Genomic DNA, 51722 nt, shown 5'->3' with positions numbered 1-51722 from the left:
TCACCTCGCGTTGCGCGTCCCGTTGTTCACTCATGTTTTCACGGATATGAGCCGACATTGAACTGCCCTTTAAAAGATTTACCCATTGCATCAACGGGACGGAACGAGTTTAACTCAAAATCGTCAAAGATCGCAGTTCAAACCCGCTACATATCACCAAGTGAAATCGTCTGGAATCTTGAAGTCGGCATAGGGATCGTCGGCATCGACTTGCGTCGTGGTCTGCTTGACCTGGATGACGCTGGCCGGATCGCGCTCGGCAATCTTTTCGCCGATGACCTTGGGCACCAATTCGTAGTTCCCGTTCAGGAAGACGATCACCAGCCGGCCCGCCACCAGGTGCTGCTGCACCTGTTCGGATACATAGATGCGCTCGATCTTGCTGCCATGGGTGAAGTTGTAGGCAATATCGCCTTTGCCGCTCTTCGCGCGCGGCTGGCGGTTCTGCTGCACCAACTGGGCGATCTGCGCCCTGACCGCCTTCTGGGCGGCGGCCGCGTCGCGCTGCGCGTTCAGTTCGCGTGCCCGCTCGGCATTCTGGCGCTGCATCTCCAGCGCGGCCTCGCGCGATTCATTGACCGATTCGGCGCCGGTGCGGCGCTCGATTTTCTTCTGCTTGCTTTTGTCCTGGTTGACCTTCTGGACCTTTTTCTTGTCCACCAGGCCGGCTTTCAGCAACTGCTCCTGCAGCGACACCATCTCGTACTCCTTGCAAAGGCTGGCCGGCACGGCGCCGGCCGGCGCGAAGCCGCTAGCATAGCAAACCGTTTCCCTGTCAGGATCCTTTACATGGAGACCCACGGCCACTTTTCCTGCATCCGCTTTATTTGTTAAATCAATACCTTGCAGGCATGGCACAGTTCCTGCTGGTTGCTCTCTATCCAATGAATTGCGACAAGGAGGCACTGCATGATGAAGAAGCTGATACTGGCCCTGGCGTTTGCAGCGGCGATATCGACGGCGCAGGCGGCGGTCGTGGTCGAGGAAAATTTCGAGAAGGTCGAGGCGCTGGCTGGCCAGGGATGGCTGTTCCAGACCCGCAGCATCCCGAACGGGGCATCGTCGGGATGGACCCAGGGCCTGGCCGCGATCTTCGAAGCCCATACCGCCCCTTCCGACGCGTATATCGCCTCGTCGTTCGAGCTCGTCCCGGAAGGCAGTTTCGTGGACGACCGCCTGTTCACGCCGGCATTCTCGGTTGCGCATGGCGCAAGCGCGACCTTCTACCTGCGTGGCGAGCAGTTCGAGGATTTTTTCGACCTGCTCAGCTTCGGCTTCACCAATGGCAGCGGCACCGAGCTCGAGGATTTCATCCTGGTCCAGACGATCATCGTGCCGACCGACGACTGGACCGCGTTCACCATCACCCTCGGCGCGCAGGGCCCGGGCGCCATGGCCCGGCTGGGATTTCGCCACTTCGGTCCCTACGATACCGCCAACATCGTTGCCCTCGACACGCTGCGGATCGAGATACCGGATGCCGGCGCCATCCCTGAACCCGCCACCCTGCTGATCATGGGACTTGGCCTGGCGGGCCTGCCGCTGGCACGCCGCCGGTACTGAATCGTGCATACATCCTTGCCTGAAACGGGATGGTTCATTGACCGGGAATTAACATAACGTTGTATTTATCACGCATAAAGCGCCAAAGTATGGACATGCCGTAAGGAAACACCATACTCGTCAATATGAATCTGCCTGCCGGCCACAAGCGGCAAGGCGCATCGCCACTTTTCTTATTGACGAGTATGCCCATGAAGCTTGAACAGATGAAGCTCCGCAGCCTGTTGACACTCGGCTTCGGCACCGTGCTGGTACTGATGCTGGTACTGACAGGTATCACCCTTTCCACCATGCACAGCGTCAATGAAATGACGCATGCGCTCACCCGCGAAGGCATCCGCAAATCCAACCTGCTGCAGGAATGGAAATCGGTCATCGAGGTCAACGCGGCGCGCACGATCGCGGTGGCCAAGCTCAGCGACCCGGACGCCGAAAAATTCTTCCTGGACGCCGTCGCCAAATCCTCGGAGCGCGCCAATGAACTGCAACGCCAGGTGCAGGAAGCGGTGGCAAGCGACCCCGAAGGGCAGCGCCTGTTCGCGCAAATCGTGGCCAGCCGCGAAGCCTACCGCAAGGCCCGCGCCGAGGCTTTCCGCCAGAAAAAGGAAGGGCAGCAGGAATCGGCGGCGCGCTTCTTCGAGGCCGAGATGATGCCAAGGATAAAAGCCTATGTCGGCAGCCTGGAGGCCATGGTCGCCTACCAGCAGCGCGCCGTGGCTGCCCAGGGCGAGGAGATCGACGCCTACGTCGTCTTCAGCCGCCGGCTGCAGTTGGCGCTGAGCGCCGCCGCGGTCCTCGCTGGCCTGGCCTTCGCCTGGCTGATCACGCGCGCCATCGCGGCGCCGCTGCAGCGCGCGCTCGGCATCGCACAGACCGTGGCGCGCGGCGACCTCGGTGGAAGGATCGAGGTGGACGCGCGCAACGAAACCGGGCAGCTGATCGGCGCCCTGCGCGACATGCGCGACAGCCTGCGCGACATCGTGGGCGAAGTGCGGCGCGGCACCGACACCATCGCGTCCGCCTCGCACCAGATCTCGGGCGGCAACCTGGAACTGTCGGCCCGCACCGAGCAGCAGGCCAGTTCGCTGGAGGAAACCGCGTCGTCGATGGAAGAAATCACGGCGACCGTACGCCAGAACGCGGACAACGCGCAGCAGGCCAACGCACTGGCACGCGCGGCGTCCGACAGCGCGGCACGCGGCGGCGACACGGTGGCCGACGTGGTGCGCACCATGTTCGACATCAGCAGCGCTTCGCAAAAGATCGGCGAGATCGTCGGCGTCATCGACGGCATCGCCTTCCAGACCAATATCCTGGCGCTGAACGCCGCAGTGGAAGCGGCGCGCGCCGGCGAACAGGGCCGCGGCTTCGCGGTGGTGGCGTCGGAAGTGCGCGCGCTGGCCCAGCGCTCGGCCACGGCCGCCAAGGAGATCAAAGGACTGATCGCGGACTCGGCCGGCAAGGTCGAGCAAGGCAGCCGCCTGGTGTCTCAGGCTGGCAGCACCATGGAGGAAATCGTGGCCGGCATCGCCGGCGTGTCCGCCATCATGGCGGAAATTGCCGCAGCCAGCGGCGAACAGACGCTCGGGATCGAACAGATCAACGGGGCGGTCGCGCAGATGGACCAGGTTACACAGGAAAATGCCGCGCTGGTCGAGGAAGCGGCGGCCGCGTCCGACGCGCTGCGCGAACAGGCCGAAGTCCTGCAGCAGCTGGTGGGCAGTTTCAAACTCGGCGGCAGCGAGGCCCTGGGCGCGCCGGTCAAGGATGCCGGCCTGCCGCAACGCATCGGGCAGGCCAGGCCGGCCCTGGCCGCGTAAATCGGCCCTGGGCCGCGCTGGAACCGCTTCGGTGAAGCGGGGAACGCGGGTGGATCAGTAGCCGCGGCCGGTGGTGCCGGTGGTGCCGGTGGTGCCGGTGGTGCCAGTGGTGCCGGTGGTGCCGGTACCCATGCTGCCACTGGTGCCGGTGCCCATCGAGCCGCTCGCACCCGACGAGCCGCTGGATTCCCAGTTGCTGCTACCGGTCGAACCGCTCGAACCCGACGAGCCGCTGGTCGAGCTACGGGTTTCCGGCTCGCTCGAGCGGCCGGTGCTGGTGCGGCCGGCTTCCACACCCGAGCTGCCGGTGCCCATCGCACCGCTCGAGCCGCTCATGCCGCTCGATCCGCTCATGCCCGATGCGCTGGAACCGCTCTGGCTGGAGCCGCTCATGCTGCTGCCCGAATGCTTCTTGTGCTTCTTGTCGTGCTTCTTCTGCCAGCTGTCGGTGGCGCCAGCCGACGAGCTGCCGCTGCTCTGGTCATTCATGCTGCCGCTCTGGCCGCTGGTGCTGGTGCTGGTGCTGGTGCCGGTGCTGGCGGTGCTGCCCGACTGGCCGGCGGTGCCGGTCGATTGTGCATGCACGGTGGTGGCGCCGAACATGGCAGCGGCAACGGATACGCCCAGCAGGCCTTTCAGTAGCTTGTTCAGTTTCATGTCGATCTCCTCAATTTGTCTTCGGGGCTGAATGCTCAACAATATCAACAAGATATTGATATTGATTAGGGCTCCGAGTGTAGAGAGGGGTTTTCGAGGAAGGCGCACGGTAGCCTTCCGGAAAATCGGTGGCGCGTGCTAGCGCGGCGCCGGCGCAGCGCCGGATCCCGCCGCCTGTGCCGACAGCGTGCCCAGCCTGGTGTACAGCGCCAGCACGTTGCTCTTGTCGTCCGGATAGACGCGGTTCGACAGGAAGACATAGAAACTTCCCGAGCGCGGATCGACCCACAGGATGCAACCGGTAAAGCCGGTATGGCCATAGGAGCCGACCGGGTACAGGGTTCCGCGCGGGCGCTGGGCATAGGGCGAATCGATGTCCATGCCCATCGCACGCAAGGCCAGGCCAGGCGGTGACTGCGCACGCGTGAGCAGGCGAATGCTGTCCCGGCTCAATATGCGTCTGCCTTCGAGTTCACCGCCCGCGAGCAGCATGCGGCCGAAGCGGGCCACGTCGCGCACGGTCGAGAACACGCCGGCGGAGCCGCCCACGCCCCCCATGCGGCGCACGGTCGGGTCGTGCACCACACCGGCCAGCAGCTGGCCGGGCGCCAGGTCGCCATGCAGGGCCGCATCGCTCCCTTCCCTGCCGCGCTGGGTCGGCGCGATGCGCGCGGCCGCCATCCGTTCCAGCGGACGATAGCTGCTGTCCCGCATGCCGAGCGGCCCGAAGATGCGCTCCTGGGCGAAGCGCTCGAGCGGCTGGCCGGAGGCCTGCTCGACGAGCCGGCCCAGCAGGATGTAGTTGATGTCGGAGTAGCGGAACAGGCTTCCCGGCGCATGCGTCACGGCCTGGCCACAGGCCAGCTGGTGGGCGGCCTGCCTGCCTTCCCAGGCCGGAGTGGCCGGCAGGCCCGCCGACAGGCCGGACGAATGGGTCAGCAGGTGGCGCAGGGTGATCGCGTCCTTGCCGCCGTTGGCGCATTCGGGGAAATAGCGCGCCAGCGGCGCTTCCAGGTCGAGCTTACCCTCCTCGGCCAGCATCAGCACCGCGGGCGCCGTCACCAGCACTTTCGACAGCGAGGCGACATCGAATACCGTGTCCAGCCCGACCGCCCCGGCGCCCTCCTCATGCGTGAAGCGCCCGTACGCCTGTTCGTACACCACCCCCGCGCGTTCCAGGTGGAACACGGCGCCGGGCAGGCGGCTGGCGGCGATGTCGTCAAGGATGGCGCGGTCGATTTCCGCCAGCCGCACCGCATCCAGGCTTGCCGTGCTACCCACCGGCAGGCGGGCGCAGCCGGCGGCCAGCAGCGTCAGGCAGAGTGTGGTGAGCAGGGCTCTCCGGCGGCGCGGCGGGGTCGGGAATCGGGACATGGGCAAGAAGAAGATCGTCGCTGGCGTATGCACTGATCATAAGGACGGCTCCGCCATGGGTCAATCTTTACAGCACGGCAATTTCTCACCTGCGGAACACGTGAAAAAACGCATCGGCGTATCATGCACGGATGATCCCATTCTCGATACTCGACCTCGCGCCCATCACCGAAGGCAGCGACGCGGCAACCTCTTTCCAACGTTCACTCGACCTCGCCCGGCATGGCGAGCGCTGGGGCTACCAGCGTTTCTGGCTGGCCGAACACCACGGCATGCCCGGCATCGCCAGCGCCGCGACCGCGGTCCTGATCGGGCATGTAGCGGCCGGCACCTCGACGATCCGGGTCGGCGCCGGCGGCATCATGCTGCCCAACCACGCTCCGCTCGTCATTGCCGAGCAGTTCGGCACCCTGGCTTCCCTGTTCCCGGGACGTATCGACCTCGGCCTTGGCCGGGCGCCCGGTTCCGACCATACCACCGCGCGCGCGCTGCGCCGCAACCTGGAATCAAGCGCCGACGCATTCCCGCAGGACGTGGTCGAGCTGCTCGATTATTTCGCCGATGCGCCGCGCCGCCCGGTACGCGCGGTGCCGGGCGCGGGCCTGGATGTGCCGGTCTGGATCCTCGGCTCGAGCCTGTTCGGCGCCCAGCTGGCGGCGGCGCTCGGCCTGCCGTATGCCTTCGCCTCGCACTTCGCGCCACAGATGATGCTGCAGGCGATCGACATCTACCGCTCGACCTTCCGGCCGTCGAAGCAGCTCGACAAGCCCTACGTCATGCTCGGCTATAACGTGTTCGCGGCCGACACCGATGAAGAAGCGCAGCTGCTGGCCAGCTCGATGCAGCAGGCCTTCGTCAACCTGCGCGCCGGCCAGCCGACCAGGCTGCAGCCGCCGGTGCCGGGCTACCTGGAACGCCTGGGCACGGCCGAGCGCATGATGCTCGACAGCGTGCTGTCCTGCACCGCGATCGGTTCCCCGGCGACGGTGGAAAGCCAGCTGCGCAGCTTCATCGCGCGTACCCGCCCGGACGAGCTGATGATCACCTCGCAGGTATTCGACCACGCGGCGCGCCTGCGCGCCTACGAGATCACGGCCGAGATCAATCGCAAGGGCTGACCCGCCGCGGCGGCTCAGGCATCGCCGGTGCCCGCCTGCAGCATGTCGATCAGGGCGCGCGTCGAGCGCACCCTGCCCATGCGCGGGAAAATCTTGCTGACGGCGAAGCGGTGCGCCTCGGCATCGAAGCTGCTCATCGCGTCTTCCGCGAACACCAGCCGGTAATTGCGGTCGAAGGCCGCGCGCGCGGTCGACTCGACGCCGAAATTCGTGGCGATGCCGCCCAGCACCAGGGTATCGATGCGGCGCCGGCGCAGCAGCTGGTCCAGCTCGGTGCCATAGAAGGCGCCCCACTGGCGCTTGACGACCACGATGTCGGTCGCCTCCACGTCGGCCATGGCGCTCAGTTCCGACGCATCGTAGGCTGGCGCGGCCGCGCCCGGCGAACGCATCGGCGCGTCGGCCAGCGGCGCCGGCAGCTCGCCCACCAGCACCCGCACGTACACGATCATCGCACCGCGGGTGCGCATTTCCTGCGCCAGCAGCACGCAGTTGCCGACCGTTTGCTCGGCGCTGTAGGGCGCGAGTTCGCGCTGGACGTTACTGTTCTGCAGGTCGATCAGGACCAGGGCCGTGCGCGCCAGGTCCAGGGATGGTTCGTTCATGGTGTCCTCCTGCGCGCAGTATTGACGATTCGCGCCATCTTCGGCGCACACCGCTACAATGCCCCGACCGATTCTTCCTGGAGCAAGCATGCATCGTCGCCAGTTCATCCGTCTTTCCTCGCTCGCCGCTTCCGGCTCCCTGCTGTCCGGTTGCGCCGCCCTGGCCCGGCTCGGCACCGTCCCGCTGATCGAACGCCAGCTGCCCGCCGACTTCAGCGGCGTCGCCGCCGTGCGCCAGGATGCGCGCTCGACGCTCGTGGTCCAGGCCCGCGGCCAGGCCCTGCGCGAGGAAAACCAGCCGATCACCAGGGACACCCGCTTCCTGGTCGGCTCGATCACGAAGTGGATCACCGCCGTCACCGTACTGCGCCTGGCCGACATGGGCACGCTCGCGCTCGACGCGCCGATCGCGCGCCACCTGCCGGAGCTGCCGGCCGCGAATGGCGCGGTGACGCTGCGCCAGCTGATGTCGAACCGCAGCGGCATCCCGAATGGCCTGGCCGAAGCCCTGAAAAAGGACCGGGCGGTCGAGAAGCTCGAGATCGGGCCGGTCGAAGCCGCCCTGCGCTTCGGCGCGGGCGCCCCGGTCGCGCGGCCCGGCGAGCAGTGGGAGTATTCATACACGAACTGGATCCTGGTGGCGGCCGTCGTCGAGCGTGCGCGCAGGGAACCGTTTACGGAGACCGTGGAAGAACTGGTGCTGGCCCCCACGGGCGTGCGCGACACCAGCTTCGCCGCCACCGGCTACGAGGACGAAGTGGGCATGGCGGTGGCCTACAGCGCCAGCGGCCAGCGCAAGATCCCGGCGGTGCCGCCGATGGTGGCCGCCAGCGGTACCCTGTACAGCACGGCCGCCGACCTGGTGAAGATCGCCGACGCCGTCTATCGCACGCCGCTGCTGTCGGAAGGCGCGCGCAAGGCGCTGTCCACCGTGGTGGTGGCGCAGGAAGACTATGCGCTGGGCGGCAAGGTCAAAACCCTCGCCACGAAACAAGGCGCCCGCTCCCTGGCCTGGGAAGCGGGCGCCATTGGCGGCTACAAGACGCTGCTCGCCTACGATCCGGCCGACGGGCGGGCCGTGGTCCTGCTGAACAATACCGACATGCAGCAGGCGGAGCAGGCGAAGATCGCGCTGGCCCTGTTTGACGACATGTAGGATGGGCGGTCAAGCCGCCCATCCTACAAGCGCCATCTAGCCGCGCTTCGCGCTTACTGCACAGGCTTGCCGTCGGCGTCGATCTTGCGGACTTCGCCGATGTTCAGCGCACGGATGCCCGCTTCCACCTTGCTCATGTCGCCGATCACGACCCACACCAGGCGGTCCGGCGTGAAGCTGCGGGCCGCCAGCGCATTGGCCTGCGCCGGGCTCAAGGAAGTCGCCTTCTGCGTATAGGTGTTGTAGTAGTCGTCCGGCAGGCCGTACTGCACGATGTTGGTGTAGGCACTGGTCAGCTGGCCGGCCGTTTCGAAGCCGCCCGGCAGGCCCAGCGTCCTGTTGTCGACCGCGCCCTTCAGCTCTTCCGCCGTGATCGGCTTGCCGCTCACGATATCGCGGTACTCGCGCACCAGTTCCTGCAGCGATTCACGGGTCTTGTCGGTCTGCACCGGCGAAACGCTCATGAACGGACGCTGGCCCAGGGCCGCTTGCAGGTTGCTGCGCACGCCGTACGACCAGTGCTTGTTTTCGCGCAGGTTCATGTTGATGCGCGAATTGAAGGTGCCACCAAAGACGTCGTTGACGATTTCCAGCGGCAGCGCATCCGGATCGTTGCGCGGCGTGGACAGCTGGGCGCCCACGATCACGCTCTGCGGCGCGCCCGGACGGTCGACCAGGTAGACCACGCTCTTCTCCGGCGCGGCGACCTTGGTCAGGACCTTCTTCGGCACCTCGCCGGCACGCCAGGACGCGAAGGCCTTCTCCAGCATCGGCTTGACTTCGGCCAGGGTGGTGTCGCCCACCACCAGCAGGGTGGCGTTGTTCGGCTTGAACCAGGTGGCGTGGTACTTCGCCAGGTCGTCGCGGGTCATGCGCTTGACCGCTTCCTCGGTGCCGGTGCCGGTGAATGGCTTGGCGTAAGGATGGTTTTGGCCGTACAGGATGCTCGGCACGATGCGCGCGGCGAGCGACTCCGGCACGGTCTTCTCGCGGGCGATCGCGGCCAGGCGGTCCTTCTGCAGGCGCTCGAACTCGTTCTGCGGGAAGGACGGGTTCAGGATCAGGTCCGAGTACAGGTTCAGCGCCTGTGGCAGCGTGGCCTTCAGGGCGTTCATGTACACGATGCCGCTGTCCAGGTTGGCGCTGGCGCCGAACTGGGCGCCCATGCCTTCGAAGGCTTCGCCGATTTCCAGCGACTTGCGGGTCTTGGTGCCTTCTTCCAGCATGCGCATGGCGAGGCTGGCCACGCCCGGCTTGTCGTTCGCGTCCGAGGCGTAGCCGCTGTCGACCAGCAGCTGGAAGTTGACCACCGGCGCTTCATGGCGCTCGGCCAGCACGACCTTCAGGCCGTTCGACAGCGTGGTCTTCTGCATTTCCGGAAGCTTCAGGGCCATCGGCTTGCCGAGTGCCGGCTCCTTGCTGCGGTCCACGCCCGGCTTGGAAGCAAGCAGGCCGGTCGGGAACGGATCGACCTGCACGACCAGGTCACCGTCGCTCAGCCAGTCGTTCATGGCCTTCCTCACGGACGCCGGCGTGGCGTCCTTGACGCGCTGCAGGTAGCCCTTGTAGCAGTCCGGATTGCCGGTGTAGGTCTGGCACGCGGCCAGCAGGTCGCTCTTGCCGCCAAAGCCGCCCACGCGTTCCATCATGCGGGTGTACTGGGCCAGGATCGTGGTCTTGGCCAGGCGCAGTTCTTCCTCGGTCGGGCCGTTCTTCAACAGGGCTTTCAGCTCTTCGTCGGCGATGCGCTCCATCTTGGCGACGTCTGCGCCCGGACGCGCGGTCAGCATCATGCTGAACAGGCCGCCGATTTCCGAACCGTTGTTGCCGCCGACGGCGCTGGTGGCGATCTGGTCCTTGTACACCAGACGCTTGTACAGGCGCGAGGTCTTGCCGCCGCCCAGCACCTGGCCGCCCAGCTCGAGCAGCGCTTCTTCCGGGGTATTCACGCCCGGCACGTTCCAGGTGCGGTAGATGCGCGATTGCGGCACGGGCTCTTGCATGGTGACGCGGCGGGTGCCGGTGCGCTTGGCGATCCAGGCTTCATGCTTGACCAGCGGCGGACCCGGAGGAATGTGGCCGTAGTACTGCTCGACCTTCTGGCGCGCCAGTTCCGGGGTGATGTCGCCGGACAGCACCAGCACGGTGTTGTTCGGGCCGTAGTTCTTCTTGAACCACTCCTGCACGTCGGTCATCGAGGCGGCGTCCAGGTCTTCCATCTTGCCGATCACGGTCCAGGAATACGGGTGGCCGACCGGGTAGGAGTTGGCGAGCAGTTGCTCATAGACCTTGCCGTAGGGCTGGTTCTCGCCCTGGCGCTTTTCGTTCTGCACGACACCGCGCTGCAGGTCGAGCGTCTTCTTGTCGACGGTGCCGAGCAGGTGGCCCATGCGGTCGCTTTCCGCGAACAGCGCATAGTCCAGCATCGAGGTCGGCACGTTCTGGAAGTAGTTGGTGCGGTCCTGGTTGGTGGTGCCGTTCAGGTTGGTCGCACCGACGCTCTGCATCGCGCTCAGGTAGGTCTTCTTGAAGTTGTCGCTGCCGCCGAACATCAGGTGTTCGAACAGGTGGGCGAAGCCGGTCTTGCCCGGCTTTTCGTTCTTGGACCCGACGTGGTACCAGGTGTTGATCGCCACCACCGGCGTCTTGTGGTCTTCGTGGACCAGCACCGTCAGCCCGTTCTTCAGGGTGAACTTGGTGTACTTGACGTCAGGGATGGGGATGTCGGGTGTGCTGGCCGAAGACTTGGCCGGGGCCGCGCTTGCGGCGGATACGCCAGTGGCGAGCGCGAGCGCTACGGCCATCTGGAGAGTACGACGAACGGATACTGCCATGCTGCCTCCAAAGGATCATCCTGGTCAGGATGGAAAACGGCAAATGCCGCAAACCGGCCACGCCAGTGCGAGCTGGCGGGCCGATCCTTGCATTCTAGGCAGCTTTCGTTATTGCAACAAAGAATAAATTACATACATACAAAGAATCCATGCAGGGCGCATTGGCCGGCCGCTCAATCGGGGACGATCCGCAACAGGCTGCCCTTCGCTTCATCGGTCAGCGCATACAGCTGGCCATCCGGTCCCTGGCGCACGTCGCGTACCCGCTTGCCGATCGCAAGGCGTTCCTGCTTCACCACCCTGCCCTGGGCATCGAAGGCGACGCGGCGGATGTCCTCGGTGGCCAGGCCGCCCGAGAACAGGCTGCCGCGCCATGCCGGGAAGGCCTGGCCGGTGTACCAGGCCAGGCCCGATGCGCCGGTCGATGGGGTCCAGACAACGATCGGCTGCACCATACCCGGTACCACCTGCCTGCCGACCGGCTCGCGGGTCTTGTAGTCCAGGCCGTAGCTCTGCAGCGGCCAGCCGTAGTTCTTGCCGCCTTCGATCACGTTGATCTCGTCGCCACCGCGCGGCCCGTGTTCGCTGGCCCAGACGCGCCCGCTTTGCGGATCGGCGGCGATGCCCTGGATGTTGCGGTGGCCGATGCTCCACAGTTCCGGCAGCGCGCCCTGCTGGCCGGCCAGCGGATTGCCCGGCGCCGGGCGGCCGCTGTCGGTCAGGCGCAGGATCGCGCCGTTGTGGCTCCCGACATTCTGCGCCTGGTCGCGCGCCAGCATGTCGCCCACGCGCTGGGGCGGATTGCCGCCATCGCCAATGCTCATCAACAGGGTGCCGTCCTTCAGGAACACGATGCGCGAGCCGAAGTGCTGGCCGCCGCTCTTCGACGGCGAGGCCGTGAACAGGGTCTTGATGCCGTGTACGCGCTTGCCATCGAATACGCCCTGCACCAGCACCGTGCGGTTCGCGTCCGACGTGCCGCTCGCCATCGTCATGTAGACGCGCGGATTCCGGCCTTTGTCGCGCGGGTGCACGGCGATGTCGAGCAGGCCGCCCTGGCCTTCCGTGAACAGGGCCGGCAGGCCTTCCACCGCGATGTTCTCGACGCGCTTGCCATCGACCAGGTGCAGCGTCCCCTTCTTCCCCGTGACCAGCAGGCGGCCATCGGCCAGCCAGGCCATGCCCCAGGGCTGGGGCAGGCCGTCGGCAACGGTTTCCAGCTTCCAGCCGCTGGCCGCCGGCGGTTCGGCCACCGGGGCGACGCCCTGCGCCAGTACGCCGGCGCAGACCAGCGTGGACAGGCTGGCAAGGAACCCGGCAATTCGTTGACTTCTTAGCATGAAATATCTCCCTGGATTGGTCGAATGATTAACAAAGTGGCCTGTTTACCGCATTTTGCTGCATTTTCTCTGCACGTTTAACACAAGAGGCGTAGAATTCACATTTGAGCGAACCAGCCATAAGGATTCCATCCGATGATGCAACGCCGAGCATTCCTGAAGTCCTCCCTCATCCTTGCAGCACCGACCCTCAGCCTTCCAGCACTTGCCAAAACGGCACAAGCCGCTCCCGGCGAGCGCAGCCTGCGTCTGTATAACACGCATACGGGCGAGAAGCTGCGCAGCGTATTCTGGGCCGAGGGCGAGTTCATCCCGGACGCGATGAAGGACATCAACAAGGTCTTGCGCGACCACCGTAACAACAAGGTGGCGCAGATCGACCCTGCGCTCCTGCTGCTGCTCACCCAGCTCAACGACAAGCTGGATAACCAGCACGAGCTGCACATCATTTCCGGCTACCGTTCGCCCGAGTCGAACGCCAAGCTGCATGCCGCCAGCGGTGGCGTGGCCAAGCGCAGCCTGCACATGGACGCCAAGGCGATCGACATCCGCCTGCCGGGCAAGGACCTCAAGATGCTGCACCGGGCGGCCATGTCGCTCAAGGGCGGCGGTGTCGGCTACTATGCGGATTCGCAGTTCGTCCACATGGATACCGGCCGCGTCCGTTATTGGTGATGCCATGGCGCGGCTCCGGTTCCGCGTCATCCCCGGCCTGGCGATCCTGTATGGACTCGCCGGCCCCGTCCCCGTCCTGGCGCAGGCCGCCGGGCAGCCCGCCACCGTCACGGTGCAATCGACCCGTGACCCAGTAGACAAATCCTACAGAAAAATGATCAAGGGCATGGAACGCTTCGAACGCGAGCGTGCCCTGGCCCCGCAGGCGCCGCTGCGCTTCCAGCTCCTGCCGCGCCTGCCGAACGTGAACATGCACGGCATCACCTTGCGCGTGGCCGGCAACACTGTCAGTGTGCCGGTCGAGGTGGCGCCGGACAACAGTTTCGTGCTGCCCCGCCACGCCCAGGCGCTGCGCGAAGACGCCGCCGTGCTGGCCAACCGCAAAACCACCTCGATGACCTGGCGCGCCCTGATCGTCACCCCCGGCCTGCCCCCCGGCACGCGGCGTCTGGGGGACATGCGCCTGGAGTGCCTGGTCGGGGTCGAGGCCGGCCTGGTGTCCAACAGTTCCCCGCTGTTCGGCTGGATCGCGAACGCCTTGACCACGCCCGAACAGATCTGCAACAGCCCGGACGGGAACTACCTGTTCTTTGCCGAGCGTCCCCTGTTCTCGGTGCGCCTGCGCGCCGGGAGCGGTCCCGATGCGCGTGTCGAGACCCTGCCGTTCAAGATGCTGTACGCGGGCGGCGAGCAGAGCAAGGCCGACCTGCAGTACTGCGATTGCCAGGTCATGCTCGACCGCACCTTCTATGCGCCGATCTGGGACAGGTCCTGGCCCGACGACACCCTGGTCGAATTCGAATACATGGAGGACAGGCCATGACGCGCACACGCCTCGCGGCCCTGGTTGCAGCGCTGGCGCTGGGGGCCTGCGCCGGCACGCCGGCGCCGCCCGGCGTCCAGGTGTCCGCCGAGCGCCTGCAGCATGCCATCATCCCCGGCAGCACCACCAAGGCCCAGTTGCTGGCCGCGTTCGGACCGACGAAATCGGTCGTCTTCGACAGCGGCTACGAGGCCTGGCTGTACCAGTCACCCGCGGGCGGCGGGCGCTTCGCGGAATTCGTCGTCCTCATCGATCCCGCCGGCACGGTGGCCAAGACCCGCACCCGCGCGCCCGGCCCGCCCTGAACGCCACCGGCGCTCCACCGCGCCGACCGTTTCAGGCATCAAGCCTGCTGCGTGCCTGCCGCCGGGACCGCAGGGCAAGGCCGGCGGCGCCAAGCACGCCACAGCCCAGGCACAGAAGGTGCAGCGCGCCGAGCGGAATCGCCCCGAGCAAGGCGTTTCCTTCCGCCAGCGGCCACCATGGCCGCATGTCGGCATGCATGAGCGCATCGAGCATGACGTGCGAATAGGTCCCGATGAAGGCCCCCGCGACCGCTGCCCGCCAGCGCAGGCGGGCATGGTCGATGGACAGCAGGCGCAACACCCATTCGCTGGCTGGACGCCCCAGCAGTGCCGCGGCGATGCCGATCAACAGCGCGCCTGCCAGCGTGTGGGTATGGCCGTGCAGGATGGGCTGCTGTCGCAGCAAGCCGATCAGCGGCTCGATATCCATCAGCACCTGCGCGCCACCAAATACCATGAAACTGAAATGCCGGCCGCCGACGGCCTTGCAAAGCGCTCCGGGGCCCAGGTGAAATGGTGTGAACGGCATGTCAGGCGAACACCTGGTCGAACACCTTCATCAGGTAGGCGTGCACATGTTCCTTCAGCTCGAAGACTTCGGCGGAACGCGCCTTCGAAATGGCGAAATGCGCCAAAAAGGTCACTGCGGGAAGGACTTTGCTGCCATCGAGTTCAGCGCTGAAGGACATGGCACACTTTCTATCGAAGGACATTGCTGGCAATGGTTCCGGTGCGAACCCGGCAGCGGACCCGGGCTGCTGCCGACCTGCACCGGGTGCAGTGTAGGGCCCCGCTTGCGCCCGCGGCAAGCGCAATGCCGCTTTCATGCATGCGGCGTAAGCCTGTGCTTCCCGGGCCGCGCACGGCTGGCGAATCCCGTGGCGCGGCGCGCGGATTCGCTGCACAATGCCGGGACCGATGTGCTGGCGAACTGGTGGAATCCCGGAGGCTGTCATGCGTAGGTGGAAGCGCTATCCCTTGCTCTTGCTGGTGTTCGCCATCCTTGGCCTGGCGGCCTGCGGCGGAGGCGGCGGCAATCCCGGTACGCCGGGTGCGCCCACCCAGCCGCCCGCCGCCACGACCGGTTCGCTGGCACTGGTCGCCAGCGGCCTGCCCGCCGGCGTCAACGCCTCGGTGCGGGTCAGCGGGCCAGCCGGCTTCCAGCAGGACCTGGGCGGCTCGCAGACCCTGGCGGGCCTCGTCCCCGGCAGCTACAACGTGGCGGCGGCGCCCGTCACCGCGGGCGGCATCACCTATACCCCAACGCCCGCCACGCAAAGCGTCGTGGTCGTGGCCGGTGCCACCGCCAGCGCCAGCGTCGCCTACGGCGGCGCGGCAGTGAACATCGCGCTGAGCCAGGTCGCGGCCAACCTCGACAACCCCACCTACCTCACCGCGCCGCCAGGGGACAGCCGGCTGTTCGTGGTGGAGCGGCCAGGACGCATCCGCATCGTCGAGAACGGCAACCTCCTGAGCGCGCCCTTCCTCGACATCAGCGCGCGCGTGCTCACCGCGGGCGAAGGCGGCCTGCTGTCGATGGCCTTCGATCCGGATTACGCGCGCAACGGCTACTTCTACCTCTACTACACCGATGCCCAGCAGAACATCGTCATCGAGCGCCTGAATGCCGGCAGCAATCCCAACCTGGCCGACCCGACCTCGAACCTGGTGATCCTGCGCATTGCGCACCCAACCTACACCAACCATTTCGGCGGCCAGCTCGCCTTCGGGCCGGACGGCAACCTCTACCTTGGCACCGGCGACGGCGGCGGCGCAGGCGACCCCTTCGGCAATGGCCAGAACCTGAATTCCCTGCTGGGCAAGCTGCTGCGCATCGACGTGCGCGCAGCCAGCGCCACCCAGCCCTACGCCATCCCGGCCGGCAATCCGTATGCGGGCCAGGCCGGACGCCGCCCCGAGATCTGGGCCGCGGGCTTGCGCAACCCCTGGCGCTTCTCCTTCGACGGCGCCCAGCTCTACCTGAGCGACGTCGGCCAGGACCGGCGCGAGGAAGTCAACATCAGCGCCGCCATGGCAGGCGGACTGAACTATGGCTGGAACACGATGGAAGGCACGCTGTGCTACAACGCGAGCAGCTGCGAGCGCAGCGGCCTGACCCTGCCCGCCTTCGAGTACGAGCATGGCAGCAATGATGTGAACGGCTGCTCGATCACCGGCGGCTTCGTCTACCGCGGCAGCGCGATTCCCGGCCTGCAGGGACGCTATTTCTATTCGGATTACTGCCGCGGCTTCCTGAAAAGCTTCCTTGCCTCGGGCACGGGCGTTGGCGAACAGCGCGAGTGGAACGTCGGCAGCATCGGCAACGTGCTCTCCTTCGGCCAGGATGGGCAGGGCGAGCTGTATGTGCTGAGCGCGCGCGGCATTGCCTATAAAATCGTCCGGTCGACCACGCCCTGAGCTTAGCTTAAAATAGAGAAATGGCACGCTTACAACTTAACTTCCCCGAAGACCAGTTCTACTATTCCACCCCGATGTCGGTCCGCGTCACCGACATCAACGCCGCCAACCACCTCGGCAATGATTCGATGATCTCGATGATTTCCGAGGCGCGCGCGCGCTTCCTGTTCGAGTTCGGCGTGGCCGAGACCGAGCGCGACGGCACCGGCATCATCGTCACCGACCTGGCCACCACCTACCGCGCCGAAGCGCATGCGCGCGACCAGTTGCTGTTCGAAGTGGGCGTCATGGATTTTAATAAGTACGGCGGCGACATCATCTTCCGCATTTCCCGCCCGCTCGACCGCAAGCTGGTTGCCATGGCCAAGTCCGGCTTCGTCTTCTACAACTACAAGACCAACCAGGTCGTAATGATGCCGGAGGACTTCCGCGGCAAGTTCGACCGCGTGAACTGGATCGACTGACACGCCCTCAGGACCGCACTTCCAGTTCAAGCGCCCGTTCCCGCTCGGGTTCCGGCTGGTCCTGGCAATTCTCCAGCTTGTCCTCGCCCGCATCGACCGGGCCATACCACTCGCGCACGCCGGCAAGGCCGCCGGTGCGCAGGATCCACAGCTTGCGGCTCGCGGTATTGAACAGCACCTTGTGCCGGAACCCGTCGCTGACGAAGGTCGGCGCGGGAAGGCGCAGCTGCAGCATGCGTCCCGTGCCTGATCCGTCCGGCCCTGCCGCCAACGGGATCGGGCTGGTAAACCCGGCGAAGGTGATGCCAATGCGCCGGGCCAGCACATCGAGTTCCGGGCAGGCCTGCGCCTGCACGGACATCGTGACCATGCCGACAGCGACAGCGAGAGCGATCGGTTTCATGCTGCTCCATGTGGGAATGCGGTGCAAATACGATAGCAGTTTTGTCGCGCTCCGCGCGGTTTTCTTTCCCTTCCAAAAATAGTTGGAACTTTTCGGCGGTTCCGGTGGAATACAGGTAAAACACGACCACCACGACCATGACCGCCGCCATTGACACCGCCGACCATGAACTGCTGCGCCAGACGCATGCCGGCCGCGCCGATGCCTTCACCGCCTTGTACCGGCGCCACCAGGGGCCGCTGTACCGCTACGCCCTGATGCGCTGCGGGGCGCCGGAGATGGCTGCGGATGTGGTGCAGGACGCCTTCATGGGCTTGCTGACCGGGCGCTTCGCCTTCGACCCTCTACGCGGACAGTTGCAGCATTTCCTGGTCGGCGTGGCGCGCAAGCTGATCCTGAAGCTGGAAGCGCCGCGCCAGTGCCAGGTGGCGCTGCCGGAACCGGACGAGGACGGCGAGCTGGACCTGGATGCGGCCGCCGAGGGCGCCGAACCCCTGGCCCGCCTGCTGGGCAATGAGGCGGCGGAGGCGGTTCGCCAGGCACTGGGCCTGTTGCCGCCGCACTACCGCGACGTGGTCATCCTGTTTGAACTGCATGAGCTGTCGTACCAGGAGATCGCCGCCGTCTGCCAGCTCGACATCGGCACCGTCCGCTCGCGCCTGTCGCGCGGCAGGGCGGCCCTGGCGAAGCGCCTGAAGGCGCACGCCCCCCTGCCGTGCCTGGCGCATTGATGGAGTACATGAATGGACACCCAAGACACCCACGAACAACTCGCCCCCTGCTTCGCCGCGCTGCGCGCCGAACTGGCCGGCATCGACGCTCCGCGCTGCGTGGAAAAGGAACTGATGCAGGCCTTCCAGCAGCAGTTCAAGCCGAAGCGGCGCTGGTTCCAGGCCCTGAGCCTGCCGCAATGGGGCACTGCCGGCGCCCTGTGCTCGCTGACGGTGGTGGTGCTGCTGCTGGCCCGGTCGCCGCACCAGGCGGTCAGCGTCAGTGGCCAGCCCCTGGTCGGCTTCGATGGCGGCGCCGCCTTTGTCGCCCTCGATTCGCTCGAGCGCATCGCCGCCGAACCGGATGCGCAGCTGGTCGAGGCGGAGGTGCCACGCACCGCGCTGGCGCCGCTCGGCGTGCCGCTCAGCCCCGAGAACGCGGCCGACACCGTGCGCGCCGAAATGCTTGTCGCCGCCGACGGCCACCCGCTGGCCGTGCGGCTCAGTTCTGCCAACTAATCAACACCATCAACCCACCGCGAGAGGAAGTGAAGATGACCAAGAAGATCCTGATTGCAGCACTGCTGGCCTGCGCCTTCGCCCCGGCCATGGCCGACGACATGGGTGCGGAAGACGATCCGCGCATGGAGCACCGCATCGTCACCCGCAGTGGTGGCGACCGGCACCTGGAGCTGCGCGAAGGGATGCACTTCGTGGACGCGACCGGCAGTGGCGCCACCATGGTGCACATGGCCGGCGCCCGGATGGTCAAGAATGCGCCCTACAGCGCCGAGATGGTGTCGGAACGCATCCAGACCCTGGGCGACGGCAACCAGATCGTCCGCAAGACCAGCTCGCTGAGCTACCGCGACAGCGCAGGCCGTACCCGCACCGAGGTGCGCAACGACGCCGGCGAGGTCATCACCATCACCATCCACGACCCGGTGGAAGGCGCGCGCTACATCCTGCGTCCGCGCGACAAGAGCGCGATCAAGGTCTCGGCGCCGCAAGGCACGGTGGCCGCCGCGCGCGAAGCGGCCCGCGCCGCCGCCATCGACGCGCGCGCCGCGGCCGCCGAAGCGCGCGTCGCCGGCGTCCAGGCCAGGGTCGCGGCCGAGCATGCACGCGCGCGAGTCGAGGAACTGCGGCGCGAGGGCAAGCTGCCCGACGGCGAGCGTGTGATCATCAAGCAGGTCGAGCGCCCGGCTGGCCCGGGCCAGCAGCGAGATGTACAGATCCGCATCGCCCAGGTCGGCGCGGCCCAGGCCGCGGCGCGGATGGCGCCGATGCTGGCCGGCGCGATGGGCGACCACAAATGGGCCATGAAGGCGGAAACGAAGGAGCTCGGCACCCGCGAGTTCCAGGGCGTGAAGGCGACCGGCATCCAGCGCAGCTACACGATCCCGGCCGGCGAGATCGGCAACCGCCAGCCGATCGTGGTCAGCACCGAGACCTGGACGTCGCCCGAACTGCAGGCGGTGCTGTACCAGAAGCGCAGCGACCCGCGCAGCGGCGACTACGTTTTCCGCGCCGAGAGCCTGAAGCGCGAGGAACCGGCCGCCGCCCTGTTCACCGTGCCGTCCGACTATACGGTGAAGGATCCGGGTATGCTGGCCAGGGAAGCGCACGAGAAGGCACGGGCCAGGGCCGGCAGGAAGGATTGACGCTGGGGACAAGAAAAACCGGCGCATCGGGCGCCGGTGTGCTTCATGCTCGCGCCAGGGCGCCTCAAGACCGCTTCTGCAGGATGGTCTTGTTGAACCAGTCCTCGACCATGCGCTTCTCGTAGCGCAGGCGGTCGCCGTCGGACACGCGGTTGATGCGGTTCAGGTAGTTCATGTCGGTCAGCTTGGCGTTGCCGCTGCTGAGGACCTGGCCGTTGGCGCTGAGGGTATAGCGCAGCTCGATGATCGGCCAGTCTGCCCCGCCCTTGAGCACCCGCAGGTCGTGCGCGCCGCGCGAATTCGGGTATTCGCGGCCGGCCAGGTCGATGTCGGTCACCTCGATGACCAGGTCCTGCCCGGCGGGCAGCGACTTGCCCAGTTGGGCGAAATAGGCGGCCAGGTCGTCCAGTACTTCCTTGCGCTCCCAGGGCGCGAACGGCAGGTCCGCAAACTTGTCGGAATCCACATAATTGACGGTCACGCCCGCCGAGGCGGCGCCGGCACCCAGCGCGAGCAGGCCTGCGAGGGCCACTTTGCCAATCACCGATTTCATCGCTTTCCCTTTCACTCTGTCGGATTGCTGCATGTTCCGAATATACGCCCTTTAACTGGGCTTTCCAGCACCCCTTTGTCGAAGTTTTGTATCCAAATGTTAGGCCCCGCACACCGGCCCGTTGCGGCCGAGCCGACAATGGCGGCAAGGAGGCTGCATCGTGCCGGAAGGACCATCGCTCTACATATTGAAGGAACTGCTCGCCGGTTTCGCGGGCCAGGAAATCGCGCACGCCAGCGGCAACGTGCGTGCGATCGATCCGGCGCGCCTGGTGGGCCAGCGCATCGGCGCGATCCATACCTGGGGCAAGCACCTCCTGATCGACACGCAGGCCATGGTGGTGCGCGTGCATTTCCTGCTGTTCGGCACCTACCGGATCAACGAAGGGCGCGAAGGCAAGACGCCGCGCCTGTCCATCGAGACGGCCGGCGGCGACGTACTCAACCTGTACGCCTGCCAGGTCAGGGAAATCGACCGCGCCACCTACGCCGCCTACGACTTCAGCGCCGATGTCATGTCCGAGGCCTGGGATCCGAAGAGGGCGAGAAAGAAGCTGCGCGCCCAGCCCGACCTGCTGGCCTGCGACGCCCTGCTCGACCAGGACATCTTTTCCGGAGTCGGCAACATCATCAAGAACGAGGTGCTGTTTCGCATCCGCGTTCATCCGCTATCGACGATGGGCGCCCTGCCCGCACCCAAGCTGCGCCAGCTGGTCGATGAAGCGCGCCAGTATTCGTTCGACTTCCTGGCCTGGAAGCGCGCCTACGTGTTGAAGCAGCACTGGCTGGCGCACGCCAAGCGCACCTGTCCGCGCTGCCACATCCCTTTCGTCAAGCAGAACCTGGGCAAGACCAAGCGGCGCAGCTTCTACTGCGAACGCTGCCAGAAGCGCTACGCCTGAGCGCTTGTCCGCGGTTTTTTAAGCATTTGGCATGGCTTTGGGCCAAGGCATCTCGTTAACCAACACTTTTATTGTTGCCTGTTGTTAAGGGCTAGTGGCCGTACTACAATCGTTTTGACTTGCGGCTACCTTTTACACGATTCTTGCCGCTTTACTTTGCGATTAATCAACCCAAGTTAACGGTAAGCCTATGTCCTTCCTCTCCAACGCGGCCCCCAAGCTGGCTCCATGGAAAGTCCTGCTGGTCGACGACGAGCCGGACATCCATGACATCACCAAGCTGACCCTGTCCCGCTTCCGCCTCGACGGCCGCGCAATCAGCTTCGTGCATGCCTACAGTGGCGAGGAAGCCAAGGCCATACTGGCGCGCGAAAAGGACATCGCGCTGGTGTTCCTGGACGTGGTGATGGAACGCGAGGACAGCGGGCTGGAAGTGGCGCGCTGGATGCGCCAGGACCTGGACAACCAGTTCACCCGCATCGTGCTGCGCACCGGCCAGCCGGGCCAGGCGCCGGAAGAGCGCGTGATCGTCGACTACGACATCAACGACTACAAGGAAAAGACCGAGCTCGACCGCACCAAGCTGTTCACCACCACCTTCGCCGCCCTGCGCGCCTACCGCGATATCATGAAGGTCGAAGAGGCGCGCCGCGCCCAGCAGACCTACCGCGAAGGCCTGGAGCGGGTGATCGCGGCCTCGACCCACATCTTCCAGCAGCGTAACCTGAAGGACTTCGCCAACGGCCTGCTACAGCAGGTGGTGGCGCTGCTGCGCCTGGAGCAGAGCATGCTGCTGCGCCTGAAGGGCGCCAGCGTGATCACGGGTGAAAGCCAGTACGAAGTGCTGGCCCAGATCGGCGACATGGAAGGCCACGAGATCGGACCGGAACTGGTGGCCCAGCTGGATGACGCACGCCATAACCGCATCGCGCGCCTGCACGGCGATACCTATGTCGGCTACTTCCCGAACAGCAGCGGCAAGGCCTCGCTCCTGGTGCTCAAGGGCGTCGAGGAAATCATCGAGATCGATTCCCAGCTGCTCGAAGTGTTCTGCTCCGGCGTGGCGATCGCCTTCGACAACATCCTGCTGAACCAGGAAATCACGGATACCCAGGCCGAGCTGATCCTGCGCCTGGGCGATGTGGTCGAATCGCGCTCGAACGAAGCGGGCAACCACGTGCGCCGCATGGCCCAGGTCTGCCACCTGCTGGCCCAGGCTTCCGGCATGCCGGAAGACGAGACCGCGACCCTGATGCACGCGGCGCCGATGCACGACGTGGGCAAGATCGCGACCCCGGACTCGGTGCTGCTCAAGCCGGGCAAGCTGACCGAGGACGAGTGGGAAATCATGAAGCAGCACCCGACCGTGGGCCTGCAGATCCTGGACGGTTCGCAGCGTCCGATCCTGAAGGCGGCGGCCGTGATCGCCCACCAGCACCACGAGAAGTTCGACGGCAGCGGCTATCCGCAGGGCCTGCGCGGCGACGCCATCCATCCCTACGCGCGCATCGTGGCGGTGGCCGACGTGTTCGACGCCCTCAGCCACAAGCGCTGCTACAAGGACGCCTGGCCGGCAGCGAAGGTGACCGAACACCTGCGCGAGGTGGCCGGCCACCACCTCGATCCCTATTACGTGGACCTGCTCATCAAGAACATGGACAAGGCGCTCGAGATCAATGCGCGCTGGCCTGACTGATCCGCCCCTGCTTCTTCAATGAGCGCGGAAAGCGCAGCTGGTAGCGCAGCCCCTCGCCCGGCGCGCTGTCCGCCTTCACCGTGCCGTCCAGCGCCCCCGTCACCAGGTTGTGCAGGATGTGCGCCCCCAGGCCGCTGCCACCCGTGCCGCGCTTGGTGGTGAAGAAGGGATCGAACAGCTTGCCCAGGGTCTCCTGGTCCATCCCCACCCCGTCGTCGGCATAGTCGAACACGACCTGCTCGCCTTCGAGCCGCGCACGCACCACGATCGTGCCGGCCTGCCCGTGCTCGAAGCCGTGCAGCAGCGAGTTCATGACCATGTTGGTCAGGATCTGCGACACCGCGCCCGGCGAGCTGTCCAGCACCAGGTCGGATGGACAGTCGACCTCCACCTTCACCTTGCGTCCCTTGAACTTCGGCTGCAGTGACAGCAGCACTTCGTGCAGGTAGGCGTACAGGTTGAAGTGGCGGATGTCGCCCGAAGCGCGGTCCACCGCCACCTGCTTGAAGCTGCGCACCAGGCTTGCCGCGCGCTGGGTATTGGTGGTCATGATGCGCAGCGACTGGTCGACGATGTCGAAGAAGGATTGCAGGCTGTCCTCGGTCATCTCGCCGGCCGCCAGTTCCTCGCGCGTGAGCTTGAGTTCCTGCACCAGGTGGCTGGTGGCGGTCACGCAGATCCCCAGCGGGGTGTTGATCTCGTGGGCCACCCCGGCCACCAGTCCGCCCAGGGACGCGAGTTTTTCCTGGCGCACCAGTTCCGACTGCGCTTCCTGCAGCTTGTGCAGGGCCTCGTTCAGGGCCGCATTCTGTGCTTCCAGCGCTTCCTTGGTCTTGCGGATCCTGCGGTCGGCCTGCATGCGCGCCAGCGCCACCGCCACGTGGCTGGCCATGAAGGCCAGCAGGTCGAGCTCCACCTTGGTGTAGACCACCGAGGGATCGTAGCTCTGCACCACCAGCACCCCATAGGGCTGGTCGTGCACCAGCATCGGCGCGCCCATCCAGCTGGCAATGCCGGTATTGCCGAGCGGCTCGCGCACCAGGCCGTTGGCGACCAGGTGGCTGAAGCTGGTGGCGTCGTGCAGTTGGGCGTGCTTGCTGCTCAGGACATACGAGCACATCCCCTTCCCGAGCGGGAAACGCCTGAGCGGCGCCTCGGCGTCCTTCTCGTCGACGAAATACGGGATGCTGATTTCCTGGGTGTCCGGGTGATACAGACCGATCAGGAAGTTCTTCGCCACCATCAGTTCGCCGATGATGCGGTGCAGGTTGGTGGTCAGCACCTCGGTATCGAGCGCCTGGGCCGACAGGCTGGCGATCTGGTACAGCGCATGCTGCACCTGCTCCGCGCGGCGCCGCTCGGCCACCTCGATCGCCAGCGCGGCGGTGCGCTCCTGCACCGCGCGCTCGAGCCGGTCCATGCTTTGCAGGCCCTGCAGCGCGTTCGACACGTGGTTGGCGATCTGCGAGAACAGCGCCTGGTCCTCCTCGCTGTAGGTCACGCCTTTCGTATAGCTCTGGATGACCATCGCGCCCAGGGCCTGCTGGTGGCGGTCGAGCAGCGGCGCCCCCATCCAGTGCTCGGCGGTCGCGCCGTGTCCCCACTGCATGCCTTCGCGCTCGCGCGCCTCGAAGTCGCCGGCGGTGATCATCAGGCGGCGCTTGTTCACCACCACCCACGAGGTCGGCGACTGCTGCGGCGCGGCCAGGGCCACCCGGTGGCCGGCCACCGGCACCTCGACATCCACCTCGTCGACGAAGTACGGGAACCAGAGCGTGCCTTCCTCGCGGTCGCACAGCGCCACATAGAAATTGGCCGCATACATGATGCGGCCCAGCGCACGGTGTACCGCGCCGATGAATTCGGTAATGTCGCTGCAGCTGGTCGACAGCTCCCCGATGTCGAGCAGGATCGACTGGACGGCTTCCAGTCTGGCGAGACGGTCCATTGATTCCCCAATATGAATTACTGAATAATGCACATGGGAAATATTAGCAGTTCGGGACCGCCAGCCGAAGCCTCTTCGCGCAAAATCGGCGGATTGTGGCTTTTCGGCGTGCCGGCTTTGCGCCTTATCCGCGCGGCGCGCGGAAACCGTTGGCGATCCAGGCTTCGGCCGAGGCCGCGGTCAGCTTGAAACCGGCAGGCACCCGCACCTTGGCAAGCTGCTCGCCCATCATGTCGGTGGCGGCCAGGATGGCGTAGGGATCGTCGTCGTCCGGCACGATGTCGAGCGTCACCGTGAGTTCGCCATCCTCGGTGGCAACCGTGGTTTCCTTGTGCAGGATGGCGTGCAGGTGCTGTTCGTGGCGACGGATGACCTCGGAGGCGGTCTTGACCAGGGTATTGAAGGCGTTGACGTCGAGCGGTTTCGGGTTTTTCTTGTCGCGGCCCATGGTCCAGGGCCCGACCAGCGCCGGCTCCGGCTCGCCGTCCTTGTACATCGCGACGGCCCAGCCTTCGTCGTCCTCGTTCTTGATCACGCGCGCGGTCCAGCCATTGGCCTGCCACAGGCGGGCTTCCTGGACCGGCGCGCTGTCGTCCCTGTCCTCGCCTTCGTGTTCGATGCTGTCGTTCATGTGCGGTTTCCTCGTGCTTCAAAGCACAGATCATAGAGGAAACCGGCGCCCCGAAGAAGCGCGATTCGGGTTGGCCTGGCGCTGCCTGGAACAGCTTGATGCTACTCAGGCGTAGCGCGGGCAGCGCCAGTCCGGGCCGCGCGGCGGACGCAACGGCGGACCGACCGGGATCGGACGCGGATCCACCGCCGGCGGCGGCGTTTCCTGGTTGAAGGGATTGATGATGATCGGCGGAATCGTGGGCGGCGCCGATGGCGGGCCCTTGGGACCGCTGTTGGCCACGCCTGCATGACGAACGGCCAGCTGGTCCCCCCTTTTCTGAATGACTGCGTGCATGGCTTCCCCCTGTGACGGAGCAGGCTGTCAGTATAGGAAAGGAGATAGGCATTACAAGGCCAAACCGACCACTGTTCTTGCCCCGTGGATGCATTGCGCAGGGCCTGCCAGGCACAGCTCGGCTTGCCATTTATCGTGTCTGCACGCGTCCCGGCGCGCAAAAATTGCATCCTGTCGCAAAGCCATGGCCGCTGTGAAAGCGTGCGCCTACAGTAGCACCATACCGCGATGAAACGCGACCTTCACCAGACCAACCGACGAGGCCCGCCATGAAAAAATTTGCTCCCTACATCATCCTGTTCCTGTTCGCCTTGCTGCTGTGGGGTATCGCCACCGATGCCGACTTCATGACGCTCAACATCGACGGCGAGGAAGTCGGCGGGCCGCTGGGCGCCTTCCTGGGCATGATCTTCGCGGGAGGCGGCATGCTGATCGCCGCCGTGGTGATGCTGGTAGTGGCGATCGTACTGGCGGTGGTGTTCGCCGGCGTGGGCGTGATTTTACTCGGCGCCCTGTGCGTGGCCGCCGCCGCCCTGGCGCTGGCGATCTCGCCCCTGCTGCTGCCGCTGCTGGTGCCGGTGGCGATCATCTGGTTCCTGGTCGCCCGCAGCCGCAAGGCGCGCCTGGCTGCGCCGGCCGTCTCTGCCTGAACGACTCAGCTGCCGTCCCTCCCGCTTCCTCCTTCGGCCGGGCTTGCCCGGCCGTTTTTTCATTGGCGCCGTGCTGCGGCGTGCACCGGGAACGTTTGCAGGCACTGCGGCGCGTCCGGCGCTCGGTAATGCAGTCCTGCTCCACACGCCACTCAGCAATCTGTTGCTAAACGGTAACAAAGATCGAAATGTTTGATTATCCAGCATCCATTCGTCAATAATAACATTGCATTAAAAACACTTAATTATTATGGGTGTTAATTTAACAATTTACATTTGATGAGTGGCCCTTAGTGAAAAACAGGTATGTAACTGGCAAGGAATATGTCCTGCAAGAGCGTGAAGCAGTGGTCTCGAAGACTGACTTACACGGAAATATTACCTATGTGAATAGCGATTTCGTCCGTATCAGCGGTTTTTCCCAGGAAGAGTTGTTGGGTGCTCCACAAAATATCGTCCGCCACCCTGATATGCCAGCCGAGGCCTTCCAGGATTTCTGGCAAACGATCAGATCAGGCAAAGCATGGACCGGACTGGTGAAGAACCGTTGCAAGAACGGGGACCATTACTGGGTCGAGGCGAATGCGGCGCCCCTGATCGAAAACGGGCAGATCACCGGATACACATCGGTGCGGGTGAAGCCAACCCGCGAGCAGATCGCCAACGCCGAAGCGGCCTACCGGCGCATCGCCGCGGGCGACCGGAAACTGGCCCTGCGCGAAGGCGCCGTCATTCGCCAAGGCCTTCTTGCGAAAGCGGCGCCCTGGCAAGCGATGACCTACAAATCGACGATCTACGCCTGCACCGGTGTGCTGTCGCTTCTCTTCCTCGTCCTGATCCTGCCATCGGTCGCGCAGAGCGCCTGGTTACGCAACCTCCTTGCAGCCTGCGGACTCGCGGGCCTGGCTGTCTATTGCTTCCTGATGCAGAAGACGCTGGTCGCGCCCCTGGCGCGCGCCAGGCAAGACATCGAAACGATGAGCGCCGGCGACCTGACCGGACATATCCGCGCCAGCGGCTCCAACGAGCTGTCGCAGATACTGCAGGCGCTACGCGTGCTGCAAACCAACGTCAAGCTGCTGGTCGGACAGATCAAGGAAAGCACCGAGGTGGTGCGCGGAGAATCCGGCGCCCTTGCCAAGGGTACGGCGGACCTGGCGCAACGCAGCGAAAGCCAGGCCGGCACGCTGGAGGAAACCGCCTCGTCGATGGAAGAACTGGCCAGCACCGTCCAGCAGAATGCGGACCGCGCCCATGACGCCCGCGACCTCATCGCCCTTGCCAGGAAAACCGCTGTCGATGGCGGACGGGATGTGATGGAGGTTGTCGATACGATGGGCGCGATCCGCGAAAGCTCGCGACGTATCGTCGACATCATCGCCATGATCGATGACATCGCGTTCCAGACCAACATCCTGGCGCTCAATGCAGCGGTGGAAGCGGCACGTGCCGGCGAACAGGGACGCGGCTTCGCCGTCGTGGCCTCGGAAGTGCGCGCGCTGGCGCAACGCTCAGCCATCGCCGCCAAGGAAATCAGCGGCCTGATCACGAATGCCGCCGAGCGCATCGAAACGGGCACCCTGCTGGCGGACCATGCGGGGCAGACCATGGGCCGGATCGTCGCAAGTGTCGAAAGGGCTACGGCGCTGATGGAAGAAATCGCGACCGCCAGCCGCGAGCAGAGCATCGGCCTGGCGCAGGTCTCGGCGGCCGTCAGCGCAATGGACAGCGACACCCAGAAAAACGCGCGCGTGATCGAGCATGCCGCCGGAGCGACGTTCGAGCTGCGTGACCAGGCCGAACACCTGGCCTCGCTCGTCACCCTGTTCAAGCTGGTGAGCGCGCCCGCGGCATCCAGTGCAAGTGAATTGCCTGCCCGACAGGCACCGCGCCTGCCACGGCCCGCCCAACCCGCCTGACCGGTTCAGCCGGCCGGGTCTGCGAGGTACTGCTCGTAGCCGCGCGCGCGCAGCGCGCAGGCCGGGCAGGTGCCGCAGCCATGCCCCCAGGGATGGGCCGCGCCCCGCTCGCCCAGGTAGCAGGTATGGGTATCGAAGCGGATCAGGTCCACCAGCGCGTCGCCGCCACAGTCGTGCGCCAGCTGCCAGGTCTGGGCCTTGTCGATCCACATCAGCGGCGTTTCGAGCTTCAGGCGGGTGGCCATGCCCAGGTTCAGTGCCACCTGCAGCGCCTTCATGCTGTCGTCGCGGCAGTCCGGGTAGCCGGAGAAATCGGTCTCGCACATGCCGCCCACCAGCACGTTCAGGCCGCGCCGGTAGGCGACGGTGGCCGCCACCGTCATGAACAGCAGGTTGCGGCCCGGCACAAAGGTGTTCGGCAAGCCGTTTTCCTGCATCGCGATGGCCACGTTGCTGGTCAGGGCGGTGTCCGAGATCTTGCTGATCAGGGACAGGTCGATCATGTGGTCTTCGCCCAGGCGCGCATCCCAGCCGGGATCGAGTGCGCGCATCTTCGCCAGCAGTGTCGGGCGCACCGCGAGTTCGATGGCGTGCCGCTGGCCATAGTCGAAGCCGATGGTTTCCACGCGCGCATAGCGCTGCAGCGCCCAGGCGAGGCAGGTGGTGGAATCCTGGCCGCCGCTGAACAGGACGAGCGCGGTGTCATTCGTGTGCATGGTCGAAATCCGTGAAATGAGGCGCCGGGCGCCGTGATAAACCGCGCATTCTGGCATAAAAGCGGGCCCCGCGCGTACCCCGCCGCCTGCACGGCAGGGCTAGCGTCCGGCAACGTTTTTGCCAATCCGCTAAGATTGCCATGAACTTTTTTATCGGAGCGCCATGTTTCTAGCGAGATCGATTTCCTGCCGCCTGCGTCCCCTTCCCCGCCTGCTGGCCGGTTTCGGCGCGCTGGTGTTCGCCACGGCGCTACATGCCCAGGGTATCGATTACCAGGTCCGCATCGACGCCCCGCGCCAGCTCGAGAACATGCTCGAGGAAAACCTCGACCTGATGCGCTGGCGCGGCAACCCGCGCGTCGACCTGGATCAGCTGCAACGCCTGGTGAAGGAAGCCCCGGCCCAGGCCAAGACCTTCATCGCCACCGAAGGCTATTATTCGCCGCGCATTTCGGCCGGGCTCGACACCAGTGGTGCACGGCCGGTGGCGCGCGTCATTGTCGACCCGGGCGAACCCACCGTGGTGGGCGAGGTGGACCTGGTGCTGCAGGGTTTCGTGCCCTTCGACCAGGGCAGCGCGCCGTTCGACGGCGCCGCCCTGCGCCAGCGCTGGCAGCTGCCGGTGGGCGCGCGCTTCCGCCAGGCCGACTGGGAAGCGGCCAAGCGCGAACTGCTGCGCGAGGTGGCGCAGACCCGCTTCCCGCGCGCGCGCCTGGTCGAGACCAGCGCCACCGTCGATCCGGACGAACGGCGCGCCCTGCTGCGCGTGGTCATCGACAGCGGTCCCGAGATGCGCTTCGGCGAACTGCGCATCCGCGGCCTGAAGCGCTATCCGCGCGAAGTGATCACCAACCTCAACAAGATCAAGCCGGGCGACGAATACAGCGAGGCCGCGCTGCAGGCCCTGCAGTCGCGCCTGCAGGACACCGGCTATTTCAGCGGCGTCGAAGTGAGCGCCGACATGCGCGCCGTGCTGGCCGCCGAGATCGAGGACCTGAAGGATGGCGACGACGACCCGGACGGCAATCCGGCCACCCCCGACCCCGGCGCGGCGCCTGGTCCGACCGTGCTGCCGGTGCTGGTGCGCGTGACCGAGAACAAGCGCAAGAACGTCGAGGTCGGCCTCGGCTTCTCGACCGACACCGGAGGCCGCGCCCAGGCCAGCTACGACGACCTGAACGTGTTCGGCAAGCGCATGAAGAGCGACCTGATCTACGAGCAGAAGCGCCAGACCGCGCGCGTCGACTTCTTCTGGCCGACCACGCCGAAGGGTTACAACGACAGCGTCGGCGCCGGCGTCGAGCGCAACGACGTGCGCGGCGAGATCACCACCCTGGCCACGGTCGCCGCGCGGCGCCAGTGGGGCACCCCGCTGCTCGAGCGCAGCCTGACGCTCGAAGCCCTGGTCGAGAAGCGCGAGGTGCCGCCGCAGGAAGCCACCACCACGCGCAGCCTGCCGCTCACCTACAGCATCACGCGGCGCAAGCTCGACAGCCTGATCCAGCCGACCAACGGCTACGTGCTGCAGGGCCAGCTGGGCGGCGCCCTGCTGCCGATCCTGACCGACGAGAAATTCCTGCGCCTGTACACGCGCGCCCAGATGTTCAGGCCGATGGGCGATGCCGGCACCCTGGTGCTGCGCGGCGAGTTCGGCGCCGTGGCGGCCAAGGAAAAGCTGGGCGTGCCGTCCACCTTCCTGTTCCGCGCCGGCGGCGACCAGTCGGTACGCGGCTACGGCTACCGCGAGCTGGGCGTGCGCGAGAACGGCGCCATCGTCGGCGGCAAGTACCTGCTCACCGCCAGCGCCGAGTACCAGTACTACTTCCGCCCGCCCTGGGGCGTGGCCGTGTTCTACGATGCCGGCAATGCCGCCGACAAGGTCGGCGACCTGAAGCCGAAATCGGGCTTCGGCGTCGGCGCACGCTGGCGCAGCCCGGTCGGCCCGATCAACGTCGACCTGGCCTATGGCCACGCGGTCAAGAAAGCGCGCCTGCACTTCTCCCTGGGATTCACCTTCTGATGGACACTCACGATCCTTCCACGGCGCCGGCTGGCAAGGCGCCTGCGCAGCGCCCGCGGCGCTGGCCGCGCCGCGTTGCCATCGGCCTGGTCGCCACCGGCGTCGTCGTCGGCGGCGCGCTCTGGTACCTCGGGCGCGAGACCACGCTGCAGATGATCGCGCAGCGCGTCGCCGCCTCCACCGGCGGCAAGCTCACCCTCACCGGCGTCACCGGCTCGCTGTACGGCACCATGCACATCGACCGCATCGTCTGGCGCACCGACGAGCAGCTGGTGGTCGCGAACAAGGTCGACCTGCGCTGGTCGCCCTCGCAGATCGTCTCGCGCGGCATCCTGGTCAACCAGCTGAAGGCGGCGAACCTGCGCGTCGAGACCCTGAAGGAAACCGACGAACGCTCGCCGATGCCGGCCTCGCTGGCGCCGCCTTTCCCGGTCTCGGTCGACGATGCGCGCCTGGCCCAGGCGGTGTTCGTCAGCAAGGGCGCAGAGACGCGCATCGACAACATCCGCCTGCGCCTGCACGGCGACAAGACGCGCTGGACGGTGCGTGACGCCGCCGCCGCCACGCCCTGGGGTGACGTGGCCGCCAACGGCAGCATCGGCGCCCAGCGTCCGTTCAAGATCGACGCCAGCGCCAGCCTGACCCAGTCGCAGGCCAAGGCCGAAGGTGGGGTAACTTCGCGCGCCGCCCAGCTGCGCCTGAAAGCGGGCGGCGACCTGGAAACGACCCTGGTCGAGGCCAGCGGCCAGGCCGGACGCGCCGTGGGCGAGGCCCGGTTCGTGCTGTCGCCCTACGCCGACATCCCGCTGCGCGAGATGCGCATCACCGGCCGCAATGTCGACCCGGGCTTCTTCAATCCCTCCCTGCCGACCGCCGACCTGGACTTCGCCGTCAACGGCAAGCTCGATGCGAACCGCAACATCAGCGGCCGGGTCGATATCACGAACAGCGGCCCGGAAGGCACGCTCGACCAGCAGCGCCTGCCGCTGCGCAGCCTGCGCGGCCAGCTCGGCGGCAACCTGAGCGCCCTGCAGGTCTCCGAGGTGCTGCTCGATTTCGGCGCCGCCGGCCGCTTCACCGGCACCGGCGGCCTGCGGCGCGAGGAAGACCAGGAAGGGCTCGGCACCGCGCGCTTCACGCTGCATACCGACCGCTTCGACTTGAAGGGCATCCATGCCAGCATGAAGCCGACCGCTATCCGCGGCGATATCCAGGTGACCAATGCGGGCACCACCCAGACCCTGCAGGCCAACCTGGCCGACCAGGCCCTGCGCCTGACGGCGCTGGCGACGCTGGCCGACAATGTCGTCACGCTGCGCGAAGCGCGCCTGGCGCGCGGCGGCAGCCGGATCGACCTCACCGGCAGCATGCGCCTGCTGGACGACAAGGCCTTCAAGGCCAGCGCCAGCGCCAGCCGCTTCAACCCGGCCGATTTCGGCGACTTCCCGCAGGCCGACATCAACGCCGGCATCAACGCGGCCGGCGCGCTCGCGCCAGCCTGGCGCCTGGATGCCGACTTCGCGCTGCGCGGCAGCCGGCTGCTGAACCAGGCGCTGTCGGGACAGGGCAAGTTGCATGCGGACGCAAAACGCATCAGCGGCATCGATGCCGACCTGGCCCTGGGCCAGAACACGGTGGCCGTGAACGGCGCCTTCGGCGGCGCCGGCGACCGCCTGCGCTGGCGCATCGACGGACGCCAGCTGTCGGCGCTGCGCGGCGACCTGTATGGCGCGCTCACGGCCAGCGGCGTCGCCACCGGCAGCATGAGCGCCCCCCGCACCAGTTTCGAGCTCGAAGCGAACGGCCTGGGCTGGGTGGCGGCCCAGCGCAGGAACGCCAACGGCAGCCTGCGCGCCAGCGGCGAAGCCTGGCTCGCCGGCGGCGCAGGCGCGCGCTTCGTGGAAGCGAAGCTAAGTGGCGCGATGGCGCGCTTCAACCCGGCCGCCTTCGGTTCGCCGCTGGCCGGTTCCGTCAATGGCAATTTCACCGCCAGCGGCCGCAGCGGTGCCGACTGGCGCGGCGCGCTCGACCTGCGGGTGCAGGATTCGACGCTGTCGAACTCCCCGCTGTGGGGCCATGCCAGGATCAGCGCCGACCGCCGCCACATCTCGAACGCCGACGTCGACCTGCACGTCGGCGCCAACGTGGTCGCCGCCAAGGGCAGCTTCGGCGCGGGCGGCGACCAGCTGGGCTGGCGCATCGACGCGCCCCAGCTGGGCGCACTCGGCCCTGACTTCGGCGGCGTGCTGCGCGGCCAGGGAACGCTGTCCGGCACGATGGACGCGCCGTCCCTGAGCGCCGCGCTGGAAGGCCGGAACCTGCGCCTGCTCGGCACCCACAGCATCCGCGCGCTGCGCGCCAGCGCCAGCCTGGGTGCGGGGCGCGGCGCGCGCGACGCGCTGGCCAGCGACATCCAGGTCACCGACTACGTGGGCGGCGAACCCGGCAAGGAAACCCGGGTCGCCTCCGCCAGCCTGAAGACCGAAGGCACGCGCGGCGCCCACACGCTGCGCGCGGCCGCCACCGGCGACGCCTTCGACGCCAACCTGGAAGTGCGCGGCGGCTGGAATGGCGAGACCTGGAGCGGTACCCTGGCCGCCTTGCAGAACCGCGGCCGCTACGCGATGGTGCTGCAGGCGCCGGTGCCGCTGCGCATCGCCGGGCCCAAGGGGAGCGGCGTGATGGGGCTGGCTTCGCCGGAAACGATTGCCTTCAAGGGCGCGGTGATCAAGCTGCCGGCCGGCAGCGTCACGATCGACTCCCTGGTCAAGAACGGCCCGCGCTGGGCCAGCCGCGGCCATGCGGACAACGTGCCGCTGACTTACCTGGCCCAGTTCTCGCCCACGCTGCGCGACAACGCGCGTGGCGACCTGACGCTGGGCGCGCAGTGGGCGCTCGACCTGCGCGCGCCCGCCGCCGCCGGCGCGGCGCCGGCACTGGACGGCATGCTCCACGTATTCCGCGAAAAGGGCGATGTGATCGCCGGCAGCGACACGCCGGTGCCGCTCGGCCTGCGCACCTTCGATGCGCGCGCCGACGTGGTCGGCGGCGCCCTGCGCGTGCGCGTCAACCTGGACGGCGCCCGCACCGGCAGCGCCAGCGTGGACGGCACCGCCCAGCTCTTGCGGGGCCGCCTGGACCCCGACAGCCCGCTGCGCATGACGGCGAACGCCGACATGGCCTCGATCGCCTGGCTCGCCGCTTTCGCCGGGCAGTCCGGCCTGGAACTGGATGGCGCCCTGCGCCTGGCCCTCAGCGGCAGCGGCACCATCGGCACGCCGCGCCTGGACGGCAGCGTGCAGGGTGACCGGCTGGCGGTGCGCTGGCCCGAGCAGGGCGTACGCCTGCAGAACGGCGAGCTGCGCGCCAGCCTGGCGGGTGACCAGCTGCAGCTGCAGCGCCTGCGCTTCCAGGGCCGCCAGGGCAGCGCCTCGGCCGAAGGTTCGCTGCGCTTTTCCAGCGGCCTGGCCGCCGCCGACCTGCGCCTGAGCCTGGACAAGCTGGAAGCATTATCGCGTCCGGACCGCACCGTGGTCCTGAGCGGCACGGCCTCGCTGGTGCGCAATGCCGAGCGCTTCGCCCTCGAAGGCAAGGTGCGCGCCGACCGCGCCCTGATCGAGTTCGCGCCGCAGGGCCGGCCCACCATGTCCGACGACGTCATCGTGCTCGGCCAGGGCGGTGCCCGGCCGCAGCCCTCGAACAAGAAGGAAGAACTGCCGCTGACGATCGACTTGCGCGCCGACCTGGGCGACGAGTTCCGCCTGCGCGGCCTGGGCATCGATGCCACCCTGGCCGGCAACGTGCGCATGCGCAAGGTCGGCGCCGGCGCGCCACGCCTGAACGGCAGCATCCGCGCGGTCGAGGGCAACTACGCGGCCTATGGCCAGAAGCTGGAGATCGAGCGCGCCGTGATCACCTTCAGCGGCGCCTATGACAATCCGGCGCTCGACGTGCTGGCCGTGCGCCGCCGGCCGGAAGGGGAACAACTATCAGAGACCAATGTGGAAGCCGGCGTACAGGTGCGCGGCACGGCCCAGGCGCCACAGGCGCGGCTGGTGTCGACCCCGAACGTGCCGGACAGCGAGAAACTGTCCTGGCTGGTGCTCGGCCACGGCATGGAAGGCACCAGCGGCAGTGAAAAGGACGTGCTCGCCGCCGCCGCCGCTGCCTTGCTCGGCGGCAAGGGCGGCAGCGGCGGCATCACCCAGAAGCTGGCGAGCTCGCTCGGCGTGGATGAACTGGGGCTGAAACAGGCCAACGGCACCGCGTCCGGCCTGGAAAGCACGGTGGTCACGGTGGGCAAGCGGATTTCCTCGCGCGCCTACCTCAGCTTCGAGCAGGGCGCGACCACGGCCTCGAGCCTGGTGCGGCTGCGCTACAAATGGAGCCCGAAGATCACCCTGCAGTTCCAGACCGGGACCAATACGGCCCTCGACGTTCTGTATTCCTGGGCCTTCGACTAACAGTGCGGGGAAGTGCCAGGGACGATCAGATGTCGAAAAAATTTACATGTTTTTCGCGGAAGAAAGAATTTACATCGGGCAGCATTCTTTCCTTTTTGTAAGTGCTTGTTTCAAAACAAGAAAATTCCACGAGGAAAAGACTGGCACAGTTCCTGCTTATACTGACGCCAATAACTGGTTCGGTGTCTAACTTAGAAAGAAGCCTATGAACACTCGTAAAATTTTCGCTGCTGCTGCTGGATGTGCCCTGGCCCTCGGCCTGTCCGCGCCTGCGAGCGCACTGGTCCTGGTCGCCGGCGATCTGAAGATCACCATCAACTCCTACAACGCCAGCACCGTTAATTATGGCAACACCGCTGGCGTGAAATGCACGACCGTCGCAACGTGCAACAGTGTTTCCAAGATCAAGAAGGCACCGAAGGCCGTCGGTGGCGAAGATACCTGGGGCATCTTCTCGGTGCAGAGCATCTCGCGCGTCTCGAACGGCAGCCTGATCTATACCGCCGGCCAGAACGGCGAATACCTGACCGGCATGTTCGGCGGCATCCAGGATACCTACGTCGAAGTCGACGGCATCATGTCGCCGAGCACCCTGGCGCTGGGCACCGGTGGCTGGCTGAACATGTACCTGAACAACCAGAACTACAACGCCTCCTACGGTCCGGGCGGCCGCATGGGCGCCGAAGGCTACAAGGGCGTCACCAACATCGGTGGCGAGCTGGCCTTGTCGGCCAATTTCGGTAGCGGCGTGCTGGGTGGCTATTCGGATTACACCTACCTGTCGTCCTTCGCCAACAACTCGATCTCGGGCAGCGCGCAAGCCTACCTGGATGTGACCGGCGGCCTGTGGAAAGACCTGTTCGACACCAATGCGCAGCGCGATCCGAACGGCGGCGCACACGACCTGTTCATGAAAGTCACCTACGGCCAGACCGGTGCATCGAGGGGCGCGGGCTGGACGGTTGACGTCTCGGGCGACGTCATGGGCAAGGTCGCTGGCGAAGCACCGGAACCGGGTTCGCTGGCGCTGCTGGGCCTGGGCCTGGCCGGCCTGGGCGCCCTGCGCCGCCGCCGCGCCTGAGCGCTGCACGCTTCTTCCAAAAAACTGCATGGCTGAGCGCCATGCAGTTTTTTTTTGCCCGCGCCAGGCGTGTCGGGAAACTTGACAGTGCGCTGGCCGCTCAGGCGAACATGCTCGGCTTGGGATCGGGCACCGGGTCTTCGTCCTGGGGCAGATGGGTGTGGCCGGGCTGGTGGTGCGGATGGGGCGCGTCGAAGGGTTCGGGTGCCGGGTCCTCGGGCGGTGCCGGATCGGGCGCGCGGTGCGCGCGGATGGGAGAAACGGGGAATTCAGCGGACGACACAGGATTCATGGCGGAAGTCTCCTTGGAAGCGGCGAAGTAGCCACCTTACCATGATGGGCGCGGCGCCGACGCCCCGGTTACAATGGCGGACTGGCCACTCTCACCGTACCATGGACATCTCGATCACGACCCTTGCCCTCCTCGTCCTGACGCCACTGCTCGTGTGGCGGGTCTACAAGCGCATCCAGGCCCGCATGACGCGCCAGCGTTCGATCGTCTCGCGCCACTACACGGGCGTCCTGGTGTTCGGCGCGATGATCGCGGTGCCGCTGGTGCAGCTGCTCGATAACCCGACCAACCTGGCCGCGCTGCTTGCCGGTGCGGCGCTCGGCACTGGCTGGAGCGTGTACGCGCTCAAGCGCACCCGCTTCGAGGACACGCAGCAAGGCTACTACTTCACGCCACCGGCACGCTTGGGCATCCTGTTCGCCATGATCCTGGTCGCGCGCATCCTGTACCTGGGGGTCGAGGTCTATGCGAACCAGGGCAAGGGCATCCCGGCCCCGAAGCTGACCGACGACACGCTCACCATGCTGTGCGTCGGGCTGACGGCCGGCTACTTCGAATGGTACTCGGCCGGGCTGCTGCAGTGGCGGCGCAGGCTGCGCAAGGCGATCGACGCCGAATGATGCCGTAAAACAGAAAGCGAGCCGCTGGCCAATGCCAGTCAGTTAAGGACAATCGTAGGGTGGGCGGCTCGTGATCCGGTCCACGGGACCGGATCACCCCACGCGGTGATCGTTGTGATATGAACAGTCGCATGGGCTGCACCTCTTAAGTGACGGGCATGGAGCCGCTGGCTCCCTTTCTGTCCTACGCGGCCTTCGCCTCGTCCTTCCTTCTCTGCAGCACGAAGATCGGCTGCGCCCACTGCACGTCCTTCTTCTTCTTGCTGGTAATTAATGTCAGCTCGGACGGGTCGTACACGTCGGTGTTGTGCGTCAGCGGCGTCGTCATCAGGTACTGGGCGTCGGTGTTCTTCAGGAACTCGCCAACCAGCTGGATGTTGCGGATGTCCAGGTGGGCGAAGGGTTCGTCGATGAAGACGAAACCGCCCGAGCCTTCTTCCGACTTCAGCAGGCCAATGAGCAGCACCAGCGATTTCATCACCTGCTGGCCGCCGGAGGCCTCGCCGTCGTTCATCCCGATCTGGTCCTTGCCGTCGAACTTGAAACGCACATGCAGGCCGGCCTGGGCCAGCTGGACGTCGTCGTTCTCCAGGCGCACCGGGTCGGCCTGCACGTCGATGCCGGCCAGTTCGCCCAGCTCCTTGATGTTCTTCGAATAGGTCTTGATCGTGTAGCGCAAGCGCTCGATGTAGGCCCCGCGCGCGTTGGCGGTGGCCTCGATCGCGCGGTTGTTCTGGTAGCGCCGTTCCTCGGTTTCGGATTGACGGCCACTGAGCTGGTCGTTCAGGCGCGCGTACTGGTCGATCACGGTGCCGTCCTGCTCCCAGTCGTCGCGCGCCAGCGCATGCTCGAGCGTCGACAGGCGCAGGTTGACCTGGTGCGCGTTCTGGTGCTTGTCCGCCAGGGCGGCGCGCCAGATGGCGTTCTTCCAGTTGCCCGGCACCTGGCGCCAGCCGCGGCGCAGGCCGAGCAGGGCCTTGGCATGCTCGGCGCGCTGCTCGATGGTGCGGCGGTTGTTCAGGCGCATGCCGGCTTCCGCTTCAGACAGGGCCATGCGCGCGTTCTGCCACACGGTGTCGGCGCGGGTGCGCGCCACCGTCGCGTTCTTGGTCAGCATCGACAGCTCGCCCAGGCGCGCGCCCACTTCCAGGCGCTCGGTCCTGAGCGGCGCCAGCGCGCGCGTGGCTTCCTCGAACTCCGCCTGGCGCGCGGCCAGTTCCTTGGCCGCGTCCACGCCGGCGATGCGGCCCTTCAGCGCGCCCACTTCGGCGGCGAGCTTGCTGATGGCCAGCGTCAGCGCGTCTTCCTGCGCCTCCAGGGCCGGGAGCGACTTCTGGATCGCTTCCAGGCGCTGGGTCTTGCCGGCCGAACCGAAGCGGTAGCGCGACGGCTCCACAAATAACGAGCGCCCGCCGCGGCGTTCGCGGTGGTAGGCGTCCGGCGTGATCCATTCGTCCGACTTCGACTTGAAGCCGGCATCGACCGAGTCGACGCGCTCGATGCGTTCCAGCTGGTCGATCAGCCAGCCCGGCGCCTTGCTGGAGAAGCGCACCACCGACAGCAGGCTGCTGTCCTTCACCACCGGCGCCTCGACGCAGTCGGGCACGATGAAGTGGCGGTAGCGCTCCTTCTCGGCCAGGCGGTAGGCCGCCGGGGCATCCTTGGCTTTCTCGAGCAGCACCACCGAGGCGTAGCCGCCCAGCACGCCCTCGACCGCGCCCTGCCACTTCGGATCGAGCACTTCGACGATGTCCGACAGCATGGCGTGGGCGATACCCTCGTCGCGCAGCGCGCGCCGCATCTGGCGCTGGGCTTCCGGCTCCGGCATCGCGCTCTTGCCCTGCAGGGCCGAGATGGTGGCCATCTCGCCGGCGATTTTCACCGCGATGTTCTCGCGCGCCGCCTTCTGCCTGGCGAGTTCCGCTTCCTTGTCGTTGAGCTGGTTGGCCACTTCGGCCAGGTCGGCGCCGGCATCGAGCGACAGCTTCTGCAGGCGCTCCTTCTGTTCCAGCAGGCTTTCCAGTGGCTTCAGTTTCTGGTTGAGCTGGGTGAGGCGGCTGGCCAGTTCGGTGGCTTCCTGTTCCAGCGCGGTTTCCTGCTTCTGCGCTTCGGTCAGGGCGCGCTGCTGGGCGGCCAGCTGCTGGCGTTTCTCGGCCAGGATGGAGTCGGCCGCCAGCAGGGGCTTGCGCGCTTCGCGCATCGCGCGGCTGATGGCGGCGGCCTTCTCGCGCGCCTCGATGTATTCGAGCGCGGGCAGCACCTCTTCCTGCAGCTCCTTCTTTTCCTGGTGCAGGTCTTCCCACTGGTGGTAGTTGGCCACGCGCAGGCGCAGGCCTTCCAGGTTGATGCGCGAGGTTTCCAGCTCGGCCTCGAAGCGCTTCAGCTCGGTCTCGGTGTCGCGCTGGTGGCGCTTTGCTTCGTCGTAGGCGTCCAGCACTTCCTTGTCGCCGAAGACCTGGAACACCAGGTCGAGCAGCTGGCGCGGCGCGTATTCGCACAGTTTGTCGGTCTCGCCCTGCTCCAGCGCCAGCACCTTCGACATCGCCGGCGACAGGCCGGCCGAGGCCAGGCGCTTCTTGTAGTTCTCCACGCCCAGCCAGTCGGTGGCCTCGGTGACTTCCTCGATCTCGACGTTCCCCGGACGCATCAGGTACTGGCGCTTCCAGTCGCCGCCGTTCTTCTGCACCTGGCAGAACAGGGTGACTTCGTCGTCGGCGAAGAAGCCGGAATGGCGGAACGGCCGGTTCGACAGCTGGCGGCCGACCGGCTTGTTGTCGACCACGGCGCGCAGCCAGGCGCTTTGCTGGCCCGAGTGGCGCGCATAGTGCTTGTAGGTGCGGCCCATCGAGCAGTCCAGGCCGAACAGGGTGCGCAGCGCATCGAGCAGCGTGGTCTTGCCGGAGCCGTTCTGGCCGGCGATCGTGATGATCTTGGCGTCCAGCGGGATGTTCTTGATCCGCTGCCAGTAATCCCAGTGGACCAGTTCGAGTGATTTGATGTGGAACATGGGCTACCTCAGTTCGGGCTCAGTGGGGTCGGTTCTTCGTCGGTGGCTTCCACCACGGCGTCGTTGGCGGCATCGCTATCGGTCACGATGCGGCGCGGCGCGGCGGCCAGCGGCGCGCGCTTGAACACGTCGGCCAGGGCGCCGTTGATGATGCGCTCCTTCAGCAGGTCGGTGTCCATCATCAGGTCCAGCAGCGGGCCTTCCAGGATCACGTCGCCGCGGCGCTCGATGAAGCCGAGCTTGGACAGCACGCCCAGGTTCATGTCCATGCGCGTCTTCTTGCCCAGCTTGTCGCCGAAGTCGGACAGCAGCGCGGTATACGAAATGCCGATCGAGGTGTCCTCGGCGCGCGGGATCGGCGCGTCCTTGTCGAACATGTCGGTCTGGTCGTCGCTCACCGTGACGTGGGTTTCCTGGCGCTCGCGCTTGGGCAGGATGATCTGGGCCCACAGCACCACCAGCAGGGCCACGCCGTCGCGGGTCAGGCCGAAGTTGTTGTTCTGCCAGATGTCCTTGGCGCCGAAGATCTTCGGCTCGACATTGCGGTGCAGGGCGATCGTGACGTGGTCGGCATAGACGTTGTCCAGCAGTTTCAGGCCGCATTCGAGCAGGCGCTTGTCGACTTCGATGCGGAAGGCTTCGTCCGACAGCGCGCGCTTGACCATCTTGTCGTCGCGGCGCAGGGTCTGGTGCGTCAGCAGGCGCGCGATCAGGATTTGTGCGTCGTCATTCATCGGGGGTAGCGCTTTCAGGATTCAGTGAGAGGGTGGCGATCGACATCGCCGCCACTTCCGGGTCGTCGAGCTGGATCATCTCGTCCGTCGGTTCGAACTTCACGGGAAGGCGCGCCAGCTCGGCGGTCGCGCCCTGCAGGCTGGCCTCGGCGGCGTCGCCTAGCAGCGGCAGCAGCGAAGCGCGGTAGGACGCCACCGCGAAGCTGGCCGGCAGCAGCGACTCGTGCAGGGCCACCTTCTTCGGGCCACTGTCCGAGAATTCGGGGAAGTTGCCGAGGTTGGCGAAGTCGGCCAGCTTGTTGATCCAGTCGTTCAGCTCGGCCTGCATGGCCGGATTGTCGTTCACCGTCAACGGCGCATCCTGGCCGCTCGGCAGGCCCTTGGGGCCGGTGGAGGTCACGCGCTCGAGCAGCAGCTCGGTCTCGGCCACGTCGATCATCTCGGCCGGGGTGCCGAACAGCGGCACCACCGGGCGGTCGATCGCGTCTTCGGCCAGGCTGGCCAGGTCGTCGTGGGCCAGCAGCCAGCGCTTGACGTCGGTGGTGGACAGGCCGGACTGGCCCAGGTGCACGCGCTGGCGCTCGATCTGGTTCAGGGCGCGCGAGAACATGCCCTGCATGTTCAGCAGCGCGCTCTGGGCGCGGCCGATGGCCTGCGCCGCCTTGTGCGTGGCCGCGTCGGCGGCCGGGTCCTGCGTGATGGCGCGCAGGATCACCGAACCCTTCTCGACCCAGTCGCAGGCCATGTGCCACTTCGCCTGCGAGGTGCGCAGGCGGAACTCGGAACCGGAAGCGATCGCGTCGCGGAATTCCTCGGTCAGTTCCACCAGGCGCCCCAGCAGGTGGCGCAGCTGCTCGACGGTGACGCCGCCCACGGCCTGGGCGCCGGCCACCTGCGACAGCAGGAAGCCCATCTCGGCATCGTCTTCCTGCGGCTGGGCCAGGGCGATCAGGGTGTCGAGCGCGGACAGCACATTGCGCGCCAGCGGCGTGATGCGGTACACGGCGGCGGGACCGTCCCAGGCCAGCAGGCCGTGGCCGCGCAGGCGGTTCAGCACCGTTTCCAGGCTGTCGGCGGCGAGATAGGCCAGCTTGTTGTTGATGTCGGCGCGCGAAAAGCTAGAGGTGGCGGTATCGCTGGCCAGCTCGCGCAGCACCAGCAGGCGCACCAGCACCCCGTCCTGCGTGCCGTGGAACAGGGCGGTAAACGCCGACAGCATCGGCTGCGCCCGTTTCAGGTGATACACCTGCTCGATCTCGTCGGGCGCGACGCCGCTCTGGAAATGCGCCTGCAGCGGGTCGTCTTCCGGCTGGTGCGAAAGGGAATCTGCGGCGAGCGCCGCGCCGCCAAGGTGGTCGATCATGTCAGGATACCGTTCTCTGGCGCGGATAGGCTCAGCCATCCGCGGGGGCGCCAGTATAACAGTTTAGGCTAGGCAATCAGCACCCTCGCCCTGCCCTTCATTGCGTGAAAGACACACTGACATCGTATCTTTGTTTCAAGACAATATTGTCTGGAATGGGCGGATTGTTTACTTTTTTGAAACAGTCGCCAGGGTCTGTTCAACCTGTTCCTTGTCGCCATCGGCATAGCGCAGCCGCACCGGATACCAGTCGTGCCGCGGCGCCAGCCAGATCTCGAGCGACTGGTCCTGCTTGTCCGGCAGCGGCTGGCGCGCCAGCAGCACGGTCTCGACCTCGCCCAGGCCGGTGTGGATTTTTTCGCGCCTGACGACCTTGAACACCCAGGTCTCGGCATCGCGCCGGCCGGCAACGAAGAACGGCCATTCCGAGCCGGTCCGGAATGCGGCGCCGGCGCCGCGCGCGACGGCGGCCAGTTGCCAGGTGACCGAGACCCGGTCCTGCTCCCCGCCCTTGAGCGGATAGGTCTCCCGGCTTTCGCTGAAGCGCAGCAGCCTGGCCTCGCGGTCGAAGGTGGTGGTGGTCGGGTCCTTGCGCATGCGCTTCTCGTGGAACTCGGCCGGCGCCAGGCCATGGGCATCGACCGCGCCGCTGCTGCGGTCTTCGGTAATGGTGCCCAGCAGCGGCAGCTTCGACGTGGCGCTGACGCTGTATTCCCTCTCTCCCGCGCGCCATACGATGACGGCTTCGCCCTTCAGTCCGAAGCCGCGCTGGCGGGCGCTCAGTTCATAGCGCAGGTCGGCCGAGGGCGGCAGCTGGAAGGGACGCTTGACGGCGGCCGGCGCCTCCTGCGCCGCCGCCGGCGGCGCGGCCAGCAGCGAAGGCGGCAGGAACAGCGGCAGGGACAGCAGCAGGCCGACAGCGGCCCTGGATAAGTCGATGGCTTGCATGGATCACAGTCCTGGTTGGGTCATGGCGATGTGCTTCGCCGTTTGGGTGGTGACGGCGCCGTTGGCTTCGCTGCTGCGGATCTGCACCGGCAGCCAGCCATGCGCGGGCGCCAGCCAGATGTCGAGCCGCGACTTGTACGAGCCCTGCTTGGGCGGGCGCGCCACGCGCACGGTCTGCAGGCGGCCCATGGGGGTGTCGATCTCTTCCGGGCCCACCACGTTGAAAGTGTACACGCTGCCCCAGCGATCTTCGCCGACGAACATGTCGATGTCGCCGGACAGCTGGGCGCGGTCGCCACGCGCGATCGCTGCCAGCTGCAGCGGCACCGTCGCCTTGTCCTGCGCCCCCGGCAGCAGCGCATACTGGTTCTCCGAGGCGGAGAAGCTGACCTTGTTGCCGGGCCAGTCGAAATGGGTGGCGGTCAGGGCGCGACCGCGCCGCTTTTCCGTCATCTTCACCGGCGCCAGGCCGGTGTTGCCGAGGTGGCCTTCGCTGGTGAGCGCCACCAGGTTGACGCGCGCGAACACGATCTTGATGCCGGCCTCGAAGCGCATCCGGTAGGACTGGGCATCGCGCTGGAAGGACAGCAGGGCCTGGCCGCTCCAGGTGGTGCCGTCGGCATCGACGCGGGCGACGTCGTAGGTGAGCTCGGCAGGCGGCGGCACGTCCACCGTGTAGCGGCGGATGGTGTGCACGATCGGGGGCGGACCGGGTTCGGATTCCGGCGCAGCCGCCGCCGCGGTGGCGGGCGGCGCACTGGCGGGCGCAGGGGGCACAGGCGCGTCGGGCGGCGCGACCGGTTGCGCGGGCGGCCCCGGCGGCAGGGGCTCGCCCACCGCGTCCTCGACCACCGCGATCTGCGGCAGTGCCGGCAGCGTGGGCAGCGGCGGCTGCACCATGGGCGGCGCGGGCGGCGGCACCGGTTCCGGCACGGGCGACGGCGGCGTGGACAGCAGCTGCGCCACGCTCAGCAGCGGTTCTCCCTCGCGCCCCGGCAGTGCGATGCCGCGCGTGCCCGCGGTGAGCAGGCTCAACACCAGCCAGTGCAGCAGCACGATCAGCGTGCCCAGCACCAGTGCGCGGCGCCGCTGGGGGAGGAAAGCGGGACTCATGCCCCTAGTGTAGCCTGAGCGCCGCGCCCCTGCAGCGACCGGGCTACCTGCCCTGCGCTGGCGCAGGCGCTTTGTGGCATGTTAGTTATCTGCTACGCTTAGGCGTCCACCAACGGAGAACACCGATGTCCACGCCTTCCCCGCAGTCCGCCGGCATGACCGATACGCTCGAATTCGTGAAGAAGCTCTGGGGCAGCATGAACATCCCGGGCACCGGGATGCCGGGCATGCACAGTCCCACCCTGTCTGTCGACGAGCTGGACAAGAAGATCGCCGACCTCAAGGCCGTCGAATCCTGGCTCAACCTGAATCTCGGCATGCTGCGCGGGACGATCCAGGCGCTCGAGGTCCAGCGCGGCACCCTGGCCACCCTCAAGGCGATGAGCGACAGCATGGCGCAGGCGATGCAGCGGGCCGGCAGCGATCCCGCCATGGCGGCGCCGTTCGCGCAGTTCTTCGCGCAGCCGGGTAAAGCGACGCCTGCGCCTGTACCAGACAGTGCCGCGCCGCAGGCCCCGGCGCCGCAGCACGCCGAGCGCCCTGCCACCCCCGCCTCCGCTGCCACCGACGCACCCGCCAGTCAGGATCCGGCCGGCCCGGCCAGCGCCAGTGCGGCGATGCCGGCTGCAGTGGCTTGGTGGAACCTGCTGCAAGACCAGTTCCGCCAGGCTGTCGCCGGTGCCATGCCTGCGTCAACGGCCGCGGCGGACACGCCCGCTGCCGTACCGGGCGGCGGCGCAGCGCAGCCGGGCGGCGCCAGCCCCGCCGGAGGCTCGCCGCTGGATGTCTCGGGAGGCGCGCCGCCAGCGGCGCCGGTGGACGCGGTCGGATCCAGGCGGGTGGGACGCAATCCGCGCGGCAAGGCCGACAAGGGCTGAGGGAGCCGCCGCGCGTCAGCCGGCCGTAGCGGCAGCGCTGGCCTCCACGGCAGCGTCGTCCTTCGGCACCAGCTGCATCAGCTGTTCCATCAGGCGCGCGAAGCGCTGCTGCCCCGGCTGCAGCCGGTCGACCCGCGCCAGTACCTGCTGGGCCTCGTCGTAGAGCTGCGCCTCGTAGCCGCGCTGCTGCATGACCGAGACCAGGATCTGCGCCGAGTTGAACAGGATGCGCACATTGTTCGGCAGCGCCGCGCGCGCATGGCGCATCCACTCGGTCGCTTCGCCCAGCTTGCCGGTCTTCCACAGCAGCACGCCCTGGTTCATCAGGTCGACCGCTTCCTTGCGCGCGCCGCGGATCAGCGCCATCCCCTCTTCTCCCATGCGCGCCTTGTCGAACACCGCCTGCACCTCGTCCAGCAGCAGCGTGTTGTCGTGGTTATTCCGAATCACGTAGCACAGCAGGTCCACCGGCGCTTCCTTGACACCCACCGCGAACAGCAGGGTCGCCATCTGGATGCAGGTCGGCACGTCGGGCCGCTCCGGAGTCGCCTGCAACAGCGCTTCCAGCTCGTCGCCGGCCTTGCGCGCGCGGCGGTAGTCGCCGCTCTCGTGGTAGACCAGGCCTTCGGTGATCTTGGCGCGCAGGCCGATGTCGGGATGCTCGGCGCCGAACTCGCGCTGGGCCGCCTGCAGCAGCAGCAGCGCTTCCTTCGGGTCGTTCTTCAAGCCGCACACGCGCGCCAGGCCGAGGTAGGCGTCGGGCGTCTTGCGGATCGAATACTCGCCGATCGCGATGCACTTGCGGAAGGCCCGTTCGGCCATGGCGACGTTGCCCAGCCTGAGGCAGGCCTGGCCCAGGCTGCGCTGGCGCGGCACCGAGTTCGGCGACAGCTTGGCGGCGCGCTCCAGCACCTGGAAGGCCTCCTCGTGGCGGCCCATGTTCTGCAGGGCCAGGGCCAGCTGGTCGTAGGCGTCGATGTAGTAGCGGTTCTCGGCGATCACCGACTGCAGCATCTGGCGCGCGCCCTCGAAGTCGCCATCGGCCAGGCGGATCCGGGCCAGGCCCGCGCGCGCCCACTGGTATTCGCGCTGCGCCAGCACCCGCTCGTAGGTCTCCCTCGCGCGTGCCGGCTCGCCGCTGCGCTCCATCAGGCGCGCCTTCATGCGCAGCAGATCGATCTCGTGCACCTTGTTGGCCGCCGCCCCCTCGTCGCACAGGCGCGCCGCGCGCAGGTAGTCCTTTTCGGCATAGGCGCGGTCGATCGGGCTGAACACCTGCTTTTTATGCCATACCCGGTTCAGGCGGGTGAGCAGCACGCCTTCGGTGATCGGCTTGACCAGGTAGGCGTCAGGCTGGTGCTCGGCCGCGCCCATCACCGATTCCACGCTCTTTTCGGCCGACACCATCAGGAACACGCTCGAGGGCAGCAGCAGGTTGCGCATGCGCGCCTCTTCCAGCACCTGCTGGCCGTTCTTGCCTTCACCCAGGATGAAGTCGCACAGGACGACGTCGTAGCGGGTGCGCACCAGCAGGCCCATGGCTTCGCCGCCACTGGCCGCCTGGTCGATGTGGCGCGCGCCCAGGCTGCGCAGGGCTTCGCGCAGCAGCTGGCGCACGCCGATGAAATCGTCGACCACCAGGTAGGTCCGGGATGCCCAGTCGACCCCGTCCTGGCTGGCGCCGTCCGCGCCGGGCGCCGTCGCGCTCATGGCAGCGCCAGGATGAAGCAGCCGCCGCCGAGGCGGCCGCCGTTCTCCAGGCGCACCGCGCCGCTGCGCCCGCGGTGGCGGTGCATGCGCGCTACCTCGCGCGAGAAATGCAGGCCCAGGCCGGCGCTGTTGGTGGAAAAATCGAGGCCGCCCAGGCCGTCCATCCCCGCGTCGTGCGCGGCCAGCAGCGCGCCCGGGTAGCCGGCGCCGTTGTCCTCGACCCGCAGCTCGAGCCAGCCGTCGCGCACGCACGCCGCCAGCAGGATGCGGTCGCGCGTGTAGTGCACGGCATTGTTGACGGCATGCGAGAGCACCCCGATCACCAGGTCTTCGTCGAGGTGCCAGACCAGCTCGGGCTCGATGTCGAGCGCGATCCGGATGCCGCGCGAGGCCAGCAGCACGCGCCCCAGGGCCAGCACCTGCTCGCCCAGCTGCCCGACCTCCACCGGCTGCAGGTCGAAAGGATAGGCGGCCGTGCCGACCTGCTTGTACAGGGCGAGCAGCTGCATCAGCTTGTCATTCAGGCGCCGCGTCTGGTACAGCATCTGCGCCATCTGCGGATAGGCGTCGCCTGCCGCGGACGGCTTCTCGTCGAGCAGGCGCTCGAGCGTCCCGGACAGGACGCTGATCGAATTCTTCATGTCGTGCGCCGTCGACGCGAGGAACATGGACAGGGGCGAGTGCGGATCTTCCATCGGCGTAGCCAGCCAGCGGCCAATTAGTTACTCTGAATCAATTATAACGACCTCTGGGCGGCAATTCATGACGCCAGGTAATAATTGTTTCAAAGCAACTTATCATGGACCGGACCCGTCTCCTGCCCGCGCTGGCCGCGTCGTGCGCGTAGCACGAAGCGCGCCGGATCGAGCGCATCGGCCAGCGCCGTTTCCAGCGGCAGCGGTTCGCCTTCGAGCTGGGCCGCCAGCAGTTCGGCCGCCAGCGGCGCCCAGATCAGGCCGCGCGAAGCATAGCCGAGCAAGGCGTGCAGGCCGGGATGGCGCGGCACGTCGCGCAGGCGCTCGGTGCCGCCGGCGGCCTCGAAGTCCGGCAGGCGGCCCACCAGCGGCAGACGGTCCGGGGCCACGCAGCGAAAGCCGACGCGTCCCGCCAGCGGCGCATCGGCGCCGGCCCGCGGGTCGGACAGCAGGCCGCGCAGGCGCTCGATGTTCTCGGCCTGGCTCGACGCGCGCAGCTGCGGGTCGGCATCGAGGTCATAGGTGGCGCCGGCGCAGACAATGCCGTTCGCTGCCGGGGCGAGGTAGGCTTCGCGGCACAGCACCAGCGGCAGGGCCGGCACGCTGTCCGAAGCCAGGTGGGTAACCTGTCCGCGCAGCGCGGCCAGCGGCAGTGCGCGCGATTGCGCCAGGCTGCGCGCGCCGGCGCCGTTGGCCAGCACCACGGTCGGCGCCTCGGCCAGTACGGCGCCGTCCGCGCCGCATGCCAGCCAGGCGTCGCCTGCGCGTTGCAGGACGACGCTGCCGGCGCCGAAGCGGCGTTCGAGGCGATCGCCGCAGGCGGCCAGCATCGCCGCGCATACGCTGCCGGGACGGGCCCAGCCGCCCTGCGGGAACAGCCAGCCGCCATCAGGCGCCGGTACGCCGAGCAGGCCCTCGGCCTGCGGCGCTTCCAGCCAGCGCGCGAAGCCGGGCGGATACTGCCCGGTGGCCGCGATGGCGCGCGAGACGGCCGCGTGCTGCGGGTCGCGCGCCAGCTGCAGCACGCCGCAGGCCTGGCCCTCGATGGCGGCGCCGATGCCGCCCAGCTGCGCCCACGCGCGCAGCGCATACAGGTAGGCGGCGCGCGTCAGGCGGGTCGGTAGATTGTCGTCGCGCGAAAGCAGCGGCATGAAGATGCCGGCCAGGTTGCCGGAAGCTTCCATCGCCGGGGCCGGATGGCGCTCGACCAGCGTGACTTGCCAGCCACGCGCGCACAGGCTGGCGCAGGCGGCCGCGCCGGCCAGGCCGGCGCCCAGCACGATGGCGCGCCGCTCCGCCAGCGGCGCCAGCGGCAGGCGCGGCTTGCGGCTCATGAACACGGCCTGCGCGCCGCTGCCGTCGAACACGAAGCCCTGGGCCGCCAGCGCGGCGCGCTGTTCGTCATCAAGGCGCGTCGCGAACAGGCGCGCTTCGCGGGCGGCGATGCGCGCCAGCGGCCGCGCGAAGCCGGTACCGGCCGGCGCCTCCAGCAGGAACGCATCCGGCTGCGCGCCCAGTTGCGCCAGGGCGGTATCGAGCGGCGCCGCCAGCAGCGTCAGGCTCAGGCGCGGATCGTCCTGCGGGATGCGGTGAAAGCCCGGCAGCAGGTCCGCCCGAACCGGCACGCAGGCCACGATGTGCAGCCGCGCCGGCCGCGCCGGATCGGCGCGCCATGCCTCCTGCAGCGCGCGCACACGGGCGCCGTCGCCGTAGGCCGCGTCGAACACCGTATAGCGCTCGCGGCCGCGCCAGTGCGCACGCAGGTCCATCGTCAAGCCCCGGCGTGGCGGAAGCACGCGCGGTCGTGGTCGTCCACCACGCCGATGCCCTGCAGGTAGGCGTACACGATGGTCGAGCCGACGAACTTGAAACCGCGCTTGCCCAGGTCTTTCGAGATGCGGTCGGACAGTTCGGTGCGGGCCGGGCGCGCGCCGTCCGCCCAGCTGTTTACCAGCGGCTTGCCGTCGACCCAGCCCCACAGGTAGGCATCCAGCGTCAGACCCTGCGCGCGCATGGCGAGGTAGGCCCGGGCGTTGCCGATCGCGGCCGCCACCTTCAGGCGGTTGCGCACGATGCCCGGATTGGCCAGCAGCTGCGCGACCTTGTCCGCGTCGTAGCGCGCGATCTTTTCCGCATCCCAGCCATCGAAGGCGGCGCGGTAGCTGTCGCGCTTGTTCAGGATGGTCTCCCACGACAGGCCGGCCTGGGCGCCTTCCAGGTTGAGCATCTCGAACAGCGTGGTCTCGTCGTGGCAGGGCACGCCCCATTCGTGGTCGTGATAGGCGAGATAGCGCGGGTTGGCCGGATTGGCCCAGGAGCAGCGGACAGGTGGGTTCATCCGCCTAGTATAAATCCTGGCGCCCTCCATCCCTCGATAGCAGCGCCTGCGCCAGGCGCGCTACGCCTTCGTCGATCTGCGCCGGGGTAAAGGCCGAGAAGCCGAGCAGCAGCCCGGGCCCGGTGGCGCATGCCGGGCCGGCCGCCGGGTGCGCGTAGTACGCGAGCGGACGCAGGTCGATGCCGGCCGCGGTGGCGCGCGCCACGGCGGCCGCTTCGTCCATGCCGCCGGCCAGGTGCACGCACACGTCCAGCCCGGCGTCGGACGGACCGCAGCGCAGCATGCCGCCCAGCCGGCCGTCGAGCGCTTCCAGCAGTGCGGCGCGGCGCGCGCCATAGGCCTCGCGGGTGCGCCGGATGTGGCGCGCAAAATGGCCCTGCTGGATGAAGTCGGCCAGCACCGCCTGCGGCACGATCGCGCTGTGGCGGTCGACCACCGCCTTGGCCTGGGCCAGTGCTTCGGCCAGCGCCGGCGGCGCCACCACGTAGCCCAGGCGCAGGCCGGGGAACAGCACCTTGGACAGGGTGCCGACATAGATCACGCAGCCGCTGCGGTCCAGGCCCTGCAGCGAGGCCAGCGGCGGTCCGGTGTACCGGTATTCGCTGTCGTAGTCGTCCTCGATGATCCAGGCGCGCCGCGCCTCGGCCCAGCGCAGCAGCGCCAGGCGGCGCGCCAGGCTCATGGTCACCCCCAGCGGCAACTGGTGCGAGGGCGTGGCGAAGGCCAGGGCGGCGTCCGGGTAATGCGCCTCGGCGTAGGCCACGTCCATGCCCTCGGCGTCGACCGGCACCGGGCATACGCGCGCTCCGGCCACCTCGAAGGGCGCGGCGGCGCCCTGGTAGCCGGGCGACTCCAGCCACACGCCCTCGCCCGGCGCCAGCAGCAGCTGCGCCAGCAAGTACAGCGCCTGCTGCGAGCCGCTGGTGATGACGATCTGTTCCGGCGTGCAGCGCACTCCGCGCGCCGCGTTCAGGTAGGCGCACAACAGTTCGCGCAGCGGCGCATGGCCGGCCGCGCCGCCGTAACCGAGCGGCAGCGCGCGGCGCCGCCAGTGGCGCGCTTCCAGCTTGCGCCAGACCTCGAAGGGAAACAGGTCGAGGCCCGGCATGCTGGGGCGGAAGGCGCGCAGCGGCTCCTGGTGGTGGCGCACACGCGCCATGCCGGAGGCCAGCGCCAGGCCG

The 51722-nt window shown here is 67.2% G+C and carries 46 protein-coding genes; 21 read left to right on the top strand and 25 right to left on the bottom strand.

The genetic code is table 11. The features are described from left to right. Positions 1-153: 153 nt before the first annotated feature. On the bottom strand, positions 154-699 hold the full coding sequence (locus LCI23_RS13370) for a DUF2058 domain-containing protein (RefSeq protein ID WP_224946946.1): 546 nt from the start codon (positions 697-699) through the stop codon (positions 154-156). Positions 700-909: 210 nt separating this feature from the next. On the opposite strand from LCI23_RS13370, the gene LCI23_RS13365 reads away from it, so the two are divergent. Further along, a complete protein-coding gene (locus LCI23_RS13365) occupies positions 910-1563 on the top strand; it encodes a choice-of-anchor J family PEP-CTERM protein (RefSeq protein ID WP_224946944.1) in 654 nt (217 codons plus the stop codon). 191 nt (positions 1564-1754) lie between these two features. Next, a complete protein-coding gene (locus tag LCI23_RS20595) occupies positions 1755-3383 on the top strand; it encodes a methyl-accepting chemotaxis protein (RefSeq protein ID WP_268824749.1) in 1629 nt (542 codons plus the stop codon). A 54-nt stretch (positions 3384-3437) separates the two neighbouring features. Here LCI23_RS20595 and LCI23_RS13350 read toward each other — a convergent pair whose 3' ends face one another. Next, positions 3438-4040 carry a hypothetical protein gene (locus LCI23_RS13350; protein ID WP_224946943.1) on the bottom strand — a complete coding sequence of 201 codons (603 nt, stop codon included), beginning with the start codon at positions 4038-4040 and terminating at the stop codon, positions 3438-3440. Positions 4041-4178: 138 nt separating this feature from the next. Continuing rightward, entirely contained in the window at positions 4179-5414 is a 1236-nt protein-coding gene (locus LCI23_RS13345) for a serine hydrolase (RefSeq protein WP_224946945.1), read from the bottom strand. A 131-nt stretch (positions 5415-5545) separates the two neighbouring features. Here LCI23_RS13345 and LCI23_RS13340 point away from each other — a divergent pair, with 131 nt between their 5' ends. Beyond that, positions 5546-6532 carry an LLM class flavin-dependent oxidoreductase gene (locus tag LCI23_RS13340; RefSeq protein ID WP_224946942.1) on the top strand — a complete coding sequence of 329 codons (987 nt, stop codon included), beginning with the start codon at positions 5546-5548 and terminating at the stop codon, positions 6530-6532. A gap of 14 nt (positions 6533-6546) precedes the next feature. On the opposite strand, the gene LCI23_RS13335 is transcribed toward LCI23_RS13340, so the two are convergent. Further along, positions 6547-7137, bottom strand: a complete 591-nt coding sequence (locus LCI23_RS13335) for an isochorismatase family protein (RefSeq protein WP_224946941.1) — start codon at positions 7135-7137, stop codon at positions 6547-6549. Positions 7138-7225: 88 nt separating this feature from the next. Here LCI23_RS13335 and LCI23_RS13330 point away from each other — a divergent pair, with 88 nt between their 5' ends. Continuing rightward, the gene (locus LCI23_RS13330; protein WP_224946940.1) at positions 7226-8293 is read left to right on the top strand and encodes a serine hydrolase; all 1068 of its coding nucleotides are present in this window, start codon (positions 7226-7228) and stop codon (positions 8291-8293) included. A gap of 53 nt (positions 8294-8346) precedes the next feature. Here LCI23_RS13330 and LCI23_RS13325 read toward each other — a convergent pair whose 3' ends face one another. Further along, positions 8347-11127 carry a pitrilysin family protein gene (locus LCI23_RS13325; RefSeq protein WP_224946939.1) on the bottom strand — a complete coding sequence of 927 codons (2781 nt, stop codon included), beginning with the start codon at positions 11125-11127 and terminating at the stop codon, positions 8347-8349. A gap of 173 nt (positions 11128-11300) precedes the next feature. Then, positions 11301-12467 (bottom strand): PQQ-dependent sugar dehydrogenase, encoded by a 1167-nt coding sequence (locus tag LCI23_RS13320; protein ID WP_224946938.1) that lies wholly within the window; start codon positions 12465-12467, stop codon positions 11301-11303. Between the two features lie 135 nt (positions 12468-12602). On the opposite strand from LCI23_RS13320, the gene LCI23_RS13315 reads away from it, so the two are divergent. Genes LCI23_RS13315 through LCI23_RS13305 form a run of 3 tightly spaced genes read left to right on the top strand, consistent with a single transcriptional unit; the run spans position 12603 to position 14270 of the window. Then, the gene (locus LCI23_RS13315) at positions 12603-13142 is read left to right on the top strand and encodes a DUF882 domain-containing protein (RefSeq protein WP_224946937.1); all 540 of its coding nucleotides are present in this window, start codon (positions 12603-12605) and stop codon (positions 13140-13142) included. A gap of 4 nt (positions 13143-13146) precedes the next feature. Beyond that, on the top strand, positions 13147-13965 hold the full coding sequence (locus LCI23_RS13310; RefSeq protein ID WP_224946936.1) for a hypothetical protein: 819 nt from the start codon (positions 13147-13149) through the stop codon (positions 13963-13965). Next, complete coding sequence (locus LCI23_RS13305) at positions 13962-14270, top strand: hypothetical protein (RefSeq protein WP_224946935.1); 309 nt, start codon at positions 13962-13964, stop codon at positions 14268-14270. Before LCI23_RS13310 ends, LCI23_RS13305 begins: the two co-directional genes overlap by 4 nt. A 31-nt stretch (positions 14271-14301) precedes the next feature. Here LCI23_RS13305 and LCI23_RS13300 read toward each other — a convergent pair whose 3' ends face one another. Beyond that, positions 14302-14799 (bottom strand): metal-dependent hydrolase, encoded by a 498-nt coding sequence (locus tag LCI23_RS13300; RefSeq protein ID WP_224946934.1) that lies wholly within the window; start codon positions 14797-14799, stop codon positions 14302-14304. A gap of 1 nt (position 14800) precedes the next feature. Continuing rightward, the gene (locus tag LCI23_RS13295; RefSeq protein WP_224946933.1) at positions 14801-14959 is read right to left on the bottom strand and encodes a hypothetical protein; all 159 of its coding nucleotides are present in this window, start codon (positions 14957-14959) and stop codon (positions 14801-14803) included. A gap of 265 nt (positions 14960-15224) precedes the next feature. On the opposite strand from LCI23_RS13295, the gene LCI23_RS13290 reads away from it, so the two are divergent. Continuing rightward, positions 15225-16688 (top strand): sorbosone dehydrogenase family protein, encoded by a 1464-nt coding sequence (locus LCI23_RS13290; protein ID WP_224946932.1) that lies wholly within the window; start codon positions 15225-15227, stop codon positions 16686-16688. Positions 16689-16708: 20 nt separating this feature from the next. Then, entirely contained in the window at positions 16709-17152 is a 444-nt protein-coding gene (locus LCI23_RS13285) for a thioesterase family protein (protein ID WP_224946931.1), read from the top strand. 7 nt (positions 17153-17159) lie between these two features. On the opposite strand, the gene LCI23_RS13280 is transcribed toward LCI23_RS13285, so the two are convergent. Beyond that, positions 17160-17555, bottom strand: coding sequence for a hypothetical protein (locus LCI23_RS13280; protein WP_224946930.1), 396 nt, complete (start codon positions 17553-17555; stop codon positions 17160-17162). Positions 17556-17692: 137 nt separating this feature from the next. Here LCI23_RS13280 and LCI23_RS13275 point away from each other — a divergent pair, with 137 nt between their 5' ends. From LCI23_RS13275 to LCI23_RS13265, 3 genes are read left to right on the top strand one after another with little or no spacing between them, the layout of a single operon-like run. Beyond that, positions 17693-18286 carry an RNA polymerase sigma factor gene (locus LCI23_RS13275; protein ID WP_224946929.1) on the top strand — a complete coding sequence of 198 codons (594 nt, stop codon included), beginning with the start codon at positions 17693-17695 and terminating at the stop codon, positions 18284-18286. Between the two features lie 12 nt (positions 18287-18298). Next, positions 18299-18784, top strand: coding sequence for a hypothetical protein (locus tag LCI23_RS13270; protein ID WP_224946928.1), 486 nt, complete (start codon positions 18299-18301; stop codon positions 18782-18784). Positions 18785-18819: 35 nt separating this feature from the next. Continuing rightward, on the top strand, positions 18820-19929 hold the full coding sequence (locus LCI23_RS13265; protein WP_224946927.1) for a hypothetical protein: 1110 nt from the start codon (positions 18820-18822) through the stop codon (positions 19927-19929). A gap of 64 nt (positions 19930-19993) precedes the next feature. Here the strand turns inward: LCI23_RS13265 and LCI23_RS13260 are convergent, their stop codons facing one another. Further along, the gene (locus LCI23_RS13260; protein ID WP_224946926.1) at positions 19994-20482 is read right to left on the bottom strand and encodes a DUF3016 domain-containing protein; all 489 of its coding nucleotides are present in this window, start codon (positions 20480-20482) and stop codon (positions 19994-19996) included. A 160-nt stretch (positions 20483-20642) separates the two neighbouring features. Between LCI23_RS13260 and LCI23_RS13255 the strand changes: the two genes are divergently transcribed. Together LCI23_RS13255 and LCI23_RS13250 are read left to right on the top strand one after the other, a co-directional pair. After that, positions 20643-21383, top strand: a complete 741-nt coding sequence (locus LCI23_RS13255; RefSeq protein ID WP_224946925.1) for a DNA-formamidopyrimidine glycosylase family protein — start codon at positions 20643-20645, stop codon at positions 21381-21383. A gap of 190 nt (positions 21384-21573) precedes the next feature. Beyond that, positions 21574-23079, top strand: coding sequence for a response regulator (locus tag LCI23_RS13250; RefSeq protein WP_224946924.1), 1506 nt, complete (start codon positions 21574-21576; stop codon positions 23077-23079). Here the strand turns inward: LCI23_RS13250 and LCI23_RS13245 are convergent. From LCI23_RS13245 to LCI23_RS13235, 3 genes are all read right to left on the bottom strand, one after another. Further along, positions 23057-25027, bottom strand: coding sequence for a GAF domain-containing protein (locus tag LCI23_RS13245; protein WP_224946923.1), 1971 nt, complete (start codon positions 25025-25027; stop codon positions 23057-23059). The genes LCI23_RS13250 and LCI23_RS13245 overlap by 23 nt on opposite strands. Positions 25028-25151: 124 nt before the next feature. Continuing rightward, entirely contained in the window at positions 25152-25658 is a 507-nt protein-coding gene (locus LCI23_RS13240; RefSeq protein ID WP_224946922.1) for a hypothetical protein, read from the bottom strand. 105 nt (positions 25659-25763) lie between these two features. Then, complete coding sequence (locus LCI23_RS13235) at positions 25764-25994, bottom strand: hypothetical protein (protein WP_224946921.1); 231 nt, start codon at positions 25992-25994, stop codon at positions 25764-25766. A 269-nt stretch (positions 25995-26263) separates the two neighbouring features. Between LCI23_RS13235 and LCI23_RS13230 the strand changes: the two genes are divergently transcribed. Both LCI23_RS13230 and LCI23_RS13225 read left to right on the top strand, forming a co-directional pair. Further along, positions 26264-26644, top strand: coding sequence for a hypothetical protein (locus tag LCI23_RS13230; RefSeq protein WP_224946920.1), 381 nt, complete (start codon positions 26264-26266; stop codon positions 26642-26644). Between the two features lie 293 nt (positions 26645-26937). After that, positions 26938-28563, top strand: coding sequence for a PAS domain-containing methyl-accepting chemotaxis protein (locus tag LCI23_RS13225; protein ID WP_224946919.1), 1626 nt, complete (start codon positions 26938-26940; stop codon positions 28561-28563). 5 nt (positions 28564-28568) lie between these two features. On the opposite strand, the gene queC is transcribed toward LCI23_RS13225, so the two are convergent. Next, positions 28569-29279, bottom strand: coding sequence for a 7-cyano-7-deazaguanine synthase QueC (gene queC, locus LCI23_RS13220; RefSeq protein WP_224946918.1), 711 nt, complete (start codon positions 29277-29279; stop codon positions 28569-28571). 163 nt (positions 29280-29442) lie between these two features. Here queC and LCI23_RS13215 point away from each other — a divergent pair, with 163 nt between their 5' ends. From LCI23_RS13215 to LCI23_RS13205, 3 genes are all read left to right on the top strand, one after another. Continuing rightward, positions 29443-31299 (top strand): autotransporter assembly complex family protein, encoded by a 1857-nt coding sequence (locus tag LCI23_RS13215; RefSeq protein ID WP_224946917.1) that lies wholly within the window; start codon positions 29443-29445, stop codon positions 31297-31299. After that, a complete protein-coding gene (locus LCI23_RS13210) occupies positions 31299-35762 on the top strand; it encodes a translocation/assembly module TamB domain-containing protein (protein WP_224946916.1) in 4464 nt (1487 codons plus the stop codon). Before LCI23_RS13215 ends, LCI23_RS13210 begins: the two co-directional genes overlap by 1 nt. A gap of 205 nt (positions 35763-35967) precedes the next feature. After that, positions 35968-36843 (top strand): PEP-CTERM sorting domain-containing protein, encoded by an 876-nt coding sequence (locus LCI23_RS13205; protein ID WP_224946915.1) that lies wholly within the window; start codon positions 35968-35970, stop codon positions 36841-36843. Positions 36844-36943: 100 nt separating this feature from the next. Here the strand turns inward: LCI23_RS13205 and LCI23_RS13200 are convergent, their stop codons facing one another. Further along, positions 36944-37135: a hypothetical protein gene (locus LCI23_RS13200; protein ID WP_224946914.1), complete on the bottom strand. Its 192-nt coding sequence runs from the start codon at positions 37133-37135 to the stop codon at positions 36944-36946. A gap of 101 nt (positions 37136-37236) precedes the next feature. Between LCI23_RS13200 and LCI23_RS13195 the strand changes: the two genes are divergently transcribed. Continuing rightward, the gene (locus tag LCI23_RS13195; RefSeq protein WP_224946913.1) at positions 37237-37755 is read left to right on the top strand and encodes a hypothetical protein; all 519 of its coding nucleotides are present in this window, start codon (positions 37237-37239) and stop codon (positions 37753-37755) included. Positions 37756-37939: 184 nt separating this feature from the next. Here LCI23_RS13195 and LCI23_RS13190 read toward each other — a convergent pair whose 3' ends face one another. From LCI23_RS13190 to LCI23_RS13170, 5 genes are all read right to left on the bottom strand, one after another. Continuing rightward, positions 37940-40762, bottom strand: a complete 2823-nt coding sequence (locus LCI23_RS13190) for an ATP-binding protein (RefSeq protein ID WP_224946912.1) — start codon at positions 40760-40762, stop codon at positions 37940-37942. An 8-nt stretch (positions 40763-40770) separates the two neighbouring features. Beyond that, a complete protein-coding gene (locus tag LCI23_RS13185; RefSeq protein WP_224946911.1) occupies positions 40771-41496 on the bottom strand; it encodes a hypothetical protein in 726 nt (241 codons plus the stop codon). After that, complete coding sequence (locus LCI23_RS13180; RefSeq protein ID WP_224946910.1) at positions 41489-42859, bottom strand: hypothetical protein; 1371 nt, start codon at positions 42857-42859, stop codon at positions 41489-41491. Before LCI23_RS13180 ends, LCI23_RS13185 begins: the two co-directional genes overlap by 8 nt. Before the next feature lie 168 nt (positions 42860-43027). Further along, positions 43028-43807: a DUF3108 domain-containing protein gene (locus LCI23_RS13175; protein WP_224946909.1), complete on the bottom strand. Its 780-nt coding sequence runs from the start codon at positions 43805-43807 to the stop codon at positions 43028-43030. Between the two features lie 3 nt (positions 43808-43810). Next, positions 43811-44920 carry a DUF3108 domain-containing protein gene (locus LCI23_RS13170; protein ID WP_224946908.1) on the bottom strand — a complete coding sequence of 370 codons (1110 nt, stop codon included), beginning with the start codon at positions 44918-44920 and terminating at the stop codon, positions 43811-43813. A gap of 125 nt (positions 44921-45045) precedes the next feature. Here LCI23_RS13170 and LCI23_RS13165 point away from each other — a divergent pair, with 125 nt between their 5' ends. Then, positions 45046-45798, top strand: a complete 753-nt coding sequence (locus LCI23_RS13165) for a PhaM family polyhydroxyalkanoate granule multifunctional regulatory protein (protein ID WP_224946907.1) — start codon at positions 45046-45048, stop codon at positions 45796-45798. 15 nt (positions 45799-45813) lie between these two features. Here LCI23_RS13165 and LCI23_RS13160 read toward each other — a convergent pair whose 3' ends face one another. The 5 genes from LCI23_RS13160 to LCI23_RS13140 form a co-directional block, all read right to left on the bottom strand. Continuing rightward, the gene (locus tag LCI23_RS13160; RefSeq protein ID WP_224946906.1) at positions 45814-47508 is read right to left on the bottom strand and encodes a tetratricopeptide repeat-containing response regulator; all 1695 of its coding nucleotides are present in this window, start codon (positions 47506-47508) and stop codon (positions 45814-45816) included. After that, complete coding sequence (locus LCI23_RS13155; protein ID WP_224946905.1) at positions 47505-48203, bottom strand: sensor histidine kinase KdpD; 699 nt, start codon at positions 48201-48203, stop codon at positions 47505-47507. The genes LCI23_RS13160 and LCI23_RS13155 overlap by 4 nt, the downstream gene beginning before the upstream one ends. An 89-nt stretch (positions 48204-48292) precedes the next feature. Further along, positions 48293-49972, bottom strand: coding sequence for an FAD-dependent 5-carboxymethylaminomethyl-2-thiouridine(34) oxidoreductase MnmC (gene mnmC, locus LCI23_RS13150; protein WP_224946904.1), 1680 nt, complete (start codon positions 49970-49972; stop codon positions 48293-48295). Positions 49973-49974: 2 nt separating this feature from the next. After that, positions 49975-50541, bottom strand: a complete 567-nt coding sequence (locus tag LCI23_RS13145; RefSeq protein ID WP_224946903.1) for a DNA-3-methyladenine glycosylase I — start codon at positions 50539-50541, stop codon at positions 49975-49977. 4 nt (positions 50542-50545) lie between these two features. After that, positions 50546-51722: PLP-dependent aminotransferase family protein (locus LCI23_RS13140; protein ID WP_224946902.1), on the bottom strand; the 1177-nt coding region annotated here is incomplete at its 5' end.

Origin of the sequence: Massilia sp. MS-15, assembly GCF_020176695.1 — a bacterium.
Classification (GTDB): domain Bacteria; phylum Pseudomonadota; class Gammaproteobacteria; order Burkholderiales; family Burkholderiaceae_D; genus Telluria; species Telluria hydrophila.
Note: the sequence above shows the minus strand (reverse complement) of the source record. Positions and strands in the feature narration are given on the sequence as shown.

Coding starts and splice junctions, on each gene's coding strand:
- LCI23_RS13370 (WP_224946946.1), bottom strand. CDS start 699: ATGGTGTCGCTGCAGGAGCAGTTGCTGAAAGCCGGCCTGGTGGACAAG.
- LCI23_RS13365 (WP_224946944.1), top strand. CDS start 910: ATGATGAAGAAGCTGATACTGGCCCTGGCGTTTGCAGCGGCGATATCG.
- LCI23_RS20595 (WP_268824749.1), top strand. CDS start 1,755: ATGAAGCTTGAACAGATGAAGCTCCGCAGCCTGTTGACACTCGGCTTC.
- LCI23_RS13350 (WP_224946943.1), bottom strand. CDS start 4,040: ATGAAACTGAACAAGCTACTGAAAGGCCTGCTGGGCGTATCCGTTGCC.
- LCI23_RS13345 (WP_224946945.1), bottom strand. CDS start 5,414: ATGTCCCGATTCCCGACCCCGCCGCGCCGCCGGAGAGCCCTGCTCACC.
- LCI23_RS13340 (WP_224946942.1), top strand. CDS start 5,546: ATGATCCCATTCTCGATACTCGACCTCGCGCCCATCACCGAAGGCAGC.
- LCI23_RS13335 (WP_224946941.1), bottom strand. CDS start 7,137: ATGAACGAACCATCCCTGGACCTGGCGCGCACGGCCCTGGTCCTGATC.
- LCI23_RS13330 (WP_224946940.1), top strand. CDS start 7,226: ATGCATCGTCGCCAGTTCATCCGTCTTTCCTCGCTCGCCGCTTCCGGC.
- LCI23_RS13325 (WP_224946939.1), bottom strand. CDS start 11,127: ATGGCAGTATCCGTTCGTCGTACTCTCCAGATGGCCGTAGCGCTCGCG.
- LCI23_RS13320 (WP_224946938.1), bottom strand. CDS start 12,467: ATGCTAAGAAGTCAACGAATTGCCGGGTTCCTTGCCAGCCTGTCCACG.
- LCI23_RS13315 (WP_224946937.1), top strand. CDS start 12,603: ATGATGCAACGCCGAGCATTCCTGAAGTCCTCCCTCATCCTTGCAGCA.
- LCI23_RS13310 (WP_224946936.1), top strand. CDS start 13,147: ATGGCGCGGCTCCGGTTCCGCGTCATCCCCGGCCTGGCGATCCTGTAT.
- LCI23_RS13305 (WP_224946935.1), top strand. CDS start 13,962: ATGACGCGCACACGCCTCGCGGCCCTGGTTGCAGCGCTGGCGCTGGGG.
- LCI23_RS13300 (WP_224946934.1), bottom strand. CDS start 14,799: ATGCCGTTCACACCATTTCACCTGGGCCCCGGAGCGCTTTGCAAGGCC.
- LCI23_RS13295 (WP_224946933.1), bottom strand. CDS start 14,959: ATGTCCTTCAGCGCTGAACTCGATGGCAGCAAAGTCCTTCCCGCAGTG.
- LCI23_RS13290 (WP_224946932.1), top strand. CDS start 15,225: ATGCGTAGGTGGAAGCGCTATCCCTTGCTCTTGCTGGTGTTCGCCATC.
- LCI23_RS13285 (WP_224946931.1), top strand. CDS start 16,709: ATGGCACGCTTACAACTTAACTTCCCCGAAGACCAGTTCTACTATTCC.
- LCI23_RS13280 (WP_224946930.1), bottom strand. CDS start 17,555: ATGAAACCGATCGCTCTCGCTGTCGCTGTCGGCATGGTCACGATGTCC.
- LCI23_RS13275 (WP_224946929.1), top strand. CDS start 17,693: ATGACCGCCGCCATTGACACCGCCGACCATGAACTGCTGCGCCAGACG.
- LCI23_RS13270 (WP_224946928.1), top strand. CDS start 18,299: ATGGACACCCAAGACACCCACGAACAACTCGCCCCCTGCTTCGCCGCG.
- LCI23_RS13265 (WP_224946927.1), top strand. CDS start 18,820: ATGACCAAGAAGATCCTGATTGCAGCACTGCTGGCCTGCGCCTTCGCC.
- LCI23_RS13260 (WP_224946926.1), bottom strand. CDS start 20,482: ATGAAATCGGTGATTGGCAAAGTGGCCCTCGCAGGCCTGCTCGCGCTG.
- LCI23_RS13250 (WP_224946924.1), top strand. CDS start 21,574: ATGTCCTTCCTCTCCAACGCGGCCCCCAAGCTGGCTCCATGGAAAGTC.
- LCI23_RS13245 (WP_224946923.1), bottom strand. CDS start 25,027: ATGGACCGTCTCGCCAGACTGGAAGCCGTCCAGTCGATCCTGCTCGAC.
- LCI23_RS13240 (WP_224946922.1), bottom strand. CDS start 25,658: ATGAACGACAGCATCGAACACGAAGGCGAGGACAGGGACGACAGCGCG.
- LCI23_RS13235 (WP_224946921.1), bottom strand. CDS start 25,994: ATGCACGCAGTCATTCAGAAAAGGGGGGACCAGCTGGCCGTTCGTCAT.
- LCI23_RS13230 (WP_224946920.1), top strand. CDS start 26,264: ATGAAAAAATTTGCTCCCTACATCATCCTGTTCCTGTTCGCCTTGCTG.
- queC (WP_224946918.1), bottom strand. CDS start 29,279: ATGCACACGAATGACACCGCGCTCGTCCTGTTCAGCGGCGGCCAGGAT.
- LCI23_RS13215 (WP_224946917.1), top strand. CDS start 29,443: ATGTTTCTAGCGAGATCGATTTCCTGCCGCCTGCGTCCCCTTCCCCGC.
- LCI23_RS13210 (WP_224946916.1), top strand. CDS start 31,299: ATGGACACTCACGATCCTTCCACGGCGCCGGCTGGCAAGGCGCCTGCG.
- LCI23_RS13205 (WP_224946915.1), top strand. CDS start 35,968: ATGAACACTCGTAAAATTTTCGCTGCTGCTGCTGGATGTGCCCTGGCC.
- LCI23_RS13200 (WP_224946914.1), bottom strand. CDS start 37,135: ATGAATCCTGTGTCGTCCGCTGAATTCCCCGTTTCTCCCATCCGCGCG.
- LCI23_RS13195 (WP_224946913.1), top strand. CDS start 37,237: ATGGACATCTCGATCACGACCCTTGCCCTCCTCGTCCTGACGCCACTG.
- LCI23_RS13190 (WP_224946912.1), bottom strand. CDS start 40,762: ATGTTCCACATCAAATCACTCGAACTGGTCCACTGGGATTACTGGCAG.
- LCI23_RS13185 (WP_224946911.1), bottom strand. CDS start 41,496: ATGAATGACGACGCACAAATCCTGATCGCGCGCCTGCTGACGCACCAG.
- LCI23_RS13180 (WP_224946910.1), bottom strand. CDS start 42,859: ATGATCGACCACCTTGGCGGCGCGGCGCTCGCCGCAGATTCCCTTTCG.
- LCI23_RS13175 (WP_224946909.1), bottom strand. CDS start 43,807: ATGCAAGCCATCGACTTATCCAGGGCCGCTGTCGGCCTGCTGCTGTCC.
- LCI23_RS13170 (WP_224946908.1), bottom strand. CDS start 44,920: ATGAGTCCCGCTTTCCTCCCCCAGCGGCGCCGCGCACTGGTGCTGGGC.
- LCI23_RS13165 (WP_224946907.1), top strand. CDS start 45,046: ATGTCCACGCCTTCCCCGCAGTCCGCCGGCATGACCGATACGCTCGAA.
- LCI23_RS13160 (WP_224946906.1), bottom strand. CDS start 47,508: ATGAGCGCGACGGCGCCCGGCGCGGACGGCGCCAGCCAGGACGGGGTC.
- LCI23_RS13155 (WP_224946905.1), bottom strand. CDS start 48,203: ATGGAAGATCCGCACTCGCCCCTGTCCATGTTCCTCGCGTCGACGGCG.
- mnmC (WP_224946904.1), bottom strand. CDS start 49,972: ATGGACCTGCGTGCGCACTGGCGCGGCCGCGAGCGCTATACGGTGTTC.
- LCI23_RS13145 (WP_224946903.1), bottom strand. CDS start 50,541: ATGAACCCACCTGTCCGCTGCTCCTGGGCCAATCCGGCCAACCCGCGC.